Source organism: Shewanella sp. ULN5, from assembly GCF_030731885.1.
Lineage (GTDB): Bacteria > Pseudomonadota > Gammaproteobacteria > Enterobacterales > Shewanellaceae > Shewanella > Shewanella holmiensis.
On sequence record NZ_JAPJEE010000026.1, the window covers coordinates 1 to 43,417 of the forward strand.

The 43,417-nt window shown below is 40.4% G+C and carries 35 protein-coding genes, 2 tRNA genes, 1 rRNA gene and 1 pseudogene; 22 read left to right on the top strand and 17 right to left on the bottom strand.

Annotated features, from left to right (window positions below; translation table 11 throughout):
* Positions 1–158 precede the first annotated feature (158 nt).
* The 4 genes from ORI98_RS17395 to ORI98_RS17410 are packed head-to-tail and all read right to left on the bottom strand — an operon-like array spanning position 159 to position 3,472.
* Positions 159–1,088, bottom strand: a complete 930-nt coding sequence (locus ORI98_RS17395; protein ID WP_306136047.1) for an electron transfer flavoprotein subunit alpha/FixB family protein — start codon at positions 1,086–1,088, stop codon at positions 159–161.
* A complete protein-coding gene (locus tag ORI98_RS17400; protein WP_306136048.1) occupies positions 1,085–1,837 on the bottom strand; it encodes an electron transfer flavoprotein subunit beta/FixA family protein in 753 nt (250 codons plus the stop codon). The genes ORI98_RS17395 and ORI98_RS17400 overlap by 4 nt, the downstream gene beginning before the upstream one ends.
* A gap of 13 nt (positions 1,838–1,850) precedes the next feature.
* Positions 1,851–2,297 carry an acyl-CoA thioesterase gene (locus tag ORI98_RS17405; protein WP_371931189.1) on the bottom strand — a complete coding sequence of 149 codons (447 nt, stop codon included), beginning with the start codon at positions 2,295–2,297 and terminating at the stop codon, positions 1,851–1,853.
* Positions 2,294–3,472 carry an iron-containing alcohol dehydrogenase gene (locus ORI98_RS17410; RefSeq protein WP_306136049.1) on the bottom strand — a complete coding sequence of 393 codons (1,179 nt, stop codon included), beginning with the start codon at positions 3,470–3,472 and terminating at the stop codon, positions 2,294–2,296. Before ORI98_RS17410 ends, ORI98_RS17405 begins: the two co-directional genes overlap by 4 nt.
* Positions 3,473–3,671: 199 nt before the next feature.
* Between ORI98_RS17410 and ORI98_RS17415 the strand changes: the two genes are divergently transcribed.
* The 3 genes from ORI98_RS17415 to ORI98_RS17425 all read left to right on the top strand — a co-directional run bounded on the left by ORI98_RS17415 (position 3,672) and on the right by ORI98_RS17425 (position 9,042).
* Positions 3,672–5,477 carry an acyl-CoA dehydrogenase gene (locus ORI98_RS17415; RefSeq protein WP_306136050.1) on the top strand — a complete coding sequence of 602 codons (1,806 nt, stop codon included), beginning with the start codon at positions 3,672–3,674 and terminating at the stop codon, positions 5,475–5,477.
* A 45-nt stretch (positions 5,478–5,522) separates the two neighbouring features.
* Positions 5,523–7,316 carry an acyl-CoA dehydrogenase C-terminal domain-containing protein gene (locus tag ORI98_RS17420; protein ID WP_306136051.1) on the top strand — a complete coding sequence of 598 codons (1,794 nt, stop codon included), beginning with the start codon at positions 5,523–5,525 and terminating at the stop codon, positions 7,314–7,316.
* Positions 7,317–7,389: 73 nt separating this feature from the next.
* Complete coding sequence (locus ORI98_RS17425) at positions 7,390–9,042, top strand: electron transfer flavoprotein-ubiquinone oxidoreductase (RefSeq protein WP_306136080.1); 1,653 nt, start codon at positions 7,390–7,392, stop codon at positions 9,040–9,042.
* Positions 9,043–9,132: 90 nt separating this feature from the next.
* Here the strand turns inward: ORI98_RS17425 and ORI98_RS17430 are convergent, their stop codons facing one another.
* The gene (locus ORI98_RS17430; RefSeq protein WP_306136052.1) at positions 9,133–9,840 is read right to left on the bottom strand and encodes a Crp/Fnr family transcriptional regulator; all 708 of its coding nucleotides are present in this window, start codon (positions 9,838–9,840) and stop codon (positions 9,133–9,135) included.
* Positions 9,841–9,932: 92 nt separating this feature from the next.
* Positions 9,933–12,545, bottom strand: a complete 2,613-nt coding sequence (locus tag ORI98_RS17435) for a TonB-dependent receptor (RefSeq protein ID WP_306136053.1) — start codon at positions 12,543–12,545, stop codon at positions 9,933–9,935.
* 237 nt (positions 12,546–12,782) lie between these two features.
* Here ORI98_RS17435 and ORI98_RS17440 point away from each other — a divergent pair, with 237 nt between their 5' ends.
* The 3 genes from ORI98_RS17440 (at position 12,783) to ORI98_RS17450 (ending at position 17,799) form a co-directional block, all read left to right on the top strand.
* On the top strand, positions 12,783–14,300 hold the full coding sequence (locus ORI98_RS17440) for a carboxylesterase/lipase family protein (RefSeq protein ID WP_306136054.1): 1,518 nt from the start codon (positions 12,783–12,785) through the stop codon (positions 14,298–14,300).
* An 8-nt stretch (positions 14,301–14,308) separates the two neighbouring features.
* A complete protein-coding gene (locus ORI98_RS17445; RefSeq protein ID WP_306136055.1) occupies positions 14,309–15,628 on the top strand; it encodes an MATE family efflux transporter in 1,320 nt (439 codons plus the stop codon).
* Between the two features lie 146 nt (positions 15,629–15,774).
* Positions 15,775–17,799 carry an NADPH-dependent 2,4-dienoyl-CoA reductase gene (locus ORI98_RS17450; RefSeq protein ID WP_306136057.1) on the top strand — a complete coding sequence of 675 codons (2,025 nt, stop codon included), beginning with the start codon at positions 15,775–15,777 and terminating at the stop codon, positions 17,797–17,799.
* A 306-nt stretch (positions 17,800–18,105) separates the two neighbouring features.
* Here the strand turns inward: ORI98_RS17450 and ORI98_RS17455 are convergent, their stop codons facing one another.
* Positions 18,106–18,330 (bottom strand): integrase core domain-containing protein, encoded by a 225-nt coding sequence (locus ORI98_RS17455; RefSeq protein WP_306136058.1) that lies wholly within the window; start codon positions 18,328–18,330, stop codon positions 18,106–18,108.
* 142 nt (positions 18,331–18,472) lie between these two features.
* Between ORI98_RS17455 and ORI98_RS17460 the strand changes: the two genes are divergently transcribed.
* Genes ORI98_RS17460 through ORI98_RS17475 form a run of 4 tightly spaced genes read left to right on the top strand, consistent with a single transcriptional unit; the run spans position 18,473 to position 22,326 of the window.
* Positions 18,473–19,942 (top strand): NAD(P)/FAD-dependent oxidoreductase, encoded by a 1,470-nt coding sequence (locus ORI98_RS17460; RefSeq protein WP_306136059.1) that lies wholly within the window; start codon positions 18,473–18,475, stop codon positions 19,940–19,942.
* A gap of 17 nt (positions 19,943–19,959) precedes the next feature.
* Positions 19,960–20,799, top strand: coding sequence for a TauD/TfdA family dioxygenase (locus tag ORI98_RS17465; RefSeq protein WP_306136060.1), 840 nt, complete (start codon positions 19,960–19,962; stop codon positions 20,797–20,799).
* Positions 20,790–21,551, top strand: a complete 762-nt coding sequence (locus ORI98_RS17470; protein ID WP_306136061.1) for an SDR family NAD(P)-dependent oxidoreductase — start codon at positions 20,790–20,792, stop codon at positions 21,549–21,551. Before ORI98_RS17465 ends, ORI98_RS17470 begins: the two co-directional genes overlap by 10 nt.
* A 10-nt stretch (positions 21,552–21,561) precedes the next feature.
* On the top strand, positions 21,562–22,326 hold the full coding sequence (locus tag ORI98_RS17475; protein WP_306136062.1) for a class II aldolase/adducin family protein: 765 nt from the start codon (positions 21,562–21,564) through the stop codon (positions 22,324–22,326).
* A 57-nt stretch (positions 22,327–22,383) separates the two neighbouring features.
* Here the strand turns inward: ORI98_RS17475 and ORI98_RS17480 are convergent, their stop codons facing one another.
* The 5 genes from ORI98_RS17480 to ORI98_RS17500 all read right to left on the bottom strand — a co-directional run bounded on the left by ORI98_RS17480 (position 22,384) and on the right by ORI98_RS17500 (position 28,012).
* On the bottom strand, positions 22,384–23,493 hold the full coding sequence (locus tag ORI98_RS17480; protein ID WP_306136063.1) for an NADH:flavin oxidoreductase: 1,110 nt from the start codon (positions 23,491–23,493) through the stop codon (positions 22,384–22,386).
* Between the two features lie 76 nt (positions 23,494–23,569).
* The gene (locus ORI98_RS17485) at positions 23,570–24,748 is read right to left on the bottom strand and encodes an acetyl-CoA C-acyltransferase (protein ID WP_306136064.1); all 1,179 of its coding nucleotides are present in this window, start codon (positions 24,746–24,748) and stop codon (positions 23,570–23,572) included.
* A 32-nt stretch (positions 24,749–24,780) separates the two neighbouring features.
* Positions 24,781–25,701 carry an SDR family NAD(P)-dependent oxidoreductase gene (locus ORI98_RS17490; protein WP_306136066.1) on the bottom strand — a complete coding sequence of 307 codons (921 nt, stop codon included), beginning with the start codon at positions 25,699–25,701 and terminating at the stop codon, positions 24,781–24,783.
* Between the two features lie 38 nt (positions 25,702–25,739).
* A complete protein-coding gene (locus ORI98_RS17495; protein ID WP_306136067.1) occupies positions 25,740–26,198 on the bottom strand; it encodes a MaoC family dehydratase in 459 nt (152 codons plus the stop codon).
* Between the two features lie 95 nt (positions 26,199–26,293).
* Positions 26,294–28,012 (bottom strand): class I adenylate-forming enzyme family protein, encoded by a 1,719-nt coding sequence (locus ORI98_RS17500; RefSeq protein ID WP_306136068.1) that lies wholly within the window; start codon positions 28,010–28,012, stop codon positions 26,294–26,296.
* Positions 28,013–28,301: 289 nt separating this feature from the next.
* Between ORI98_RS17500 and ORI98_RS17505 the strand changes: the two genes are divergently transcribed.
* On the top strand, positions 28,302–29,708 hold the full coding sequence (locus ORI98_RS17505) for an MFS transporter (RefSeq protein ID WP_306136069.1): 1,407 nt from the start codon (positions 28,302–28,304) through the stop codon (positions 29,706–29,708).
* Between the two features lie 230 nt (positions 29,709–29,938).
* Here the strand turns inward: ORI98_RS17505 and ORI98_RS17510 are convergent.
* A pseudogene (locus tag ORI98_RS17510) lies at positions 29,939–30,281 on the bottom strand (IS3 family transposase); the annotation flags it as partial.
* Between the two features lie 175 nt (positions 30,282–30,456).
* On the opposite strand from ORI98_RS17510, the gene ORI98_RS17515 reads away from it, so the two are divergent.
* Entirely contained in the window at positions 30,457–31,863 is a 1,407-nt protein-coding gene (locus tag ORI98_RS17515) for an ADP-ribosylglycohydrolase family protein (protein ID WP_306136070.1), read from the top strand.
* Between the two features lie 441 nt (positions 31,864–32,304).
* Here the strand turns inward: ORI98_RS17515 and ORI98_RS17520 are convergent.
* Both ORI98_RS17520 and dmeF read right to left on the bottom strand, forming a co-directional pair.
* Positions 32,305–32,381: transfer RNA gene (locus ORI98_RS17520), tRNA-Trp, on the bottom strand.
* Positions 32,382–32,497: 116 nt separating this feature from the next.
* Positions 32,498–33,520, bottom strand: coding sequence for a CDF family Co(II)/Ni(II) efflux transporter DmeF (dmeF, locus tag ORI98_RS17525; protein ID WP_306136071.1), 1,023 nt, complete (start codon positions 33,518–33,520; stop codon positions 32,498–32,500).
* A gap of 858 nt (positions 33,521–34,378) precedes the next feature.
* On the opposite strand from dmeF, the gene ORI98_RS17530 reads away from it, so the two are divergent.
* From ORI98_RS17530 to ORI98_RS17575, 10 genes are all read left to right on the top strand, one after another.
* The gene (locus ORI98_RS17530) at positions 34,379–34,831 is read left to right on the top strand and encodes a hypothetical protein (protein ID WP_261299662.1); all 453 of its coding nucleotides are present in this window, start codon (positions 34,379–34,381) and stop codon (positions 34,829–34,831) included.
* Positions 34,832–34,905: 74 nt separating this feature from the next.
* The gene (locus ORI98_RS17535; RefSeq protein WP_306136072.1) at positions 34,906–35,406 is read left to right on the top strand and encodes a Na+/H+ antiporter subunit E; all 501 of its coding nucleotides are present in this window, start codon (positions 34,906–34,908) and stop codon (positions 35,404–35,406) included.
* Positions 35,406–35,702: a monovalent cation/H+ antiporter complex subunit F gene (locus tag ORI98_RS17540; RefSeq protein WP_306136073.1), complete on the top strand. Its 297-nt coding sequence runs from the start codon at positions 35,406–35,408 to the stop codon at positions 35,700–35,702. Before ORI98_RS17535 ends, ORI98_RS17540 begins: the two co-directional genes overlap by 1 nt.
* The gene (gene mnhG, locus ORI98_RS17545; protein WP_306136074.1) at positions 35,699–36,040 is read left to right on the top strand and encodes a monovalent cation/H(+) antiporter subunit G; all 342 of its coding nucleotides are present in this window, start codon (positions 35,699–35,701) and stop codon (positions 36,038–36,040) included. Before ORI98_RS17540 ends, mnhG begins: the two co-directional genes overlap by 4 nt.
* Before the next feature lie 26 nt (positions 36,041–36,066).
* Complete coding sequence (locus ORI98_RS17550) at positions 36,067–37,062, top strand: Na(+)/H(+) antiporter subunit B (protein WP_306136075.1); 996 nt, start codon at positions 36,067–36,069, stop codon at positions 37,060–37,062.
* The gene (locus ORI98_RS17555) at positions 37,043–37,405 is read left to right on the top strand and encodes a cation:proton antiporter subunit C (RefSeq protein ID WP_306136076.1); all 363 of its coding nucleotides are present in this window, start codon (positions 37,043–37,045) and stop codon (positions 37,403–37,405) included. The genes ORI98_RS17550 and ORI98_RS17555 overlap by 20 nt, the downstream gene beginning before the upstream one ends.
* A complete protein-coding gene (locus ORI98_RS17560) occupies positions 37,405–38,883 on the top strand; it encodes a monovalent cation/H+ antiporter subunit D family protein (protein ID WP_306136077.1) in 1,479 nt (492 codons plus the stop codon). The genes ORI98_RS17555 and ORI98_RS17560 overlap by 1 nt, the downstream gene beginning before the upstream one ends.
* A complete protein-coding gene (locus ORI98_RS17565) occupies positions 38,880–40,370 on the top strand; it encodes a monovalent cation/H+ antiporter subunit D family protein (protein ID WP_261299669.1) in 1,491 nt (496 codons plus the stop codon). Before ORI98_RS17560 ends, ORI98_RS17565 begins: the two co-directional genes overlap by 4 nt.
* Positions 40,360–40,755 (top strand): hypothetical protein, encoded by a 396-nt coding sequence (locus ORI98_RS17570; protein ID WP_261299670.1) that lies wholly within the window; start codon positions 40,360–40,362, stop codon positions 40,753–40,755. The genes ORI98_RS17565 and ORI98_RS17570 overlap by 11 nt, the downstream gene beginning before the upstream one ends.
* A complete protein-coding gene (locus ORI98_RS17575; protein ID WP_306136078.1) occupies positions 40,742–42,442 on the top strand; it encodes a Na(+)/H(+) antiporter subunit D in 1,701 nt (566 codons plus the stop codon). Before ORI98_RS17570 ends, ORI98_RS17575 begins: the two co-directional genes overlap by 14 nt.
* A gap of 605 nt (positions 42,443–43,047) precedes the next feature.
* Here ORI98_RS17575 and rrf read toward each other — a convergent pair.
* Positions 43,048–43,163: ribosomal RNA gene (rrf, locus tag ORI98_RS17580) — 5S ribosomal RNA — on the bottom strand.
* A gap of 36 nt (positions 43,164–43,199) precedes the next feature.
* Positions 43,200–43,275 (bottom strand) — tRNA-Thr (locus tag ORI98_RS17585).
* Positions 43,276–43,417: the final 142 nt, after the last annotated feature.

Sequence of the window (43,417 nt, forward strand, 5' to 3'; positions counted from 1 at the left end):
ATTGGATTGTTAGTATGCAACATGAGAGTTACCTTTGGTTTTGATTAAAAGATTCGACACCTTTATCAAAACGGGTAACTCTCACTTTTTCAAGTTGAATGTCAGATCAAGTCGAAACTAATACATTTTACGTCGCTCTTTTAAGTAATAATGTAATATTACTTAAGAGCGTTTGTTAATTCAGGCAATGCTTCAAACAAGTCTGCCACTAACCCATAATCAGCGACTTGGAATATAGGCGCTTCTGGGTCTTTATTGATAGCCACAATCACTTTCGAATCTTTCATACCTGCCAAGTGCTGAATTGCACCAGAAATGCCCACCGCGATATACAGATCAGGAGCAACAATTTTACCAGTTTGTCCAACTTGCATATCATTTGGAACAAATCCAGCATCTACTGCGGCCCGAGACGCACCTACCGCTGCCCCCAACTTGTCAGCGACGCGCTCCAATAAAGCAAAGTTCTCACCGTTTTGCATTCCTCTCCCCCCTGATATCACAATAGATGCTGCTGTTAATTCAGGTCGTTCGGATTTAGTGAGCACTTGCTTAACAAATTTAGATTTATCGTTTGCTTTCGTAAGGTTTAAAGTCACTAATTCAGCAGCGCCACCAACATTTACCAAATCAAAAGCTGAAGTCCGAACGGTGATGACTTTAGTGTCGTAGTCACTTTTAACGGTAGCAATTGCATTACCTGCATAAATTGGTCGTTTGAAAGTGTCAGTACTTTCCACTGAAATTATGTCGGATATTTGTTCTACATCTAACAATGCGGCCACTCGCGGCATCGTATTTTTACCCGTCGTTGTAGCAGGCGCTATAATGTGTCCGTATCCACTAGCCAAATCAACGATTAATTCAGCCGTATTTTCAGCCAGTTGGTGTTCAAATTCAGGTGAATCTGCCAATAGTACTTGAGTAACACCTTTTAATTTTGTGGCTTGGTCTGCCACGCCAGCACAATTGTATCCAACGATTAAGAGGTGTATGTCGCCACCGATTTTTATTGCAGCTCCAATTGCCTTAGCGGTATCTAATTTTAATTCTTGGTTGTCGTGCTCAGCTATCACTAAAACGCTCATGAAATCACCTTAGCTTCAGTTTTTAATTTATAGACCAATTCTTCAATTGAAGACACCATAATTCCAGCGCCTCTTATCGCAGGCTCTTCTACGATTAATACTTTCATCTTAAATGACAGTTCTATTCCTAAATCTGCAGCCGATAGGACTTCCAATGGTTTACGTTTAGCTTTCATTATATTCGGTAATGACGCATATCTAGGTTCATTAAGTCGCAAATCGGTCGTAATTATGGCGGGTAGCGATAACGATAATGTTTCTAACCCACCGTCCACTTCACGAGTCACTTCCACATGGTCATCTGCGATCTTTACTTCTGATGCAAATGTCCCTTGTGGCATACCAGTTAATGCCCCTAACATTTGGCCCGTTTGATTGTTGTCTGAGTCAATAGATTGTTTCCCCAAAATAACCAGACTTGGCTGTTCTTTTTCAACAATGTATTTTAAAAGTTTTGCTACTTGCAAAGAGCCAAGGTTTTCTGAGGTATCTATTTGTATCGCTCTATCTGCCCCTAGGGCAAGTGCTGTTCGTAATTGTTCTTGTGATGCCTTATCGCCAATGGAAACTACTATGACTTCTTTAGCTATCCCCTTCTCTTTTAATCGAATAGCCTCTTCAATAGCAATTTCACAAAACGGATTCATCGCCATTTTTACATTGTTTAAATCAACACCTGTCTTATCGGATTTAATACGAACTTTAACGTTGTAATCGATAACTCTTTTTATCGGAACTATTATCTTCATAATTCAATAGCCTTTATTGTTTTTTACTGCGAGCTGCATTTAAAAATACCGCTCTGATATTTTCTGGAATAGGAACTGGTTTGCCACTTTTTTTGTCTACAAACACGTGAGTCATTGAGCCGTGTGCTGATGCACTATTACTGCCAGTTTTAAAAACGCTTACACCGTATTCAACTGAACTATTTCCCACTTTGTTTACTACAAATCCGCCTTCGATATCATCAGGATATGAAATTGAACTATGATATATACATTCACTGTGAACAATATATGCTGCGACATCCGAAGTTTGCAGGTTTAACCCACAGTGCTCAGCCAAAAACCGATTGATCACTGTATCGTAATAGGAGTAATAGACCACGTTGTTGACATGCCCAAATACATCGTTATCCATCCAACGAGTGGTTATCGGATAAAATTCAAAGTATTCCTCCCTGTTTGGAATAGCCTTATTCATCATAGATTTTTAACTCCGTAAGCCTTCTGATATATGGCTAGCGCATCAAACTTTGACAATGGTTTAGGATTGTTGACTAACAATCGAGTTTGTTTCATCGCTTCATTGGCCAGTAGAGGCAAACTAGTTGTTTCAATATCCATTTCTTTCAGTGACGTTGGCAACTCTAAAGAGACGATCAGTGATTCCAAAAACTGGATAAACGCTTCCGTAACTTCAAAATCTGTACCCTTGGCTTTAAAAGAGTGAGGCAATGTTAGGCGAGCGATCTCTGCATATAAATCGCTGCAATGACTAGCATTGAATCTCATAACATGCGGTAAAACTAAAGAATTGCTCAAGCCATGAGGAATATGAAAATACCCTCCCAATGGATACGCTAATGCATGGACTGCAGCGACTGGTGCATTTGCAAAGGCTTGCCCTGCCAAACTGGCCCCCAATAACATCTTCTGTCGAGCATCAATATTACGACCATTAAAAGTCGCCTCTTTAATATTTTCGCAAAGCAGTTGAATCGCTTTTATAGCTAGCATATCTGAGTAGACATTTTTTTTTATTTTTGATGTATAAGCTTCAATTGCATGAACGATAGCGTCGATACCTGTTGCAGCAGTAATATTCGAGGGTAAGCCAATTGTTAATGAGGCATCTAATAATGCGATATCAGGTAATAATTGATTCGAAATGACGCCCGCTTTTGTTGTGTCACCTGTAGTGACAATTGAAATTGGTGTAACCTCAGAGCCTGTACCAGCGGTCGTTGGTATTAAAATGAGCGGTAGTCTAGTACCTGTAACTTGATCTAGGCCGTATATATCGTCCAATCTAATTTTTTTATTATTTGCCAACAAAGCGACTAATTTAGCAGTATCCATTGAGCTGCCACCACCAAATCCTATAACCCCGTCACAATTATTTTTTACTGCTACATCAGTACCTTCGTAAATAACATCTTCATAAGGATCTTGGGATACATTGTCGTAAATACAATGAGCAAAGCTTGCACCTGATAAATGCTCTGTCAGACGCAATAAGAGTCCACAATTGACAATGCCATGGTCGGTAACAATCAATGGCTTTGTTATTGAAAGCTGGCGACAGAAATCAACTATTTTTGAAACTGCACCGATATTGCTAATGATGCTTTTAGTTGTATTGAAATTAAACTCGGTCATTATTCAAACTTCTTAGCCAAAAGATTCTTTCAATTTGCCAGTTGCCATAAATTTCCTTTGTCACCATGGAGACAAAAAATCTATATCGAAGCATTAGCCCTCTTGATACCCAAAAGTATTTGTTATTTGTCACTCTTGTGACAAAACCAAAACGACAGTTGATATTTAATGCGGATAATTGCTTTATTAAGGAGTATTTATGCCTGCACCAATTTTAAACCAAAGAGATTTGGAATTTTTCCTGTATGAGTTCTTTAACGTCGAACAATTAACTGAACGTGAACGATATAGAGATCACGACAAGGAAACGTTTGATGCTGCTATCACTATAGCGAGGCAAGTCGCAGAGAAGTACTTTCTACCTATTCAGAAAAAAGTAGATGCCAACGAACCAACTTTTGATGGAAAAAAAGTCCATATTTTGCCAGAGATTAAACAGGCTCTTGACGCTGTTAAAGAAGCAGGATTGGCGGCCCCAACTACTGATTTCGATATCGGTGGTATGCAACTACCTTTGGTGGTGAATGCTGCAGTTTCTGGCTACATATCGGCCGCAGCAAGTACTACTGTCGGATATTTAACCCTTACACACGCTAATTGTAATTTGATTGAAGCCTACGGAACACCAGAGCAAAAAACAAAGTGGGTACAGCCCATGCGCCAAGGACGTTTTACCGGAACCATGTCAATGACAGAACCTGGAGCAGGCTCTGGTTTGGCTGACTTAATAACATCGGCAGAAAAGGATGAAAATGGAGAATACCGTATTAAGGGAAACAAAATATGGACCTCTGGAGGTGATCATGACCTTAGTGAAAATATCGTCCATCTTGTACTAGCCCGAGTTAAGGGAGCACCGAAAGGTATTAAAGGAATATCGCTGTTTATCGTGCCTAAGTACTTGGTCAACGATGCTGGTGAAGTTACTACAAAAAATGAAGTGGAGTTAGCAGGTCTTTTTCATAAAATGGGAGGCAGGGGGCACACTTCGACAGCCTTAAGTTTTGGTGAGCAAGATGGGGCAATAGGTTACTTGGTGGGTGAAGAAAACCAAGGACTTCGTTATATGTTCCACATGATGAATGAAGCCAGAATATTGGTAGGCTCTGGCGCAGCCTTGACTGCGTTAACCGGTTTCCAATATTCACTTTATTATGCCAAAGAGCGACCACAAGGCAGACTACTTTCTAATAAAAATCCTTTGTCATCACCAGTTAATATTATTGAACACCCAGACGTCAAACGTATGCTGCTTATTCAGAAAAGTTATGCCGAAGGAGCCTTTGCGTTATGTGCTTTTGGGAGTCAATTAGCTGATGATGAGAGAACAGCGCTAACGGACGATGCAAAGAAGAAAGCAAGCACATTACTGGACTTTTTAACGCCCGTAATTAAAAGCTGGCCATCCGACTGGTGCCCTAAAGCTAATGATCTCGCTATTCAAGTATTAGGTGGTCATGGCTATATCAACGAGCACCCAGTGGAACTCTATTATCGTGACAACCGTCTAAACCCTATTCATGAAGGCACTAGGGGTATTCAGTCTCTGGACTTAATCGTTCGAAAGCTGCCAATGAAAGACTTCGCTGGTTATAAACTTTTTCTAGCTCAAGTTGAAACAACACTTAACAATGCTTACCACATAGATGAAATAGATGTTTATGCTGAAAAACTTGCTCAAGCAGTGGATATGTTAAAAGAAGTAACAATTACGGTAATGCGTTTATCAAAAGATATGAACTTAGACTTGGTGTTTTCTAATTCTGTGGCATACCTAGATATGTTTGGTCATATCACTATAAGTTGGTTGTGGCTTAAGCAAGCAATAGTCGCGAAAAAAGCACTAGAACAAGGAGCCCACTGCGATGATGTGCCATTTTATAAAGGAAAAATTCAAGCGATGAAGTTTTTCATAAATACTGAACTACCTAAATGCAACAACTGGGGAGATTTGGTGATGAAAGTAGATAGTAGCGCATTCGATATGAAACCGGAATGGTTTTAAAACAGAATGCTTAATCAAATTTACTTTCAATCATAGGATATAAAAATGCCAAAATATAAAGCTCCTCTTAGAGATTATAAGTTTGTTATGCAGGAAATGCTTAACTGTGAAAACCACTATCTAACATTAGGGTATGAAGATGCCACAACTGACATGGTAGATGCTATTTTGTCAGAAGCAGCGAAGTTTACAGAACAGGTCATAGCACCGATCAATCAAATAGGTGATCAACAAGGTTGCCAATGGGATCTGGGTACAGTTACAACACCTGATGGCTTTAAAGAAGCCTATAGTCAGTATGTTGAAGGCGGTTGGCCAACATTGGCTCAAGATAAAGAGATTGGTGGTCAGGGGTTGCCTCATTCTTTAAATACTGTCGTCAGTGAAATGTTCTCTGCAGCTAACCACAGTTTCGCAATGTATCCTGGGTTAAGTCATGGCTGCATCTCTACGATTGAACGTTATGCCTCTGATAAACAGAAAAATATGTTTTTGCCAAAGCTAGTAGAGGGAACATGGACAGGCACCATGTGTTTAACAGAAGCGCACTGCGGTACAGATTTGGGTTTATTGAGAACCAAAGCAGAACTCAATGAGGATGGTAGCTACCGTTTGAATGGCAGCAAAATATTCATTTCCGCAGGTGAACATGACTTATCGGAAAACATTGTTCATATTGTTATAGCAAGAATTCCAGGTTCTCCTGAAGGTACAAAAGGTATATCGCTTTTTGTAGTTCCTAAATTTAACATCAATGAAGAAGGTGAAATTGTCGCTCGTAATGGCGTTAATTGTGGTTCCATTGAGCACAAAATGGGCATCCATGGTAATTCTACCTGCGTCATTAATTTTGATGACGCAAAAGGTTATCTAATTGGAGAAGTAAATAAGGGACTGCGTTGCATGTTTACCTTTATGAACGGAGCTCGACTAGGTGTTGCAAATGAAGGTGTTTCAGCATCTGAAGCGGCATTTCAAGGCTCTTTGGCTTACGCAAAAGAGCGACTTCAAATGCGCAGCATGACAGGAAGTAAGAACCCTGATGGACCTGCAGATCCTATAATTGTGCATCCAGACGTTCGAAAAATGTTACTGACACAAAAATCTTTTGCAGAAGGAGGACGAGCAATGGTCGCAGAGTTGGCTCACCTTGTAGACAATACTTATTCTTCTAAAGATCCAAAAGTCTTGGCGGTAACAGAGAGCAAACTTGCTCTATTAACACCTATTGCTAAAGCATTCCTAACTGAAACTGGTCTTGAATCTGCCAATCACGGCATTCAAGTTTTTGGAGGTCATGGTTTTATTCAAGAATGGGGAATGGAGCAGCTCGTAAGAGATACTCGGATATGTTGTTTATACGAAGGTACGACAGGTATCCAAGCGTTGGATTTGTTAGGCAGAAAAGTAATTGGTAGCCAGGGTGAGTTACTGGAAATCTATCTTAATGAAATTGAAGATTTTTTAACAACCATGGATGAAGCTAGCATGCCTAAACCATGTGCTACTTTGCAACAATATGTGAACCAGTGGCGAGAGTTGACGGAGTCGATTAGCGTTAAAGCTCAAGAATCAGCGGATGAAATTGGCGCGGCATCGGTAGACTATTTGATGTTCTCGGGTTATGTATGCTTGGCTTATTATTGGTTGAAAATGATGTTAACGGCTAAAAGTAAACTTGAGAATAACATCTCGGATAGCGAATTCTACCAAGCAAAGATAAATACTGGAAAGTTCTACTTTGATCGCGTTTTACCAAGAGCAAAAGGTCATGCCGCATGTATTGACGCTGGCGCAGAAAGCATGATGCAGTTAGACCCAGAACACTTTTCATTTTAAATCCCCTTTTGCCCAATTAAAGAGATCCTCTTAACACGGATCTCTCATTATAAAAGGCTTATCAATGTCTAATATAGAAAGAGAATCAATGGACTTTGACGTTGTCATCGTTGGAGCAGGCCCTGCAGGATTGTCTGCTGCAATCCGAGTCAAGCAAAAAGCACAAGAAAACGAACAAGATTTAATGGTATGTGTGGTCGAAAAAGGTTCAGAAGTGGGAGCGCATGTATTATCAGGTGCGGTATTTGAGCCAAAAGCCTTAAATGAGCTTATTCCTGATTGGGCTGAGAAAGGCGCGCCACTTTTTGCCAAAGTCACACACGATGAAGTTTACTTCTTAAAGGGCGAAGGAAAAGCCTCTAAAGTTCCGAGCTTTGCTTTCCCAAAAACCATGCATAACGAAGGTAACTATGTTGTCTCTATGGGCAATGTGTGTCGTTGGTTAGCGGTACAAGCTGAGCAGATGGGCGTTGAAATTTTCCCAGGTTTTGCCGCTTCTCATATTTTGTATGATGACAATAATAATGTAGTTGGTATTCAAACAGGCGACATGGGTCTTGATGAAGAAGGCAAGCCTAAAGACTCGTTTATGCCTGGTATGGAGTTGCGTGCTAAGTACACTATTTTTGCCGAGGGCTGTCGTGGTCATTTAGGTAAAGAGCTGATCAGTAAATACCAACTAGACAAAGACAAATCACCGCAACACTATGGCTTAGGTTTCAAAGAAATCTGGGATATTCCAGCTGAGCAACACCAAGAAGGATTAGTGGTTCATACTGCAGGTTGGCCCTTAACCGACGGAGCATCAGGTGGCGGCTATTTATATCACGCCGAAAACAACCAAGTTGTATGTGGATTAATTGTTGACTTAAATTACTCAAACCCTCACATGAGCCCGTTTGAAGAGTTTCAACGGATGAAACATCACCCTGTTTATACGAAATACTTATCAGGAGCCAAACGTATTGCCTACGGCGCACGTGCCATTGCCAAAGGTGGGTTAAACTCATTACCGAAAATGTCTATGCCAGGTGGCTTCTTAGTAGGTTGTAACGCGGGTACGTTAAACTTTGCCAAAATCAAAGGTAATCATGCGGCTATGAAATCTGCCATGATTGCTGCCGAAGTGATTGCGGATGCATTAAAGGCTGGCGACCAAGGTCAAAATGATTTAACTCAATTCCAACATGTATTTGACGATTCATGGTTATATGACGAGTTATATAGCAGCCGAAACTTTGGTCCTGTAATACATAAGTTAGGCATGGTGTTAGGCGGTGCATACAACGTGATAGACCAAAACTATTTTGGCGGTAAATTACCATTTAACTTCCGGGATGACACCCCAGATTATACGTTATTAAAACCAGCGTCTGATTGCAATAAAATTGAATACAATAAACCTGACGGCAAATTAAGCTTTGACCGTTTATCGTCGGTATTTTTGTCAAATACTAATCACGAAGAAGATCAGCCTGTTCATTTAAAGTTAATGGATAGTCAAATTCCTATCACCAGTAACTTAGAGAAATTCGATGAACCAGCACAGCGTTACTGCCCGGCTGGTGTATATGAGTTTGTTGAAAATGAAGCGGGTGAAAAACAGTTCCTAATCAACTCTCAAAACTGTGTTCACTGTAAAACTTGTGACATTAAAGACCCTGCCCAAAACATTACTTGGGTGACACCTGAAGGGGGGGGGGGACCCAATTATCCAAATATGTAACACCTACATTGCCGATGTAATAAAAAGTGTAGTTTAAAAAAGAAATTTACATCTAATGTCGATTTTTTAATTTAATTGATTTTTGAGCCATTAGTTGTCGTCTAATGGTTCAATTTCCTTATACAGTGCATCTTTATCCTTAACAAAATATTTTTGTCCTTCCATTAAAACAATATCTTTCTCTTGCCACTCTCTAAAAATTTTATTAACACGTTGTCGAGAGCCCATAGTTAAACTTGCGAGCTCCTGTTGGCTAATCTTTTTATCTAATAAGATTCCACCCTCTTGTTCCACTCCATTTTCTCGCATAATCCATAACAAACGACCTGCCAATCTAGCCCTTAAAGGGTAAAACAACATACCACCCAGCACTTCGCTCATGCCTATGGTACGCTCACTTTGTTCAAAGAATAGATTTTTGTAAATGATTGGATACCGTTCAGCTATAGCTCTTACTTTTCGAGCTGGTATCTCCAATAATACTGAATAATTAAGCACTTGTGCTTCAAACATTTTTGTCGGTTTTTCGGTGATAGCCATTTCACCTAACCAACTTCCAACATTAAAATCAATGATCGAAAATTCTTGGCCCAAGAGACTAGTAATTTTAATCCGGACACTGCCTGATAGTACGCAATAAATCGTATGGCTTTGATCACCAAGTCTATATAAATACGTTTGGTCCGCATGCGCTACGGTTTTGGCTGAGTCGATGAGTTCATTTATTGCTTCTCTTGGCAAACCTTGAAACCAAGCACTTTGACTTATAGACTTTTCAATATCAGTACTCTTTTCCATTCCCATCTCATATAGTAATCTTTTCCAGATAATAAAGTAAAAAGCTCTCGCGGTGAGAGCTTTTTTAATTTTAATTTTAATTTTAATTAAAGTTAGATACCAAAATTATAAGCTGCACTTATGCCCCAGGTAAGAGGTTGACTAATTTCACCTGTACTTAATCGAGTTACAGTAGAAGGAACCCCCATATGAATGACGTTTCTTTCATCTGCTAGATTTTTAACCCAAAGATCAACGTTCCAGTTGTAAGCAGGTGATCTCCAATTTACTCGTATGTCTGTGCGGCTATTTGATTCTATTTTATCCCACTGTTCCAAATTAAATGCTCGGCTGTATTGTTCACCAACGTATGAATATGCGATGGTTGCTGACAAATGGCCATTATTACCAATATCGAAATATTGTGTAGCAGCAATACTAAACTTCGATTCTGGCGCTAAATTTAGTTTGTTTCCAGATAGGTCTTGAACTTGACAAGCATCTTTAGAGCTGTCGCCATTTGCTAATATAGCACATGCACTAGAATCAATAGACTCATAGTTATCATACTCAGCATTAGTTATTGAATAGCTCATCATGATTTGAGTGTCATCCGTTACCATTGCCATTAATTCAACTTCAGCACCTGTAACAGAAGCTTCCGCTGCGTTATTAAATCCAACGGTAGTAAAGCCACCTTCAGTAATAGTACTCATAACCTGTAAGTCGGTGTAATCATAATAGTAAGCGGCTGTAGACAAATTAGCTAAACCACCAAATAAAACCTTTTTATAGCCGACTTCGTATGCCATTAATTCTTCCGGCGCGACTTTTGCTACATCCTTAACCGTCGCTGCGCCTAAATTGAAACCTCCAGAGCGATAGCCTGTAGCCGCATAACCGTATAAATGAGATGTGCTGTCAATATCCCAATCAGCTTGCAAACGCCATGTTACTTTATCCCAGCTATCACCTACTTCATGTTGAGTTTTCGGGGTGGATAAATACGCAAAAATATCGTCAGAGCCCGTTTTTTCATCATCAGAATAACGAATGCCTGCGGTAACCTTAATGTCTTGAGTTACATCATATTCAACCTGACCGTAAACAGCCATTGCGGTAGTCTCTAAGTCGTTTTGTCCATAATATAAGTAACCTCCATTTTCATAATCCGTTGCGACTTCATAAGGGGCCATACCCGGCAAACCAGCACCTAAGTTGGCCAAGGTAGCATAATACTGGTACAAACTCATTGGAGGTAAACCCAAAACAGGGGTTCCAGGTGGTACACCAGGAATGGTTGATGATATAACCAAATCAGCAATTAACCCCGTGTTGATCGCTCCTCCTGTTATTGTATTAATAATATCACCCTGCATAAGACCAAAACCCGTCTCTACATAATCAGAATATTGTGACTCTGTGCTGTTGTAATAATAAGCACCAGCAATAAAATTTAAGTTGCCTTCATAATCTGAAATTAGTTGGATCTCGTGTGAAGTAGACTCACCTGACTGCTGTACGTTGTAAAACATATCTGATGCAACATATAATGGAACTCCAGCAAGTCCAAAAGCATCAAGATTAGGCATACCAAGTGAATGAGCAACATTGCGACCTACATCTATGCGCATACTATCTGCAACACCTTGGTCTGCATCGGTTTGTGTACGATAGTCATAATCGTATAAACCTAAGGTGTATTTTAAATCTAAATCATCAAAAGTTAGAGTATTGGTAAAAATTATACGACTCGATTTAGAAGATAAAGAAGGAGATCTATCCATGTTAACTAATGAGTCATCCTTTACCGCTGGATTAGTGCCCAAATAACCATCAAAGTGGTTAACTGCATTTGCCGAAGGAAACATGCCTGGCAGAGCTCCTCCACTAGTTGTTGTTTTATATGGTTCTAAAGTGTAACCGTTGTCAGGTGTTCCACTTCTTTTATGCCCCATATAACGTAAGGAACTCACCCAGTCTTCAGACCATTCACCTTTAATAGTCATAGAACCATAAAGGCGATCTTCTGCATCAAATAATTCACCATTATATAAATTTTCTTGAAAGCCATCTCTGTCAGAAGAAGAAAGTGTAGCGATAGCGCTAATAGACTCAGATAACCTCCCCGTCACTTGACCTTGAAATGTCTGCAAGTTATGACTACCTAACTCAGCCTTAATAAATCCACCCAACTCCTCATCGGGCTGCTTACTGATTATATTGATCGCACCACCAACTGCATTTCTGCCATATAAAGTACCTTGTGGTCCCCTTAATACCTCTATTCGTTCAACATCACACATATTACAGTAATCGAAAACGCCATTTTCAGTGTTGTAAACGCCATCGGTATAAATACCAACGCCAGGGTCGGAACCAAGCGCGTTATTTGGTCTGCCAATACCTCTAATAGATACCTTGTTACTAGTAATGGACAACGCCGGAGTGAACAGCATTAGATCCTCTGCACCGTCTAAACCAATTTGCTCCATTGTATTATGACTGAAGGCACTTATTGCTTGGCCTGTCTCCATTAACGAAGTCGTTCGTTTTGTGGATGTCACCTCCATAACTTCTATCTCAGCATTTTTTTTAGCTTCTTGTTCTTGTTTTTGCTCTTGTGCATTAACAGTAAACTGTGTTGTAGATAAAGCAATTAATACTGTTGTTGCAACGGGATTTAGCTTACTAGTGAACCCAATCTGTTTTGTAAAATATGACATTAGCCTCTCCACTTTGTTGATTTTAATTGATTATTTATAACCAATTATTTTTTATTGGAGTCAAGAACGCACTCTTTGCCAAATTACTACTTATTGATAACCAAGTGAGCACTTCCTCTTCTGTCATCTATGTTAGTGATATGTGAAAATGATTAGCTGTCACATAGGTTACATGTCGAGCAAATTTGTGCTGGTAACTTACATTTTAATAGATTAGTTAAATGGGGCGAATTTACTTTGGCATTCATAAACCTAGAATTTAATAATAAAATTTTAACTGGTATTACCTCATCAATAGCTGAGGGAGTTACTAATTTTAAAGGGATCCGTTATGCCTCGACCCATAATAGCCGATGGCAGCCTTCGATAACTGTTGGCGTTGAAACTAGGACTCATATAGATGATGGCGCTATTTGTCCGCAAAATCCAACCCCCCTTGACCAACTAACAGGCAACTTAACAGAATATAAACAACACGAAGAATGTTTAAACCTCAATATTTCTACTGCGAGTTTAATTGGGAAGAAACCAGTCATGGTTTGGATCCATGGAGGCGGATTTATAGTAGGAGGTAATGTGCTGCCAAGTTACCAAGGTGATTTATTGGCTAAGAATCATGATGTTGTTGTTGTATCCATAAACTATCGACTAGGACCTTTAGGTTTTTTACGACTTATTGATACCACTGATGGAATGGTTAATTCAACGGGCAATGAAGGTTTGTTGGATCAAATAGAAGCATTAAAATGGATTAGGAAGCATATCGGTTACTTTGGTGGTGATAAAGACAATATTACTTTGTTTGGTGAATCTGCTGGAGCGATGAGCATTGCGTGCCTATTAGCAATGCCATCAGCCAAAAATCTGTTTCATAAGGCAATACTACAAAGTGGAGCAGGTCATACATTCCACTCAAAAGAAAAAGCAAATTTGGTCGCAAAAAAGTTTGTTGACTATGCTGCGGAGCATGGAGTCTCTCATCAGGATCTATCAAATTTGGCCATCAAAGACTTAATGGCAATATACCAAGGTTTCATATCCAAGCCTGAAATCTACTTAACGTTTGGCATATTACCGTTTAAGCCTGTTGTAGGCGATGAATACCTTCCTATTGAGCCATATGCAGCAATCGCGGAAGGTAGCGCTAAGGATGTGAGAATTTTAGCTGGCACTAATGCGGACGAATGGACGCTCTTTGCATTAATGTCTCCAAAATCTGAAGTCAGTGATGAAGAGCTTACAGCTCGATTAACACAGATTATTCCTCAAGATTCAATAGCTACATATATAAGCTGCGCTCAAGAGCAGCTGAAGTTGAGAAAAGTTGAAATCTCCAATAAAGAAGTGTTGGCAGAAATTTACACCAATTTTTGGTTTCATCAACCTTGTCATCGCTTGTTAAAAAAACACTTTGATAGTGGTGGTACAGGTTATCGTTATACATTAGCCAAACGAACAGTCTTACCTGAGTTAAGATGTACCCATATCGTCGATATTGGTTATGTTTTTGGATTTACGTCAGAGTATTTTCACGGAAACAGTGAACGTGTTGCACAACTTGTAAAAGAAATTCAACTAAGCTGGTGTAATTTTGCGCGAAAAGGTAATCCTTCAACAAGTCAGCTCCAGTGGCCTACTTATCAAGGTAATTTAATTGTAAATTTTGATGAGGATAAATCCTATGTTTCGCAAACAGATATTAAAGTAACTGCAATTTGGGAACAAATTGCAGACTCAGCACTTTCATCATTTTAAACCACAGAATGACAACGCATATTCCACCAAGTATTTGGAAGCTGGCGTGGCCAACAATCGTTTCCAACTTGCTGTTGGTGGGGATTGGACTTATCCAAATCATCTTGGCAACAGGAATGGGCTCAGAAGCCGTTGCGGCTATGACAATTTCTCAGAGATTCTATTTCATCTTGCAATCCGCATTATTTGGTCTGGCAATCGGAGTTTCGGCAATTGTATCGCGTAATATCGGTGCTAAAGAACTAGAAAAGGCAGGGCAAGCAACACAAACAGCGTTGTTTATGGGCTTCTCTTTATCAGCTATTATCGCTACGCTATGTTACATTTTTGCCCCTAATATAACCGGTTGGTTTAGTTTAAAAGCTGATACTCAGCAAACTGCTATTAATCTAGTTCGATGGGTATGTTTATTTAGTCCAATTTATTCACTTAATATTATTTTCACAACGTCATTAAGAGCAACGGGTGATGCATTAAACCCTCTCTATCTTTCCACGATATCGTTTAGCGGCAACGCGTTCGGTAGCATAGCCTTAAGTTCTGGATTATGGTGGCTACCAAACCTCGGAGTAGAAGGCATAACCATTGGAGCCATTTTCGGTTCACTATTAACCATAGTTATTTTTTCCTATATGTGGCGTCAAGGTAAATATAAATTAGCCTATCCAATCAAAACTCAGTACAGAAAAAAACTTAAAATACTGTTGAAAACAAGTATACCTAGTGCGATAGAGCAAATCATGATGCAAATTGGATTTTTAATATTTACACTTGCTGTTGCAAGTTATGGGACCGAGGCACTAGCAGCCTATGGAATAGGTTTAAACATATTAAGTATCATCATTGTAATTGCATTAGCTTTATCTACTGCTGGGGCAATTGTTGTTGGGCAGTATGTTGGGGCTAAACAAGTCGAATTAGCATCAGCACAGGGTTGGCGAACCTGGCGCGTAAGTTTTATTTTATTAGTCGTCTCAGCAATTTTTATGGCGGCAAGCGCAAATTGGTTGTCGCAATTACTTAGCCAAGAACAAGTCGTACAAGAATACATCTCATTATTTTTAACAATTGTTGCTATTGCCATGCCATTTATCGCTACAGATTTTGCGTTAGGCGGTGCTATTAGAGGCGCCGGAGAAACGATTTACCCGCTTTTCGTGACTTTGGCGGTGTTAATCTTAGTGCGTTTTATTTTACCATATTTATTTTTACAATATTCTTTGTCCCTCACCTTGTTATTTATTCTTACCGCCGTTGACTTCTTCCTAAAAGCAATTTTCATGACTTGGTACTTCCACAGCAAAAGATGGGCAAATCGCCAATTGTAAATAACTATATTGTGGTAGTAGAGCTATCGAGTGTTAAAGCCGAAATAACTTTCCCATGTCACTATAGCGACAAATCCCCCATTACAGCTTTGCTAAATTGAAACCTACAGCATATTTTTTGCTAATTAGCTAATAAGAAGAATCCTATGAATACACATTACCCTAAACTTTTTGAACCTATTGATTTGGGTTTCACCCAACTCAAAAATAGAACCATTATGGGTTCAATGCATACTAATTTAGAAGAAAGTGATAGCGGATTTGAAAAGCTAGCAGCTTTTTACGGTGAAAGAGCAAAAGGAGGTATTGGTTTAATCATCACTGGCGGCATAGGGCCGAACAAGGAAGGTGCTGTGTTTGACGGGGCCTCATTAATGGCAACAGAAAAAGACGTCGCAGATCACCAACTCATAACATCTGCGGTCCATAAGTATGATTGTAAAATTTGCATGCAGATATTACATGCAGGCAGGTATGCCTATAATAAAAATTTGGTTGCACCAAGCGCAATTCAAGCACCTATAAGTCCCCTGTCACCAAGAGAGCTAACTGACATGGAGATTGAGCAACAAATCGAGGATTTTGTTCGATGTGCTGAATTGGCAAAAAGAGCTGGTTATGACGGTGTCGAAGTTATGGGCTCTGAAGGTTATTTAATAAATCAATTCATTGCTTCGCGCACCAATAAAAGAATGGATAGATGGGGAGGCTCCTATCAAAATCGAATAAGGTTTCCCCTCGAAATAGTCAAACGAATAAAAGCAGCCGTTGGTGACAAATTCATTATCATTTATCGCCTTTCTATGTTGGATTTAATAGAGGGTGGCAGTTCAAACAGCGAAGTAATAGAACTCGCCAAAAAAGTAGAAAAAGCTGGTGCAAGTATTATTAACATGGGTATCGGCTGGCACGAAGCAAGAGTGCCAACCATTGCAACTATGGTACCTAGAGGTGCATTTAGCCAAATATCAAAGCAAGTTAAAGAGCAAGTGACTATCCCCGTCGTCACCAGTAACCGCATTAATACGCCTGAACTTGCAGAGCAGTTAATTAATGATGGTGTAGCTGATATGGTTTCGATGGCAAGGCCATTGTTAGCAGACCCTGAGTTTGTCAATAAAGCCAAAAACGGAAACAGCAGCAGAATCAACACCTGTATCGCCTGTAATCAAGCCTGTATAGACCATACTTTCGAAAACAAAGTGTCATCTTGTTTAGTAAACCCTCGGGCTGGATTTGAAACCGAATTAAACTTTAACCAGACTGAGAGGCCACAATCAATTGCAGTTGTTGGCGCGGGCCCTGCGGGTATGTCTTTTTCAGTTTACGCGGCCAAAAGAGGTCATAAAGTGACACTCTTCGACCAACAGGATAGCGTCGGGGGGCAACTCAACTTAGCAAAGAAAGTGCCTGGAAAAGAAGAATTTTATGAATTACTTAGATACTTCAAACAAGAATTAGATTTAAGCGACGTTAACGTCAAACTAAACACAGTTGCAATTCCAGAGATACTAAGAGAGTTTGAACAGGTCGTGATTGCTACGGGTATCAAACCGAGAACACCTGAAATTAAGGGTTTAAACCATCCCAAAGTCGTTAGTTATATTGATGTACTAAATGGTAAAGTCACCGTTGGCAAGCGGGTTGCGATTATCGGCGCTGGAGGTATAGGGTTTGATGTCGCTGAATACCTGACTCATCAAGGAGAATCTACCGCCCTTAATAAAGATGCATTTGCGTTAGAATGGGGAATAGACCTAGAAAACAAAACCCCAGGAGGCATTATCGCTGCATCTCCTCCAAAACCGGCGAGAGACGTATATCTACTCCAACGAAAAAATACCAAAATCGGTGCTAACCTTGGAAAAACGACAGGTTGGATCCATAGAGCGACCTTAAAAATGAAACATGTATCCATGTTATCGAATGTCGAATACATCAAGGTAGACGACAATGGCCTTCACATTCTTATAGATGGTAAACCCAATCTCATTTGTGCTGATCACGTTGTATTATGTGCAGGCCAAACCCCACTTCGTGAGCTTGCAGAACAGTTAAAAAGTAGGATGCCAGAGCTACCGGTTCATGTCATTGGTGGTGCTGATGTTGCTGTAGAACTAGACGCAAAACGTGCGATCAACCAGGCCGCATGGTTAGCGGCGCAAATCTAATAAAACAATATAAGGACGACTTTAGAGAGGGTTACAGATTAAGCAACCAACATTAGTATGAACTGACTCTTACATTAACGGTAAGTGAATTGCCCCGCGACTTTTCTTCGCTCAGTTCACGGGGTTTTCTAAGTGATGTGATAAATTGAAATAATACAAAACGGTAACCATCCCTTATATAGATCATATTTTAAGAGAGTTTTCTTTATTTAACCGCTCATATAGCTTGGGCGGTAGATCGTTCAGTGATTCATGTGCCGAATATAATTATATTCTTCAAGCCAACTATCCGTGGTCCCCCCTCATTTAAGTCAAGCTGTTGAACAAATAATACTCCAACACTTCATTTCGGTAAGTGCGTTTGAATCGTTCAATATACGCATTTTGAGTTGGCTTACCTGGTTTAATAAAATCTAACTTAATGCTCTGTTGTTCAGCCCAAACCTCAAGTGCATAAGAGATAAACTGAGGACCATTATCTTGCCTTACACGCTTTGGGTAACCTCGATAGCCTGCGATTCTATCCAGCACACGTATTGTAAGCCTCCCTCCTAATAATAAAAATATTTGTACATGCCTGTCTTTAATTTTTAGTCTTGTCACGGTGGAGACAATAAATGCATGTTTACTCGGGTAATTTATAAAATCATAATTAAACTGTTAAGGAATTATCATGAGCAACGTGCAACATTTAGACGTTATAATAATTGGTGCAGGTATATCAGGCGTTGGCTCAGCTTACCACCTCAAACAACAGTGCCCAGACAAAAAGTTTATCGTTCTTGAAGGCATGGAGAGTTTTGGTGGTACGTGGTTAATGCACAATTATCCAGGTATTCGCTCTGACAGTGATTTGTATACGTTTGGATATCGGTTTAAACCCTGGACCGGGGCACCAATTGCGACAGGCAAAGAAATATTAAATTACATGGCGGAAGTCATCGACGAAGGCGAATTAGCTGGCCACATTCATTACAACCACAAAATCATATCTGCCGATTGGCAAGAAGAACAGCAATTATGGTTTATAACCGCACAAAATAAATCAACGAACGAACAAGTTCATTACTCAACTAATTTTCTGTGGATGAACCAAGGCTATTACGAACACGAAAAAGGTTATACACCTCAATGGCAAGGTATGGAAGATTTTCAGGGAGAAATAATCCATCCTCAAAACTGGCCTGAAGACCTCGAATATAAAAATAAAAAAGTAGTCGTAATTGGTTCGGGAGCGACGGCGGCAACAGTTGCTCCTAATATCGCGAATGAAGTTGAACATGTAACGATATTGCAACGTTCCCCAACTTACTTTTTCCCAAGAAAAAATGAAAATGAATTGGCCGACCACCTCAGAGATTTAGACATTGATGAAACTATCCTGCACGATATCGTTCGCAAATCTATTTTAAAAGAACAAAAAGACTTTATTAAGCTGTCCAATGATTACCCAAGTGCCGTAAAAAAAGCACTGATTGACGGCGTTAAAGGGTGTTTACCAGAAAATTTCGACGTTGATACACACTTTACTCCAAACTATGATCCATGGCGTCAGCGCATCGCGGTAGTACCAAATGGAGACTTATTTGAAGGAATAAAAGCAGGTAAAGCTTCCATAGTGACAGATCAAATAGAAAAATTCACAGAAACAGGTCTCTTATTAAAATCAGGAAATGAACTGGAAGCAGACATCATAATAACGGCGACTGGTTTTAACATGAGTGTACTTGGTGGCATTAAGTTTTATAACAATGGTTCGCCTATTGATTTTTCTAAATGTGTCACTTATCGCGGCATGATGTTCACCAACATGCCAAATATGTTATGGGTTATGGGGTATTTTCGCGCGAGCTGGACGTTACGGGTCGATTTACTCGGTGATTTTGTGTGTCGACTTCTCAATCACATGGACTCAAAAAGTGCCAAAAAAGTGTCTATTACATTAAGACCAGAAGATGAAAATATGGATTTACTGCCTTGGATAGATACTAAAGAATTTAATCCAAGTTACATATTACGTTCGTTACATTTATTGCCCAAAAGAGGCTCGAATCCAGAGTGGCAACACACGCAAGATTACTGGGAAGAAAAAGAGATTCTGCCAAATATAGATCTCGATGAAAAAGTTTTTAAGTACAGTTAATTAAGGCGGTCGCAACGATGAAAATAACGGCTTTTACCAATAATTGTGGTGTTTTAATTGAAGAGATCGACTTAGCCAATTTAACAGACAGTGATTTTGAATCGTTACAACAAGCTTTTGTTGAACATGGCTTACTATTCTTTCGAGATCAATCCCTAAGTCCTAAGCAACATAAAAGTCTTGCCAATAAATTTGGTGATATTGTGGTTAATAAAATATTTAAAACGCTAGAGGGGTTTCCCGAAATTGCTGTAGTGAGCAAAGAAAAACAGCAAACTACGAATATAGGCGGGGGGTGGCATACTGATCACTCATATGATGAAGAGCCCGCAATGGCTTCAATTTTAGTTGCGAGGGAGTTACCGTCTTCAGGTGGTGCCACAAAATTTGCCAATATGTACGCGGCTTATGAAGGCTTATCTGAAGGCCTCAAGTCGACACTTAGTCTCATCACGGCAAAACATTCAAACGAACATTTGTACGGTAAAGGCGGATATTTTTCCAACACCGACCTAAGTGATAAATTAGCTGAGAATGTGCAAGTGAGTTCAGCAATGCATCCTGTAATTGTTATCCACCCAGAAAGTCATAAGCCAGTCTTGTATGTTAATAAAGCCCATACAATAGGCTTCGACAACTGGCATGATGACGAAGCTTTTGCTCTATTAAACTTTCTTTACGAACATGGTTCTAAACCTGAATATACGTGTGAGTTTGATTGGCAACCGGGTTCAGTCGCTATTTGGGACAATCGCAGCACTTGGCATTTTGCTAACAATGATTACCAGGGAGAAATGAGAACTTTGCACCGTATTACCATAAAGGGTTCTAGTTTGGCTGGTCCAGTATGCGGTTAGAAAATAAAGTAGCATTGATTACGGGAGCAAGTTCTGGTGTTGGGGCGGCTGTCGCCTTAGATTTAGCTAAACGTGGAGTTAAGGTTGTCATTAACTTTGCAAACAATGAACATGGTGCAAAACAAACCTTAGATCAAGTCCAACAAGCTGGTAGTGTCGGAGCGATCTTTCAAGCCGATGTCAGTAATAATCAAGAATGTTGTGAGTTGGTCAACTTTGTAGTCAAGGAGTTTGGTCGCTTGGATGTTGTGATTAATAACGCTGGCACAACTTCTTTTGTTCCGCATAATGAACTCGATCAGCTAAGCGATGAAATATGGCGTTCAACCTTAAATACCAATTTGTTAGGCCCTTTTTATATTAGTCGAGCTGCAACTCCCTTCTTAGAACAACAAGGAGGTGGCGAAATTGTTATGACATCCAGTATTGCTGGATTAACCACTCATGGCAGTTCTATTGCTTACTGTGCCTCAAAAGCCGGTCTAAATAGCTTAACTAAAACCTTAGCCAAAACTCTAGGTTCGAAAAACATACGTGTTAATGCGGTATGTCCTGGGCTTATTGATGGTGCTTGGTCAGAACAAGGCTGGGGAGAACATTGGCAAACCGCCAAAGACATGACCTTACAAGCTTCAGCAATCCATCATATTTCTACCCCACAAGATGTCGCAGCGTCTATCGTTCACATTATTACTGGCCCAGACAATATGACAGGGCAAATTATCTCGTTAGACAGTGGTTTAACTTTATAAAGGAACTCTTATGACTCAAACCCCGCAAGCCGTCATGAATGCTGAAACTGATAAACCTGCGATTTTTGAAGGCAATACTCACCAACAGATACGTGCCCACAGAAAACAAAGACTGATAACTGCTTTTCATTTGTTTGCGAAATTAGGTTTTGATGAAGGATTAGCGGGTCATATTACAGTTCGAGACTCAGAACATTTAGACCACTTTTGGGTTAATCCTTTGGGTGTCTCGTTTAAATCTATGAACGAAGCTTTATTACTTAGAGTCGACCATGACGGTAATGTTGTTGAAGGAGAAGGTTTATTAAATGGCGCCGCTTTTACCATTCATTCAAAAATACATCAAAGACACCCACACATAAATGCCGTTGCTCATGCCCATTCAATGTCTGGAAAAACTTGGTCAAGCTTAGGTGAACTATTAAAACCTATCACCCAAGACGCCTGTGCATTTTATCAAGACCATGCGGTATTTGACGAATTTTCTGGTGTTGTTTTAGATCTAAACGAAGGCGAACATATAGCCAAAATACTTTCAGATAACAAAGCATTAATTTTACAGAACCATGGACTATTAACGGTAGCTAAAACTGTTGAAGCAGCTGCTTGGTGGTTTGTCAGCATGGAGCGAAGTTGTAAAGCACAACTATTGGCTCAAGCAGCCGGCACTCCAAAAGTCATATCCCATCAAGCCGCAATGTCAGCTCATGCTATCGTAGGTTCCGAAGAGGCTGGTTTTTACAGCTTTTTAACCATGATACAAGAAAAAGCTTAACGTCGCTTTAGAAACAAACTGAGCAAATATCGATACGTACTTCCCTGTGTATCTGCACTAGACCAATTCTTTCAAATTATGTTTATTAAAAGCAACTAGCGTGTTTATTTGACCAAATTTAACTTTATTAGCCCAGTCAGGATTTGCAATTAGTGCTCGACCAACCGCAACCAATTGAAACTCATCTTTATCCATACGTTTTATTAAATTATCTATGTTAGTCGTATTTGCACTGTTAAATGCACCAGCTTTGTCTTCTGGCAAGAAGTCCCCATCCAAGCCAACACTTCCTACCGTAATTGCAGGTTTTCCTGTTAATTTGGTAGTCCAACCTGCGAGGTTTAAGTCTGAACCTGAAAATTCACTTTCCCAGAATCGACGTTGTGAACAGTGAAATATACTTACTCCTGCATCGGCCAATGGAACCAAAAATTGTTTGAGAGCTTCGGGCGAGTCAACTAAACGTGCACTATAATCTTGCCCTTTCCATTGCGACCACCTAAAAATAATAGGAAACTCTGCTCCAACCGCGCGACGAACTTGAGTAATGAGTTCTATCGCAAAACGCGAGCGGTTCGCCAAACTCCCTCCGTATTCGTCTTTTCGAGTATTCGTCCCTTCCCAAAAAAATTGGTCTATCAAATAGCCATGAGCACCATGGATCTCTATGGCATCGAACCCGAGAGATTGCGCATCTAAGGCTCCTTGAACAAAGGATTGAATCACGTCATCAATATCTTTTTTACTCATCTCATGCCCTGTCTTTCTTCCAGGGGCTATTAGCCCAGAAGGGCTGTATCCAGGCACATTACCACCTGGTTCTATTCCTGGTTTTCTGATTGCGCCAACATGCCATAATTGAGGTGCGATTTTTCCACCTTCTTCATGCACCGATTCAACGACTTTTTTCCAGCCAGCCAAAGCATCTTCACCGAAAAAAGCAGGGACATTATCATAACCAGAAGCTGCAATATGATTCACAATGGTGCCTTCGGTAATGATAAGTCCGACGCCACCAGCGGCGCGTTTACGATAATATTCAATATTCAACGTATTTGGCGTGTTATTTGTGGAAAACGCTCTGGTCATAGGAGCCATGACAATACGGTTTTTAAGTTGTAACGAGCCAATCTTATAACTAGAGAATAATTTGTTTGTTGATGTCATTAATTTCTACCCCGAAAAAAAAACGCATTAAAGAAGTAATCTTTAACGCGTTACATAAACATGTTTTGTTTGAGAGTTACAAAACTTCAAACAATCCAGCGGCCCCCATGCCTCCGCCAACACACATGGTAATAACCACATATTTGGCTCCGCGACGTTTTCCTTCAATTAATGCATGGCCGGTCATACGTGCACCACTCATTCCATAAGGGTGACCTATTGAAATAGCGCCACCGCTAACATTTAACTTGTCCATTGGTATTTCAAGTTTGTCGGCGCAATAAAGGACTTGAGTAGCAAAAGCTTCGTTCAACTCAAACAAACCTATGTCATCTATTTTTAAGCCATGTTTTTTTAGTAACTTTGGTATCGCAAACACCGGGCCTATACCCATTTCGTCTGGTTCACAGCCTGCAACTGCCATACCTACATAGCGACCTAAAGGCTCAAGTCCTCTTCGTTCTACCAGTTTTGCTTCCATTAACACTGAGGCTGATGCACCATCAGACAATTGACTGGCATTACCTGCAGTAATAACTCCACCGTCAATGACGGTTCGTAACCCTTGCAAGCTCTCTAGTGTTGTTGTCCTGAACCCTTCATCCACTGAAATCGTAACTTGTTCAAAAGTGACTTCTTTAGTCTCTTTATTCATCACTGCTTTAGTTGTTGTCATTGGCGCTAATTCGGCATGATAGCGACCATCAGCATAAGCCTGAGCAGTGCGCACTTGGCTTAAGACACCATATTCATCTTGTCTCTCACGACTAATGCCGTAACGCCTAGAAACAATCTCTGCCGTTTGAAGCATTGGCATATAAATATCTTTATGTGCCGCAACTAATGCTTTATCTACCGTCATATGAGAGTTGACATGCTCGTTTTGTACCAAGGAAATTGATTCCATGCCAGCCCCAATGGTTACATCCATACCATCATAAATGATTTGTTTTGCAGCTGTCGCAATTGACATTAACCCTGATGAACATTGTCTATCGAGTGACATGCCACTAACCGAAGTGGGTAATCCCCCTGCTAATGCCGCCAAACGACCTATATTTAGCCCGGCAGTACCTTGCTGCATAGCACAGCCCATAATCACATCTTCTACTTCTGCGCCTTCTATTCCTGCGCGTTCAACCGCATGTTTTATTGCATGCCCACCTAACGTTGGCGCCGTCGTAATGTTGAATGCGCCTCGGTAGGCCTTACCTATTGGTGTGCGAGCTGTAGATACTATCAGTGCTTCTCTCATAACGATTTCCTATAATTCTTAGAGTCTCAAGCCTATTGTTTAGGGCTTAAATCTACGCCAAGTGCTTTAGCAGCTTTGGCAACAAACTTGTCTGTTTGCATCCAGCCGCCTTGTAATTCAATTTGCTCACTTGGATCTGAAATCGCATCCATATTCGCCAATACATTTTCTGGAGTTTGCTGTTCAGGTGGTAAATAAATACCTGCTGTTTCATACACTATTGCCCGCGCATAACCGCCTGCACCAGTGGCTAAGATTATACGATTTGGTGCTTCTTTACTCACTAGAGCCAACAAACCTGCTGTTACAGACTCTGGCGTCATAAGGTCTAGAATTCTTTGATCTGGAATTAAGTTTTCCGTCATTGCGGTATTCGCAGTTGGTGAAAGACAATTCACTTTAATATCGTATTTATGACCTTCGATACATAAAGTATTCATAAAGCCAGCGACCGCCATTTTAGCCGCGCCATAGTTTGCTTGGCCAAAGTTGCCGTATAGACCTGAAGATGATGTTGTCATCACAATTCGGCCATATTGTTGCTCTTTCATGATATCCCACACTGCTTTTGTACAATTTGCAGTGCCAATCAAATGCACCTGAATGACTAATTCAAAGTCACTCATCTCCATCTTACCAAAAGATTTATCACGCAAGATTCCAGCATTGTTGACCAGAATATCTATTCGCCCCCACTTAGCCATAGTTTGAGCAACCATATCCTGGACTTGGTCCATATCAGCTACATTGGCATGGTGTGCAAAAGCTTCACCTCCTGCAGCTTTAATTTCCGCAACTACCGCTAAAGCAGCTTCTGAATTTTGTCCGTTTTGACCTAAGTCATTAACTACTACTTTTGCCCCACGACTTGCCAAACCCAAAGCGTGTGAACGTCCTAGCCCCATGCCAGCACCTGTTACAATTGCGACTTGTCCTTCATAATTAATTGACATATTTACCTCTGTTCATTTTTAGTTTTAGTCATTTTTAGTTATACAATGGTCATCGTGAGCCACTGCGCAATTAATGCAGGTTTAGACTCATTTTCGATTTCAACCTCAACATCCCAATTCAATAAGTATTGCCCAGGCTTTTTCTCAACCACAGAATTCAGAACAGTACGACCTCGTATATTGCTTCCTTCTTTTACTGGTTGTATGAACCTGATTTTGTCAAAACCATAGTTAAGCCCCATTTTCATATTCTCAATCTCAATACCAGTTTCAAATGAAAAAGCGGATAAATACGCTAATGACATAAAACCGTGTGCTATGGTGCCACCAAAAGGTGTTACTTTTGCAGCTTCTGGATCGACGTGAATAAACTGATGGTCATGTGTAGCATCGGCAAACTGATTGATTTGCGCTTGGGTTATTTGATACCACTTAGAAACGCCGGTTTCTTTACCCACAAATTCATTGATTTGCGAAATATTAACTTTGTGTCCCATGGTATATTTCCATTTAATTTAATTTAATTAGATTCAGAGTAAGGCGGATCCAAACCTGTGTTTATCACCTAGGTGACAATAAACACTTGTTCGCCTTAGCAATAAAAATCTATTTTCATTTGCTTCTTGTTTAATTTACCGGAACCAAGTCTTGGTAATGCGTTTTCTGTAATAAAAACCTTAGATGGCACTTTAAAGCTGGCTAAGTGATTGGATAAAAAGCTTTGCAACTCATTGATGCAGATTTTCGCTCCCGATTTGGGGTAAATTGCTGCACCTACAATTTCACCGAGTCTCTCGTCAGGCAATGCAAAAACAGAGCACTCTTGCACCAAACCACATTTATAAATGGCTTCTTCCACTTCTAAACACGAGATGTTTTCACCACCGCGAATGATGATGTCTTTGACTCGGTCGACAATAAAAACGAACCCGTCTTCATCTAGATAACCCAAGTCGCCTGTCCGGAAGTAACCGTCTATAAACACTTGCTCGGTAGCTTGTTCATTTTTAAAATACGACACCATATTTGAAATTGATTTGATCGCAATTTCGCCATGTTCACCTGTTTTGAGTTTGTTGCCGTATTGATCGATAATAATGATGTCAACGATAGGAAATGTTGCGGTACCAACGCTATTTGGTCGCCCTAAATAGTCACCACTGTGATTTACGGCACCGAGCGCATTTGTTTCAGTGAGTCCATAACCAGTGCTTGCGTGTCCTTCTGGAAAAGTGTCATACAATTTACGAACGTGTTCGGAAGGTCGGGCTGCACCACCGGCACTAATATCAGTTAAAGAGGAAGTGTCAAACTCACTAACTAGCGGGTGTTGCATCATTTCCATCGACATGGTCGGTACGCCATTGAAATAGGTAACTCGTTCCTGCTCAATAAGTGTTAAGGCCTCTTTGGCATCCCACTTATGCATCATGACGGTTTTGCGACCGGTAAAGAACGACAGCAAAAATAAGACATGACAACCTGTCACATGAAACAGGGGAACCGTCATTAAAGCGCAAGGTCGAAACGCTGGCTCTTTCCCTGCAGTCCCATTTGCAAAAGCGGCTCCTGTTCCTAACAATGTCCAAGTGTTAAGCGCGGACAGTATGCTCCTCTGATTTGATTCAGCTCCTTTAGGTTCGCCTGTTGAACCTGAGGTATAAAATATAGTCGCTGCATCCTCTGGTTTTATCTCAATTTCAAACAAAACGCTGTTTTTATATTTCAACAAGAGATCGCCGAGAAGCGACACGTTATTAGACTCTTCTTCTTTTCTGGCTAGAATGACGGGGATACTTTTTTGACTCAAAAAGTCGTTTAGTAAATTGAGACGTTTTTGATCGGCGATGACCAACTTAGCGTTGCAGTGCGTTATTCCAAATTCAAATTCATCAAGTTGCCACCAAGCGTTAAGTGGAACGACAATCGCGCCAAGTTTAGTTATTGCCATAAATGCAACGATCCACTCAGGATAATTGCGCATAGCAATGACGACCATATCACCTTTTTTAATGTTATATTCTGTTAAAAGCGCCACCGCGAAGTCATCAGCTTTTTGGTTTAAGTCATTAAATGAATACCTTTCAGATTGGTATATTAAAAACTCTTTGTCCCCATGCTCTTGAGCTACGTTGTTATACATCTCAGATAGATTATTTGGGAGGTTAGTGAAAACAGGATATACGATGCCATTAATTTCTTGCTTCTCTACCGCAAAGTTGCTGTCTGTCAGCCGAACTAATTTTGATACTTCAACATTTATTTTTTTTGCGCCAGCTAATTCAACCTGAACATCTTGATTCTGTAACATATGGCAACCCTATACCTAATTAAAGCATTTTGTTTTTATGCTAGTAAGATGACAATTAAATGGTTTTTCCAATGTCACCTAGGTGTCACTGAACAATATTTAGCTTGTTTATTCAAAGAAAGAATCACCGAGTCAACAAGAACTGTGTCAATCAAAGCAGCATTTGAGCCGATTAATGCTTAACAGGCTTAGTCACCTATGTGACACATGAAAGAATATGTCACTGTTAGATTTCTGGTTAAGGAAAAAAATAAGTGCTAAGAATAACAATAAGGGCAAGGTTTAAATTATGAACTTCATTAATAAGGTAGGGTATGGTATTGGTCAAATGTCCGATGGCGTCAAACAAGCCGCTTTTAGCACATTCTTAATATTTTACTACAATCAAGTATTAGGCCTTTCAGCAAGCTTAGCCGGTTTTGCAGCTTTACTTGCGTTAATTGCAGACGCGATAACAGATCCAATGGTCGGCCATATATCAGACAGGTTTGAATCTAAGTTTGGCCGAAGACATCCATTCATGTTGGCTGGTGTGGTCCCGTTTGCACTGGCTATCTACTTGTTATTTGCGCCGCCTCAAGGATTAAACGAAGGCCAATTATTTGGTTGGATGATTGGATTTGCTATCGCAGTAAGAACGGCTCTGACATTTTTCTATGTACCACATCTTTCATTAGGCGCAGAGTTGGTTAATGGTTATCATGAAAGAACGTCTCTTATTGGTTATCGAGTCTTTTTCACGTACTTCGGTATTTTTCTCACAAGCGCTATAGGCTTTGCCGTTTTTTTTCCACCGACACCAGAGTTTCCAAACGGATTACTCAATGCAGCCAGTTATCCAGATTTTGGTTTGTTTTGTGCCATTTTGGCCAGCATTGCAATGTTAATAACGCTATTAAGCACTCGTTCAAGCATACCTAGCCTTGCTAAAGCCATTGAACCTACATCTAAAAAAAGAACGCTTTTGTCGGTACTCGAAGTCTTTAGGGCATTAAAAATACCTTCGTTCAAAAACCTGTTTTTAGTCATTTTATTATTCACATCATTAGTTGGCGTTGTACAAACACTATTAGTGTATGTAGCAACCTACGTATTTAATTTTGGGCCACAATATTTAGCCGGTTTAGCTAGCTCATTTGTAATCGGATTACTATTTGCATCATATACCGCACAACGCTTTGCAAAACGTTTTGATAAACGTTATTCACTTGGATTATGTATGTTTCTAGGATCTGTTTTCGGATTTGCTCCGATAACAATGCACTTTGTTGGTTTTTTTAATACTATGGCCGTTGAGCCCAAGTTTTTATTTATCTTTATAGTCAACGGTATTTCACAGATCTTTTTTATTGCTTATATGATCTTGCTAGATTCAATGTTAACCGACGTAATTGACGAAAATGAGTTAACTACAGGTAATAGAGAAGAAGGGTTATTCTTCGCTGCTAGAGCTTTTGCCCAGAAAGCCAGTTTCGGGCTAGGAGCTTTATTTGCCGGTATAGCCCTGGACCTGATTAAGTTTCCTAAAAGCGCATCACCAGAAACAATAACACCAGAAGTGGTAGACAAACTAGCTTTGCTTGGTGGACCAATTATGTTCTTTTTGTTTGTTGCAACAATTTTGATTTCTAAAAACTACCCCCTAACTAAAGAAAAACATCGATTGATAATGGAAAAAATTAACACAGCAAAATAATTTCATTAACTTTAAACTCGCTCAAATACAAGACAGGGTAGGAGCATACTTTATTTACTAACTTGTACGCTCTTATCGCTGGCGATTAGGGCTGGAGTGAGAACCGAGCTTCCCCCGCTGAAGGTCACCCTGGTTGGTTTCAACAACAATTGTTTTGGCCCTAGTCAACTGAATTCGGACAATCTTGTTAAGTCATCTCTCAAAGGCTTACCCATACGTTTAAATTCATTTTAACTTTGATAATTTAGGTATGAATGTATTCGTTGGCTGTTGTACCACATAGTGATGTAATTCAAGACATATTGTTGAGCTGCATAGCACGTTCGATAATTGCGCCGATAAACTCGTCCTTGCTTCAAGCTGAGGAAAAAGCTTTCTGCTACGGCATTATCTCAACAATATCCTTTTTTACTCATACAGCCTCCAAACTTATGAAGCCTCAATATCCGTCTATATTGGTGGCTTACTAATTGAACACCTTGATATGATCAATCCCGCTTTAGGCTTTCATTGCCATATAGTTATTGTTATCTCATCACAAACAAGTTGTGCTTTCATTCTGCTACCAATACTCTAATCAGTCGGGATCACTCTAACCATTATAGGTAGTTGAATTTTCATCATAAGGTTATCGCATAATTGGTAAAGAGGGGGTTAAGTTGGCAGTACAATATGTGACACTTCGAAGTTAAATTCGGGTATATTCACTTTTAACAAACAAAATTATGTAAAAATTACGGGATATCAAGTGGCTAGTACCTATAGACTTGTGATTATTTTTTTTATCTTATTATCAATATCTTGCACCAAAGATGATGTTTCAGATAAATCATCTAACATTCTACAAAACCTAGAGAAAGCAGAAAACAATTCAGTTCGAATAATTTCCCGTGCAGCCTATAAAAATAGCCTTTATGGCTTTTGGTTAGGGCAAAGCATTGCCAATTGGACAGGCCTCGTTACTGAAATGGACAAAATTGGTGGCGAAGGCGCATCTGGCGTGTTTTATACACGAAACGATTGGGGGAAAGCTGACCAACCGAGCATATGGGGCCAAGGCATTCCTAGCGATTTATCAGACAACATAGATTTTGTTTTTGAAGATGAAGGAAGTATCTGGGGATCCGATGATGATACTGATATTGAATATATGTACCAATACCTCCTATATACAAATAAGGTCACTATTCTTAGTCCTGAACAGATACGGGATGGGTGGTTAAAACATATATACTCCGATGAAAACACCCCTTTTACTGTTGAAGGGAAACCTGAAAATTATTTATGGGTATCAAATCAACGAGCTCATGACTTAATGGCGAATAGAGGTTTATTACCACCGGAGACTAGTCACCCTGATAATAATAAAGATTACGATATGATCGATGCGCAGCTAACCACCGAAATATTTGGTTTTTTTGCCCCTTCCAGACCTGATATAGCATTAAAAATGGCATATTTACCTATTCGTACTACGGCTAGAGAAAATGCCGCATGGGCCTCTGAATTTTACGTGGTTATGTATTCACTTGCTTCTTCTGTAGACAAATCCTTGCCAATGAAAGAACAAATTCAATGGATGGCTAGCATAGCAAGAAAGCGATTACCTAATGATTCTTATTCCGCCAAAATGTTTGACTTTGTAAAAAGTAGATATCAAGCCGGTGATAAATGGGAAGCTGTACGGGACGATCTATACCAAAAATATCAAGTAAATCAGGAGGACGGTTATGATATTTCTTCTAGGAATTTGTATTGTAATGGCTGTTTTGCTTCTGGTATAAACTTTGCGAGCAGTATTGTTAGTTTATTCTACGGTGAAGGTGACATTATTGAAACAGTAAAAATTGCTGTGTTAAGTGGTTGGGATTCTGATAATCCTGCGGCAACTTGGGGCGGATTGTTAGGTTTTATGATTGGTCAATCAGGTATAGAAGAAGCTTTTGGTCGCAAATTTGCTACTCAATTTAATATTCATCGAACACGCGGATACTTTCCAAATAATGGCTTGGATGACTTCTCCAATATGGCTAACCATGGGGTTGAAATAATTGACCGTGTTGTTATAGAGCAAATGGGTGGAAAAATTGTTCAAGAAAATGACTCATGGATTATCCCCATGCAAACTAATGACATAAGCCCATCGAATAATTGATTTTAAGCTCAAATATACTGATTTATAAGAAGACGATTAGGTTGACCGATTTGGGTATGCTTCAAGGTTTTAATCCGGCCATTGAAACAGTGAATGACCAATTGAAGAATATTTCCTATATCGAACACTAAATACACCACAACGCACATCGATTCATGCTCTTTAGCTGCTAGATCGCACTAGTTTCGTGTTGGCTTAACCAAAGTTGAGCCTAATAAATCTCATAGCAAAACGCCAAAGTTTACACTCGCTTGAAAAACGAGAGTCTACTCATAGATATCATGGCAAAAAAGGTCATGGTCACGGTTTGGCCACCATTTGGTCACCATGTGAAAAATTGATGTTTTATGAAGTAAGAAGTGAGGGCTGTGGAAAAAAGTAAAAAATTGATAAAAGCTAGAAAAGACAAAGGCCTAGCATTTTTGCTAGGCCTTCTGAATTTGGCAGGGGTGGCAGGACTCGAACCCGCAACCATCGGTTTTGGAGACCGCTGTTCTACCAATTGGAACTACACCCCTGTTGACGAGGGGCATTATGCTAAAACCTCTGAAAAAGGTAAAGCACTTTTTCAACAAATGCCGCTAACTGCAGCATTTTCAGCCAAGTTAGCCACTGTCATCATCCAAAAGCTAAATTACTTAACCGCTACAGTTGAGCATTCAGGTAAGTCACATTGATGAATCTCGATGGTAATATGCTTAATTTGCTTAAATTTTGACTCTAAGTCTCTTTTTAATTGCAGGTTATCGATATTTTCATGAGCAACAATTGACATCACTAACACAAAATCGGCTGAGTTTGCCCGCCATAAATGGATATCAGTTATAACACAAGCGCAATACTGTTCTACAAATGCTTCTATTGACTCTTGCTGTTTTGCGGCTTTGTTATTATCTAGCAATATTGGGCTGGTATGCATAATAAGCCCATAGGCCCACTTGGTTATGATAATCGCCCCCACTATGCCCATAACTGGGTCAAGCCATAACCAACCGAGATATTTACCTAAAACAAGTGCAAAAATAGCTAATAAGGATGTCAGCGCATCTGCCAGTACATGCATATAAGCTGCATTCAAATTGTGATCATGATGATGACCATGATTATCATGCGAATGATGGTCGTGATGGTCGTGATGGTCGTGATGGTCGTGATGGTCGTGATGGTCGTGATGGTCGTGATGGTCGTGATGGTCGTGCGAATGATGATCTTTTAACAAGAATGCACTAACAATATTGACAGTTAAACCAATCACAGCGACAAATATAGCTTGTTCAAATTGAATCTCATGCGGATTGAAAATTCGCGACAACGATTCTACCAACATCAGCAATGCAACCATTCCCAAGGCTATGGCGCTGGTAAAACCACCCAATACACTGACTTTACCTGTGCCGAATGCAAACTGTGGCGAGTCTGCATGTTTTCTAGCGTAGTGGTAAGCAAATAGGGTAATCATAAATGCTGCGGCGTGGGTTCCCATATGCCAGCCATCAGCTAATAAGGCCATAGACCCATAAACAGTACCAGCAACAATCTCAACTATCATTGTCACTATGGTTAAAAGCAGTACATAGCGGGTATTTTTTTCACCTTCATGATTATGGTGATTAAAATTATGTGTTTGAGCCCATTTTTCTGTGGAGTGATTATTCATGGTTACATCAAGAAACAAAGGATGGATTTTAGTTACTAATAGGTTATATACAGCTTCACAAAAACTAACAAGTTAGCGATTAAAAATTGTGAACCAAGTATTGATTTTGCTAATACAAATCATATTCATTTATAAATTATAGTGCACTATCGTCAATTGACGTCTTAATGGGGAATACTTATTTGATGGTAACGATTAAAGCCGAGATCAACAGTTCCCCAGTATTTGGTCATAACTTTAAATGTTAGCCGTTGAAACCACTACATTAGCAGCGAGTATTAAACACTCATCAACTCAGGGCTACCGCACGAGTGATTGTATTTTATACAACTCGTGAAAGTTTATTAAACGAAATGCCGTGAAATCATCCATGATGGCCCAAATATAAAAGAATAACTGCGTCCATGCAGTTGATATTCGATTAATAAACTTCCACTAATTGAGCGAAAAGTATTCACGTTCTCCCACTTCTCATCAACCCACTCCTTTATCCCAAATTACTGTAAACAACTGACTATCGAAGCCCCACTAGACCTCAGCGGCACAACTAGAAATATGATCGATATAACAAAAAATAGTCTGTTTACATTCGCTTAGTGTTCAAATTTGTTTTTTGTATGCTATAAAAGAATGGCAATGATTAAATAATTGACAACAAAAGGTTAAATGCAAGACCAATTTGTCGTACAAACTATGTTAATCGGAACGATTTGATGATTAGTTTAAACGCTACAAAATTTGGGGACTTCACAACAAACTTATATTAACTATACAAAGATTTAAAAGTACCTAATGAATGCTGCATCGATATATTTCAGTAGGTGAATTTGCAATGAATAGAACTATAAAGGGATTGTTATGCGAATCGTCCAACTCTTAGCGCTATTAACATTTACGCTCACTTTTTCGCAATCTGCCATCTCAAATAATGCAAACACAGAAGAACAGCTGATTCTATCGTCCTGCATGTCACTAAACAAAGAATCGACTGACATTTCCACTAAACCTTGCGCTTACTATATTCAAGGATTTCTTGCAGGCACATTCAACAAAACGCAACAGTTTGAGCTTAAAAAAGGTTCAGAAGGGTTTGCTGACAGGGCGTATCGTATTCGAGTAGGTAACCTGACATCAAAAATTGCACCAACAGAATTATGCATACCAGCAAATGTAACTCGTGATCAGCTACTTAAGCGAATAGTAGATAGAACGATGAACGAACTACCACCATCGACTAACTCTCTACAAAGGCTGCAAAGCCAGATTTATCATGCATTAGTCAACGAGGCGTCATGTGAACGAGATGACTAACGAGTGGATAAGGCCAAAAAAGTTTTAAACATGCTGAATTTAAAGCACTTAACTAATAAAAAGTATTAATCAATATGAAACAAGAAAACAAAATCGGTGTTGTTCCAAGCCATAGGCTTGTCCTGATATTAACACTGGCCCTATTTTGGTGGATTAATTCAAATTACAGTAATCCTCTTTTACTGTCACTGGGTGTGGGGTCAATCATGCTGGTGCTTTATATTGCCCAAAAAATGGATGTTATCGACCAAGAAACTCACCCTATTCGTCTCAATGCCAATATGCCGAGTTATGCTCTTTGGTTAGTAAAGCAAGTGGTGTTATCTAACATCAGTGTGGTTAAACATATCTGGATAGGCAACAGTAGCATTTCACCAATACTAACTAAGATAGACACTCGTCAATGCTCTGATATTAATAAAGTCATCTACGCTAACTCAATTACCCTAACTCCTGGAACCGTCGCAATAGATTTAATTGATGACCAACTCACTGTTCATGCTTTACATAAGGATGATGTCGAGATACTAAAAACCGGAGAGATGGATCTCCGGGTAAAGGAGCTTGAAAACTAATGTTAGCTGCCGCCACAATCGCCATTCTTGTTGTTATGCTACTCGCAATCATCCGCTGTATCGTCGGTCCCACTCTTTACGATCGTATATTAGCCTTCAATTTTTTTGGCACCAAAGCCATTTTACTGATTTCAGTTTTGGGCTTTTTAATGGGACGACCAGAGTTTCTTGACATCGCCCTCGTCTATGCCCTAATTAACTTTATCAGTGTTATCGGAGTTTTACGTTACTCCGATTCTGCCGAGTTCAAAGTTACCCCTTACCCCCCCTCTTCAACTCAGGAGGGTGACAAATGAACGTGTTCCTCGAAATAAGCAGTGGATTATGCCTGCTAATAGGTTGCTTTCTTTGCTTTTCTGGTGGAATCGGCATTCTCCGTTTTCCAGACTTTTACACTCGCATGCATGCTGCAAGCGTTACCGACACCTTAGGTGCAAGCCTAGTGCTAATTGGCTTAATGTTGCAAAGTCCCAATGGTGTCGTACTTATGAAACTGATTTTGATTTTAATGTGTACGCTATTTATCAATCCATCTGCCAGCCATGCATTAGCAAAAGCAGCATTGCATAATGGCCTGTTACCGCTACAGGCTAAACCCGATATTCAGGGAGGGAACAAGCCATCGAAGCTTTAGTTGATGTAATACTGTTATTATTTTTAGTGGTCATCGCCATCGCAATCGTTCGTACTCGCAATCTATTAGCGGTTGTCATGTTAAGTGGCATATATGGCTTATTATCTGCGTGTTTCTTTGTGGTAGTAGATGCCGTAGATGTGGCTTTTACCGAAGCTTCCGTAGGAGCTGGAATATCTGGCTTACTCATGTTAGCAGCCATTACCATAACGGGTCGTAAAGAAGCCCCCAAGCGCCATAAACCTTTTCTAGCACTGTTTGTGGTGCTAGTCACTGGTGGCATGCTGGTATACGGCACCATGGATATGCCTTATTTTGGTGCCGCTGATGCGCCAGTTCATCAACATGTTGCGCCGCGTTATATTAATGAATCTATGCAGGAAGTCGGCGTCCCTAATATTGTGACTGCGGTTTTAGGAAGCTACCGTGCATTTGACACCTTAGGTGAAGTCGCCGTTATTTTTACCGCTGGTATTGGTGTACTTTCATTATTGTCACTGCCTAGACGCCGTAAAAAAATCTCATCTGATGAAGCCACTGAAGAACAGATGCATGAGCGTCATATGGTTGTACGAATTGTCAGTAAAGCTCTTATCCCTTTCATCTTGCTGTTTGCGTTATATGTGCAATTCCATGGTGACTTTGGTCCTGGCGGGGGCTTCCAAGCTGGTGTGATCTTCGCAGCAGGGATTATTCTTTACACCATGCTATTTGGTTTAGATACCGCTCAAAAGGTGTTTAACCCGTCGATAATTCAACTGCTCGCCGCGGTGGGGCTTTTACTTTACGCCTCTGTCGGGGTTGTTTCGATGATAAATGGTGCCAACTTCTTAGATTATAACGTGCTAGCTGATGATCCTATTGATGGTCAACATATCGGGATACTCATTATTGAATTAGGAGTAGGTATCACTGTCGCATCGGTTATGTTAAGTATCTTTTTCAATTTTGATGCCCGCAGACAAGCCATTCAATACAGTAACAAACAAAAAGGGGAGCTGGATGTTTCTCGGACTCTATAACTATTGGATCGCAATTTTGCTGATGATGATTGGTTTTTATATCGTTATCGCCCATGGTAATTTGGTTAAGAAGTTAGTTGGACTAACCATTTTTCAAACCTCAGTGTTTATCTTTTATATCAGCGTAGGCGTGGTTGAGCGTGGCAGCGCCCCCATCTTAGCTGAAGGAATTAGCGATTACTCTAATCCTCTCCCTCATGTATTAATTCTTACCGCCATTGTTGTCGGTATTGCGACCACCGCACTTGGGCTTGCACTAGTCATCAGAATCAAAGAGTCATATGGCTGTGTCGAAGAAGATGAGATACAGAAACTAGATCAGCTAAACGGGGAAAAATCATAGTGTTAGCTCACCTGCCTATTTTACAAGTGGTGGTGCCGCTAATGGCAGCCCCATTATGCTGGTTCTTAAACCGTTCAAAACTGGTGTGGATATTTGCCTTATTAGTCTGTGCTGCGACCTGCACCAACAGCACACTATTACTGATAGAAGTCATGAAATCAGGGACCATCACCTATGAACTTGGGGGATGGGAAGCACCTTGGGGGATAGAATTACGCATAGATAAACTGAATGCTTTTTTACTGCTGATTATCTCGACTATTGCAACTGTGGTGATATTTGCCGCGAACACTAGTATTCAAAAAGAATTGAGCGAAGATCGCCACACTCTATTTTACAGCCTCTACCTACTATCTTTAACAGGTATGTACGGCATAGTGTCTACTGGCGATGCATTTAATGTATTTGTCTTTTTAGAGATTTCCTCGCTTTCGGCCTACGCTTTAATCGCCTTAGGTAATGACAGACGTGCACTTTGGGCCGCTTTTCAATACTTGATTATGGGTACCATTGGTGCCACCTTTATTTTGATTGGTATCGGCATGCTCTATCAAATGACGGGCACGCTCAACATGAGCGATCTCGCGATTAGATTGGTTGACGTTGGCCACACCCGCACAGTATTTGTCGCTTTCGCCTTCTTAATTGTCGGCCTCTGCTTAAAGCTAGCACTATTCCCACTCCACCTGTGGTTGCCGAATGCTTATGCCTACGCACCTTCAATAGTAACGGCTTTTTTAGCTGCCACCTCAACAAAAGTAGCAGTTTACTTACTGATCCGATTTACTTTTACTGTATTTGGTATCAGTTTCTCGTTTACCACTCTCCCCTTACAAAGCATTTTAATGGTGCTAGGACTTGTGGGTGTTTTTGTTGCTTCTGTTGCCGCGATATACCAGCAAAATGTTAAACATATCTTAGCCTACTCAAGTATCGCGCAAGTCGGCTATATGATCATCGGTTACTCGATTTATACCAGTACAGGCGTGATGGCAACCTTACTGCATCTGTTTAACCATGCCTTAATGAAAAGCGCCCTGTTTTTAGCATTGGGCGCAATAATGTACCGAATTGGCAGCGTTCAATTGAGCCAATTTCAAGGCTTAGGTCGACAAATGCCATTAACCATGTCAGCCATAGTCATTGGTGGGTTGAGTCTTATTGGTGTGCCCTTAACCGTCGGTTTTATCAGTAAATGGTATTTGCTTATCGCCAGTGTTGAAGCTGGTATGTTGTCAGTTGCCATACTTATCCTTCTGGGGTCATTACTGGCAATTGTCTATATCTGGCGAATTGTGGAAATGGCTTACTTTAAGCCGCCACTACCTGGGCGAGAAACAGTCAAAGAGGCCCCTTGGACATTCCTTGCGCCTATTTGGGCCCTTGTCATCGCTAATATCTATTTCGGTATCGATACTCGCCTAAGTGTGCAAATTACACAGGCGGCTTCACAAAGTTTGTTTGGAATAACCCCATGACCTCATCTTTGGCGCTGATGTTACAGCTAACTATCTTATTGCCACTGCTGGCAACCTTTGCAATAGCAATAACAGCAAAGAAACCTAACCTTCGTGAGGCTGTCACCATTAGCACCAGTCTTGCGGTACTTTACTGCGTGATCAACCTTTATCAAGCGATCAAGGCTGGAGCAAGCATTGAGGTGTCTTGGTGGGAACTGATGCCTGGGTTAGAGGTGAGCTTTGTTGTTGAACCACTAGGAATGTTATTCGCACTAGTTGCTAGTTTTCTTTGGTTAATTACTACTATTTATGCCATAGGCTATATGCGTGGTCACGGTGAGGAAAACCAAACTCGCTTTTACATTTGCTTCGCTTTAGCCATTAGTGCGGTTATGGGACTCGCCTTTTCAGCCAATCTATTTACCCTATTCATCTTTTATGAAGTGATAACCTTATCAACCTATCCACTGGTGACGCATGCCGGTACAGACAAAGCTAAACAGGGTGGTCGCGTCTACCTTGGTATTTTACTTAGTACCTCAATCGTATTCTTCCTGTTAGCGATTGTATTGACTTGGTTAATTAGTGGCAGCCTTGAGTTTACCGCAGGCGGTGTCTTTGATGACAAAGTTAATACCACCATGGCTGGCGTAATCTTAGTACTCTTTATCTTTGGTATAGGCAAAGCAGCCATCATGCCATTTCATCGCTGGCTACCTGCTGCTATGGTTGCACCAACTCCAGTTAGCGCCCTGTTGCATGCTGTAGCGGTGGTAAAAGCCGGAGTATTTACGGTAATCAAAGTCTGTATTTTTATTTTTGGACTCGACCTATTACCTAAACTGCCCACCACAGAGTTTTTGCTGTACTTAGCGACTTTTTCTGTATTAGTAGCTTCTATCGTGGCGATGCGACAAGACAACTTGAAAGCCAGATTAGCGTACTCTACCGTGAGTCAATTGGGTTACATCACTATCGGTGCATTACTAGCAACCTCATCAGGGGTTATCGGTAGCGCTATGCATATTGCTTCCCATGCCTTTGGCAAGATCACGCTGTTCTTTTGCGCAGGTGCAATTTTAGTAGCCTGTCATAAATCGAAGGTCAGCGAGATGCGTGGTTTAGGTTATACAATGCCAATCACTATGGCCGCTTTTTTTATTGGCAGCCTTAGCATTATCGGCGTTCCACCCACTGGTGGAACATGGAGTAAATGGTTCCTATTAATGGCTACCGTTGAAACAGGTTATTGGGTTGTAATGGTCACCTTGATGCTGAGTTCGTTGCTCAATATCGCCTACCTATTGCCCATCCCTTATCATGCGTTTTTCCCTGGCAAGGATGAAAAGCCAGAAAAAAACACAATCAAAGAAGCGCCATTACCCTCTTTAATTGCATTAACTATCACATCATTAGGCTGCTTGATTATGTTCATCCATCCACAGCCCGTTTATGAATTGGCGAAAACTATCTTGACTGTATCTGGAGTTAGCCATGGACAATGAGAAGCAGTACATTTTTGATAATCCCAAAAATATCCAGCGAGTTTTATACCTGTTATATGCTTGCTGCGGATTACTTGTGATACTTGATTTTGTCATTCACCGTCATGTTTCTCATCCCTGGGAAAACTTACCTCTCTTTTATCCTATCTATGGTTTTGTTGGCTGTGTGATATTGGTATTGGTCGCAAGCTGGATGCGAACCTTTTTGATGCGCCCAGAAGACTATTATGATCAAGATAATGATGGTCAGGAAAATAACGACAATGAAATCGAGGACAACCAAGCAGCTCTTAGTATAGCCGCTGCAACTGATGTCGAGTCTGAAAAAGAACACTTAAGCGAAATTAGAAATAACAATAAAGGTGATCGCAATGTGGATGCTTGAATTACCGCCCTTTGTATTGTTTTTAATCGGCGGTTTGATTGCTGCTACAACTCATGGGAAACTCCGCGGCGCATTGATGATAGCAATACCTATCGTCAGTGGGTTGCACTTGTGGACTGTACCTGAGGGTGTCCATCTTCAATTCATGTTTTTAGACTATGAATTAGTCCCCTATCGCGCTGACAAATTGAGCCTGATGTTTGGCTATATTTTTCATATTGCAGCATTAATTTCGATCATCTATTCACTTCACGTTAAAGATACTGTGCAGCAAGTAGCAACCATGCTATACGCGGGAAGCGCCATTGGTGCCGTGTTTGCGGGAGACTTACTTACTCTATTTGTGTTTTGGGAGCTATTGGCGTTTACCTCAGTATTTCTCATTTGGGCTCGTCGTACTTCTCGCGCTTATAGCGCTGGTATGCGCTACCTAATCATGCAAGTACTGTCAGGGGTTATTCTACTGGTAGGCGCACTGTTTCATATAGCTGAAACAGGCAGTGTCGCCTTCGATAAAATAGGATTAGATGGCATAGCTGGTTGGCTAATATTTATCGCCTTTGGTATTAAATGTGCCTTTCCTTTTTTTCACACATGGCTTACCGATGCCTACCCTGAAGCGACACCAACTGGTACCGTTATTCTGAGTGCTTTTACCACCAAGGTGGCAGTTTATGCACTGGCTAGAGCCTACCCCGGTACGGAGTTTCTAATTTATATCGGCGCAGCAATGACTTGCTTCCCTATCTTCTTTGCGGTAATTGAAAACGATCTTCGTCGAGTACTTGCTTATAGCTTGATTAACCAAGTCGGCTTTATGGTAGTAGGTATAGGTATTGGCACCTCACTAGCATTAAATGGGGCTGTTTCTCACGCCTTTAACGATGTGATCTTTAAAGGCCTGTTATTTATGAGCATGGGGGCTGTATTGCACATGACTGGACGAATAAATGGTTCAGATCTCGGTGGCCTTTATAAAACCATGCCTAAAACCACAATATTATGTATTGTAGGCGCAGCCTCTATTTCAGCATTCCCGCTGTTTAGCGGTTTTGTCAGTAAATCTATGGTGATGTCGGCTGCCATTGAAACGGGTCATGATTGGGTCTGGTTAATGCTATTGTTTGCTTCGGCGGGTGTATTCCACCATGCAGGTATCAAAATCCCTTATTTTGCGTTCTTTGCACATGACTCAGGCATAAGAGCAAACGATCCACCAAACAACATGTTATTGGCTATGTTTATATCAGCCTGTCTGTGTATAGGTATTGGTATCTACCCGGCTGCGCTCTACTCGTTATTACCATACGATACTGGCTATAATCCCTATGATGCAACCCATGTACTCGCCCAGACACAGCTGCTGTTATTCTCAGCACTGGCCTTCGTCTGGTTGAACCTTAAAGGTAAGTATCCGCCAGAATTACGCTCCACTCATCTTGACATTGATTGGGTCTACAGGCGTTTAGTGCCTAATGCTCTGCAGCGTATATTTGCGGTGATTTGGAAAGTAGACGCAGAAATACGTCAATCAATACGAAGCAAACTAAACCAATGTCAGACGTTTTTATCACGTCAATACAAAGGAGGTGGTAGCCTTATGTCCACCGACTATCCCTCTGGCAATATGGTGCTCTGGGTAGCGGTTATTCTCGCAACCTACCTGTTCATTGGCTTTGTGAGCTAATCGTTCTCATCAAGTATAAGCTAGCCTATTTGAACACTGTAATTGCGAATAGGCTGGTATCAAACCTTAGTATTAGCCAAGGATTAAAGGGTTAAAGGTTTAAAGGTTTAAAGGTTTAAAGGTTTAAGAAGTGATGAGCATATTAGCTCATAATTCAATGCGAATCGGTATAATTTTTCGACACAAAACAAAAAGGCCACTCATTAGAGTGGCCTTGCTGTTTTATTAGGCGCCTGGAAATCATCTACTCTCACGTGGGCATATCACCCACACTACTTTTATAATCAAATTTCAGATGTAAAAAAGCACGTTACTAACGTAACGGGCTTGATACTCTCTTTACGAGAAATTTGGCACCTGGAAATGACCTACTCTCACATGGGCATATCGGCCACACTATCAATGACAAATATTTGGTATAATTTTTCGACACAAAACAAAAAGACCACTAATTAGAGTGGCCTTACTGTTTTAATAGGTGCCAGGAAATGACCTACTCTCACATGGGCATATCGGCCACACTATCAATGACAGATATTTGGTATAATTTTTCGACACAAAACAAAAAGGCCACTCATTAGAGTGGCCTTACTGTTTTATTAGGTGCCTGGAAATGACCTACTCTCACATGGGGAGACCCCACACTACCATCGGCGATACTCTGTTTCACTTCTGAGTTCGGAATGGGATCAGGTGGTACCAAAGCTCTATGGTTTCCAAACAAATTTTATACTAGGACTTTACACTAGTTTGTTCGTGGTGCTGATACCCAGAATCGAACTGGGGACCTCATCCTTACCAAGGATGCGCTCTACCGACTGAGCCATATCAGCAAAACTGCTTTTATGTTTCTGAAATGACTACTGAGTAGATACAATTTCATTACTTTTGCTATTTAAAGCGTATTAGGCGCCTGGAAATGACCTACTCTCACATGGGGAGACCCCACACTACCATCGGCGATACTGTGTTTCA

What these genes read in the sequence shown, in the direction of transcription:
- ORI98_RS17445 (WP_306136055.1), top strand. Translation starts at nt 14,309, where the DNA reads ATGACAACGCATATTCCACCAAGTATTTGGAAGCTGGCGTGGCCAACA.
- ORI98_RS17565 (WP_261299669.1), top strand. Translation starts at nt 38,880, where the DNA reads ATGACCTCATCTTTGGCGCTGATGTTACAGCTAACTATCTTATTGCCA.
- ORI98_RS17430 (WP_306136052.1), bottom strand. Translation starts at nt 9,840, where the DNA reads ATGGAAAAGAGTACTGATATTGAAAAGTCTATAAGTCAAAGTGCTTGG.
- ORI98_RS17490 (WP_306136066.1), bottom strand. Translation starts at nt 25,701, where the DNA reads ATGTCAATTAATTATGAAGGACAAGTCGCAATTGTAACAGGTGCTGGC.
- ORI98_RS17540 (WP_306136073.1), top strand. Translation starts at nt 35,406, where the DNA reads ATGTTAGCTGCCGCCACAATCGCCATTCTTGTTGTTATGCTACTCGCA.
- ORI98_RS17535 (WP_306136072.1), top strand. Translation starts at nt 34,906, where the DNA reads ATGAAACAAGAAAACAAAATCGGTGTTGTTCCAAGCCATAGGCTTGTC.
- ORI98_RS17400 (WP_306136048.1), bottom strand. Translation starts at nt 1,837, where the DNA reads ATGAAGATAATAGTTCCGATAAAAAGAGTTATCGATTACAACGTTAAA.
- ORI98_RS17450 (WP_306136057.1), top strand. Translation starts at nt 15,775, where the DNA reads ATGAATACACATTACCCTAAACTTTTTGAACCTATTGATTTGGGTTTC.
- ORI98_RS17415 (WP_306136050.1), top strand. Translation starts at nt 3,672, where the DNA reads ATGCCTGCACCAATTTTAAACCAAAGAGATTTGGAATTTTTCCTGTAT.
- ORI98_RS17410 (WP_306136049.1), bottom strand. Translation starts at nt 3,472, where the DNA reads ATGACCGAGTTTAATTTCAATACAACTAAAAGCATCATTAGCAATATC.
- ORI98_RS17555 (WP_306136076.1), top strand. Translation starts at nt 37,043, where the DNA reads ATGTTTCTCGGACTCTATAACTATTGGATCGCAATTTTGCTGATGATG.
- ORI98_RS17470 (WP_306136061.1), top strand. Translation starts at nt 20,790, where the DNA reads ATGCGGTTAGAAAATAAAGTAGCATTGATTACGGGAGCAAGTTCTGGT.
- ORI98_RS17575 (WP_306136078.1), top strand. Translation starts at nt 40,742, where the DNA reads ATGTGGATGCTTGAATTACCGCCCTTTGTATTGTTTTTAATCGGCGGT.
- ORI98_RS17405 (WP_371931189.1), bottom strand. Translation starts at nt 2,297, where the DNA reads ATGATGAATAAGGCTATTCCAAACAGGGAGGAATACTTTGAATTTTAT.
- ORI98_RS17570 (WP_261299670.1), top strand. Translation starts at nt 40,360, where the DNA reads ATGGACAATGAGAAGCAGTACATTTTTGATAATCCCAAAAATATCCAG.
- ORI98_RS17500 (WP_306136068.1), bottom strand. Translation starts at nt 28,012, where the DNA reads ATGTTACAGAATCAAGATGTTCAGGTTGAATTAGCTGGCGCAAAAAAA.
- ORI98_RS17395 (WP_306136047.1), bottom strand. Translation starts at nt 1,088, where the DNA reads ATGAGCGTTTTAGTGATAGCTGAGCACGACAACCAAGAATTAAAATTA.
- ORI98_RS17420 (WP_306136051.1), top strand. Translation starts at nt 5,523, where the DNA reads ATGCCAAAATATAAAGCTCCTCTTAGAGATTATAAGTTTGTTATGCAG.
- dmeF (WP_306136071.1), bottom strand. Translation starts at nt 33,520, where the DNA reads ATGAATAATCACTCCACAGAAAAATGGGCTCAAACACATAATTTTAAT.
- ORI98_RS17480 (WP_306136063.1), bottom strand. Translation starts at nt 23,493, where the DNA reads ATGACATCAACAAACAAATTATTCTCTAGTTATAAGATTGGCTCGTTA.
- ORI98_RS17475 (WP_306136062.1), top strand. Translation starts at nt 21,562, where the DNA reads ATGACTCAAACCCCGCAAGCCGTCATGAATGCTGAAACTGATAAACCT.
- ORI98_RS17465 (WP_306136060.1), top strand. Translation starts at nt 19,960, where the DNA reads ATGAAAATAACGGCTTTTACCAATAATTGTGGTGTTTTAATTGAAGAG.
- mnhG (WP_306136074.1), top strand. Translation starts at nt 35,699, where the DNA reads ATGAACGTGTTCCTCGAAATAAGCAGTGGATTATGCCTGCTAATAGGT.
- ORI98_RS17485 (WP_306136064.1), bottom strand. Translation starts at nt 24,748, where the DNA reads ATGAGAGAAGCACTGATAGTATCTACAGCTCGCACACCAATAGGTAAG.
- ORI98_RS17505 (WP_306136069.1), top strand. Translation starts at nt 28,302, where the DNA reads ATGAACTTCATTAATAAGGTAGGGTATGGTATTGGTCAAATGTCCGAT.
- ORI98_RS17435 (WP_306136053.1), bottom strand. Translation starts at nt 12,545, where the DNA reads ATGTCATATTTTACAAAACAGATTGGGTTCACTAGTAAGCTAAATCCC.
- ORI98_RS17530 (WP_261299662.1), top strand. Translation starts at nt 34,379, where the DNA reads ATGCGAATCGTCCAACTCTTAGCGCTATTAACATTTACGCTCACTTTT.
- ORI98_RS17495 (WP_306136067.1), bottom strand. Translation starts at nt 26,198, where the DNA reads ATGGGACACAAAGTTAATATTTCGCAAATCAATGAATTTGTGGGTAAA.
- ORI98_RS17460 (WP_306136059.1), top strand. Translation starts at nt 18,473, where the DNA reads ATGAGCAACGTGCAACATTTAGACGTTATAATAATTGGTGCAGGTATA.